At 37.3% G+C, this 57,671-nt stretch carries 59 protein-coding genes and 1 pseudogene (1 of these 60 running past the window's edge); 23 read left to right on the top strand and 37 right to left on the bottom strand.

All coding sequences use genetic code 11. From position 1 onward, the window contains the following. The 4 genes from AC0INN_RS19180 to ribA all read right to left on the bottom strand — a co-directional run. Positions 1–1,614, bottom strand: a 1,614-nt coding sequence (locus AC0INN_RS19180; RefSeq protein ID WP_306614603.1) for an AMP-binding protein, incomplete at its 3' end; no start/stop codon positions are given. Positions 1,615–1,802: 188 nt separating this feature from the next. After that, positions 1,803–2,201 carry a transcription termination/antitermination protein NusG gene (nusG, locus tag AC0INN_RS19185; protein WP_273648455.1) on the bottom strand — a complete coding sequence of 133 codons (399 nt, stop codon included), beginning with the start codon at positions 2,199–2,201 and terminating at the stop codon, positions 1,803–1,805. A 576-nt stretch (positions 2,202–2,777) separates the two neighbouring features. After that, entirely contained in the window at positions 2,778–4,208 is a 1,431-nt protein-coding gene (locus AC0INN_RS19190; protein WP_273648456.1) for an SDR family oxidoreductase, read from the bottom strand. Between the two features lie 48 nt (positions 4,209–4,256). After that, entirely contained in the window at positions 4,257–4,847 is a 591-nt protein-coding gene (gene ribA, locus AC0INN_RS19195) for a GTP cyclohydrolase II (protein ID WP_273648457.1), read from the bottom strand. 333 nt (positions 4,848–5,180) lie between these two features. Between ribA and AC0INN_RS19200 the strand changes: the two genes are divergently transcribed. The 5 genes from AC0INN_RS19200 to AC0INN_RS19220 all read left to right on the top strand — a co-directional run bounded on the left by AC0INN_RS19200 (position 5,181) and on the right by AC0INN_RS19220 (position 10,074). Beyond that, positions 5,181–6,659 carry a cryptochrome/photolyase family protein gene (locus AC0INN_RS19200; protein ID WP_273648458.1) on the top strand — a complete coding sequence of 493 codons (1,479 nt, stop codon included), beginning with the start codon at positions 5,181–5,183 and terminating at the stop codon, positions 6,657–6,659. A gap of 44 nt (positions 6,660–6,703) precedes the next feature. Next, positions 6,704–6,940 (top strand): TIGR03643 family protein, encoded by a 237-nt coding sequence (locus AC0INN_RS19205; protein WP_273648459.1) that lies wholly within the window; start codon positions 6,704–6,706, stop codon positions 6,938–6,940. Between the two features lie 10 nt (positions 6,941–6,950). Beyond that, on the top strand, positions 6,951–7,649 hold the full coding sequence (locus AC0INN_RS19210; protein ID WP_273651056.1) for an SDR family NAD(P)-dependent oxidoreductase: 699 nt from the start codon (positions 6,951–6,953) through the stop codon (positions 7,647–7,649). A gap of 36 nt (positions 7,650–7,685) precedes the next feature. After that, complete coding sequence (locus tag AC0INN_RS19215; RefSeq protein WP_172279111.1) at positions 7,686–8,333, top strand: MarR family winged helix-turn-helix transcriptional regulator; 648 nt, start codon at positions 7,686–7,688, stop codon at positions 8,331–8,333. 181 nt (positions 8,334–8,514) lie between these two features. Further along, positions 8,515–10,074: a sigma-54 interaction domain-containing protein gene (locus AC0INN_RS19220; protein ID WP_306614608.1), complete on the top strand. Its 1,560-nt coding sequence runs from the start codon at positions 8,515–8,517 to the stop codon at positions 10,072–10,074. On the opposite strand, the gene AC0INN_RS19225 is transcribed toward AC0INN_RS19220, so the two are convergent. From AC0INN_RS19225 to AC0INN_RS19290, 14 genes are all read right to left on the bottom strand, one after another. Further along, on the bottom strand, positions 10,053–10,694 hold the full coding sequence (locus AC0INN_RS19225) for a TMEM175 family protein (protein ID WP_306614610.1): 642 nt from the start codon (positions 10,692–10,694) through the stop codon (positions 10,053–10,055). The genes AC0INN_RS19220 and AC0INN_RS19225 overlap by 22 nt on opposite strands. A 126-nt stretch (positions 10,695–10,820) precedes the next feature. Further along, positions 10,821–12,173 (bottom strand): sigma-54-dependent transcriptional regulator, encoded by a 1,353-nt coding sequence (locus tag AC0INN_RS19230; protein ID WP_273648463.1) that lies wholly within the window; start codon positions 12,171–12,173, stop codon positions 10,821–10,823. Between the two features lie 12 nt (positions 12,174–12,185). Then, complete coding sequence (locus AC0INN_RS19235; RefSeq protein WP_306614612.1) at positions 12,186–14,339, bottom strand: tetratricopeptide repeat-containing sensor histidine kinase; 2,154 nt, start codon at positions 14,337–14,339, stop codon at positions 12,186–12,188. A 159-nt stretch (positions 14,340–14,498) separates the two neighbouring features. Further along, a complete protein-coding gene (locus AC0INN_RS19240) occupies positions 14,499–15,164 on the bottom strand; it encodes a YoaK family protein (protein ID WP_172279121.1) in 666 nt (221 codons plus the stop codon). A 4-nt stretch (positions 15,165–15,168) separates the two neighbouring features. Further along, positions 15,169–15,642, bottom strand: coding sequence for a Dps family protein (locus AC0INN_RS19245; RefSeq protein WP_273648465.1), 474 nt, complete (start codon positions 15,640–15,642; stop codon positions 15,169–15,171). A 1-nt stretch (position 15,643) separates the two neighbouring features. Then, positions 15,644–16,069, bottom strand: a complete 426-nt coding sequence (locus tag AC0INN_RS19250; protein ID WP_273648466.1) for a DoxX family protein — start codon at positions 16,067–16,069, stop codon at positions 15,644–15,646. 12 nt (positions 16,070–16,081) lie between these two features. Next, complete coding sequence (locus AC0INN_RS19255; RefSeq protein WP_273648467.1) at positions 16,082–17,971, bottom strand: amidohydrolase; 1,890 nt, start codon at positions 17,969–17,971, stop codon at positions 16,082–16,084. A gap of 6 nt (positions 17,972–17,977) precedes the next feature. Continuing rightward, the gene (locus AC0INN_RS19260; RefSeq protein WP_306614616.1) at positions 17,978–18,721 is read right to left on the bottom strand and encodes a M17 family peptidase N-terminal domain-containing protein; all 744 of its coding nucleotides are present in this window, start codon (positions 18,719–18,721) and stop codon (positions 17,978–17,980) included. A gap of 20 nt (positions 18,722–18,741) precedes the next feature. After that, positions 18,742–20,085, bottom strand: a complete 1,344-nt coding sequence (locus tag AC0INN_RS19265; protein WP_306614618.1) for an alginate export family protein — start codon at positions 20,083–20,085, stop codon at positions 18,742–18,744. A gap of 64 nt (positions 20,086–20,149) precedes the next feature. After that, entirely contained in the window at positions 20,150–20,782 is a 633-nt protein-coding gene (locus AC0INN_RS19270) for a hydrolase (RefSeq protein WP_273648470.1), read from the bottom strand. A 32-nt stretch (positions 20,783–20,814) separates the two neighbouring features. Then, complete coding sequence (locus AC0INN_RS19275; protein WP_273648471.1) at positions 20,815–21,726, bottom strand: alpha/beta fold hydrolase; 912 nt, start codon at positions 21,724–21,726, stop codon at positions 20,815–20,817. 127 nt (positions 21,727–21,853) lie between these two features. Beyond that, positions 21,854–22,342 carry a MaoC family dehydratase gene (locus tag AC0INN_RS19280; RefSeq protein ID WP_172279137.1) on the bottom strand — a complete coding sequence of 163 codons (489 nt, stop codon included), beginning with the start codon at positions 22,340–22,342 and terminating at the stop codon, positions 21,854–21,856. Between the two features lie 27 nt (positions 22,343–22,369). Next, positions 22,370–23,191 (bottom strand): alpha/beta fold hydrolase, encoded by an 822-nt coding sequence (locus AC0INN_RS19285; RefSeq protein WP_172279139.1) that lies wholly within the window; start codon positions 23,189–23,191, stop codon positions 22,370–22,372. Positions 23,192–23,451: 260 nt separating this feature from the next. Then, complete coding sequence (locus AC0INN_RS19290; protein ID WP_273648472.1) at positions 23,452–23,964, bottom strand: YceI family protein; 513 nt, start codon at positions 23,962–23,964, stop codon at positions 23,452–23,454. Positions 23,965–24,161: 197 nt separating this feature from the next. Here AC0INN_RS19290 and AC0INN_RS19295 point away from each other — a divergent pair, with 197 nt between their 5' ends. Beyond that, positions 24,162–24,752 (top strand): Crp/Fnr family transcriptional regulator, encoded by a 591-nt coding sequence (locus AC0INN_RS19295; protein WP_306614621.1) that lies wholly within the window; start codon positions 24,162–24,164, stop codon positions 24,750–24,752. A 77-nt stretch (positions 24,753–24,829) separates the two neighbouring features. On the opposite strand, the gene AC0INN_RS19300 is transcribed toward AC0INN_RS19295, so the two are convergent. Next, positions 24,830–25,183, bottom strand: coding sequence for a winged helix-turn-helix transcriptional regulator (locus tag AC0INN_RS19300; protein ID WP_228456963.1), 354 nt, complete (start codon positions 25,181–25,183; stop codon positions 24,830–24,832). A 144-nt stretch (positions 25,184–25,327) separates the two neighbouring features. Between AC0INN_RS19300 and AC0INN_RS19305 the strand changes: the two genes are divergently transcribed. Then, positions 25,328–26,122 (top strand): SDR family oxidoreductase, encoded by a 795-nt coding sequence (locus tag AC0INN_RS19305; protein ID WP_172279147.1) that lies wholly within the window; start codon positions 25,328–25,330, stop codon positions 26,120–26,122. Positions 26,123–26,142: 20 nt separating this feature from the next. Beyond that, positions 26,143–26,460, top strand: a complete 318-nt coding sequence (locus AC0INN_RS19310) for a nuclear transport factor 2 family protein (protein WP_172279149.1) — start codon at positions 26,143–26,145, stop codon at positions 26,458–26,460. A gap of 125 nt (positions 26,461–26,585) precedes the next feature. Here the strand turns inward: AC0INN_RS19310 and AC0INN_RS19315 are convergent, their stop codons facing one another. Continuing rightward, entirely contained in the window at positions 26,586–27,038 is a 453-nt protein-coding gene (locus AC0INN_RS19315; protein ID WP_306614624.1) for an Hsp20/alpha crystallin family protein, read from the bottom strand. A gap of 187 nt (positions 27,039–27,225) precedes the next feature. Beyond that, positions 27,226–28,374: a cation:proton antiporter gene (locus AC0INN_RS19320; RefSeq protein WP_306614625.1), complete on the bottom strand. Its 1,149-nt coding sequence runs from the start codon at positions 28,372–28,374 to the stop codon at positions 27,226–27,228. Between the two features lie 302 nt (positions 28,375–28,676). On the opposite strand from AC0INN_RS19320, the gene AC0INN_RS19325 reads away from it, so the two are divergent. Next, complete coding sequence (locus AC0INN_RS19325) at positions 28,677–29,630, top strand: beta-1,6-N-acetylglucosaminyltransferase (RefSeq protein ID WP_172279155.1); 954 nt, start codon at positions 28,677–28,679, stop codon at positions 29,628–29,630. Positions 29,631–29,790: 160 nt separating this feature from the next. Here the strand turns inward: AC0INN_RS19325 and AC0INN_RS19330 are convergent, their stop codons facing one another. Genes AC0INN_RS19330 through AC0INN_RS19340 form a run of 3 tightly spaced genes read right to left on the bottom strand, consistent with a single transcriptional unit; the run spans position 29,791 to position 31,699 of the window. Continuing rightward, positions 29,791–30,639, bottom strand: coding sequence for a cyanophycinase (locus tag AC0INN_RS19330; protein WP_306614626.1), 849 nt, complete (start codon positions 30,637–30,639; stop codon positions 29,791–29,793). 23 nt (positions 30,640–30,662) lie between these two features. Then, complete coding sequence (locus AC0INN_RS19335) at positions 30,663–31,490, bottom strand: Type 1 glutamine amidotransferase-like domain-containing protein (protein WP_306614628.1); 828 nt, start codon at positions 31,488–31,490, stop codon at positions 30,663–30,665. A 20-nt stretch (positions 31,491–31,510) separates the two neighbouring features. Further along, entirely contained in the window at positions 31,511–31,699 is a 189-nt protein-coding gene (locus AC0INN_RS19340; RefSeq protein WP_273648479.1) for a hypothetical protein, read from the bottom strand. Positions 31,700–31,892: 193 nt separating this feature from the next. Between AC0INN_RS19340 and AC0INN_RS19345 the strand changes: the two genes are divergently transcribed. The 8 genes from AC0INN_RS19345 to AC0INN_RS19380 all read left to right on the top strand — a co-directional run bounded on the left by AC0INN_RS19345 (position 31,893) and on the right by AC0INN_RS19380 (position 38,038). After that, positions 31,893–32,108 carry a hypothetical protein gene (locus AC0INN_RS19345; RefSeq protein ID WP_306614630.1) on the top strand — a complete coding sequence of 72 codons (216 nt, stop codon included), beginning with the start codon at positions 31,893–31,895 and terminating at the stop codon, positions 32,106–32,108. A gap of 137 nt (positions 32,109–32,245) precedes the next feature. After that, a complete protein-coding gene (locus AC0INN_RS19350; protein WP_306614632.1) occupies positions 32,246–33,907 on the top strand; it encodes a cbb3-type cytochrome c oxidase subunit I in 1,662 nt (553 codons plus the stop codon). Between the two features lie 96 nt (positions 33,908–34,003). Next, positions 34,004–35,002: a cbb3-type cytochrome c oxidase subunit II gene (locus AC0INN_RS19355; protein WP_306614634.1), complete on the top strand. Its 999-nt coding sequence runs from the start codon at positions 34,004–34,006 to the stop codon at positions 35,000–35,002. Between the two features lies 1 nt (position 35,003). Continuing rightward, on the top strand, positions 35,004–35,276 hold the full coding sequence (locus AC0INN_RS19360; RefSeq protein WP_306614636.1) for a hypothetical protein: 273 nt from the start codon (positions 35,004–35,006) through the stop codon (positions 35,274–35,276). A 5-nt stretch (positions 35,277–35,281) separates the two neighbouring features. After that, entirely contained in the window at positions 35,282–35,689 is a 408-nt protein-coding gene (locus tag AC0INN_RS19365) for a cytochrome C (RefSeq protein WP_306614638.1), read from the top strand. Between the two features lie 84 nt (positions 35,690–35,773). After that, positions 35,774–36,370, top strand: a complete 597-nt coding sequence (locus AC0INN_RS19370) for a Crp/Fnr family transcriptional regulator (RefSeq protein ID WP_306614640.1) — start codon at positions 35,774–35,776, stop codon at positions 36,368–36,370. Positions 36,371–36,568: 198 nt separating this feature from the next. Next, the gene (locus AC0INN_RS19375) at positions 36,569–37,390 is read left to right on the top strand and encodes a KGG domain-containing protein (RefSeq protein WP_306614642.1); all 822 of its coding nucleotides are present in this window, start codon (positions 36,569–36,571) and stop codon (positions 37,388–37,390) included. Between the two features lie 75 nt (positions 37,391–37,465). Further along, complete coding sequence (locus tag AC0INN_RS19380; RefSeq protein WP_306614644.1) at positions 37,466–38,038, top strand: YciE/YciF ferroxidase family protein; 573 nt, start codon at positions 37,466–37,468, stop codon at positions 38,036–38,038. Positions 38,039–38,625: 587 nt separating this feature from the next. Here the strand turns inward: AC0INN_RS19380 and AC0INN_RS19385 are convergent. The 9 genes from AC0INN_RS19385 to AC0INN_RS19425 form a co-directional block, all read right to left on the bottom strand. Further along, positions 38,626–39,300 carry a MarR family winged helix-turn-helix transcriptional regulator gene (locus AC0INN_RS19385; RefSeq protein WP_306614646.1) on the bottom strand — a complete coding sequence of 225 codons (675 nt, stop codon included), beginning with the start codon at positions 39,298–39,300 and terminating at the stop codon, positions 38,626–38,628. 64 nt (positions 39,301–39,364) lie between these two features. Next, entirely contained in the window at positions 39,365–40,393 is a 1,029-nt protein-coding gene (gene hemH / locus AC0INN_RS19390) for a ferrochelatase (protein WP_306614648.1), read from the bottom strand. Positions 40,394–40,403: 10 nt separating this feature from the next. Further along, the gene (locus AC0INN_RS19395) at positions 40,404–41,687 is read right to left on the bottom strand and encodes a cryptochrome/photolyase family protein (protein ID WP_306614650.1); all 1,284 of its coding nucleotides are present in this window, start codon (positions 41,685–41,687) and stop codon (positions 40,404–40,406) included. 34 nt (positions 41,688–41,721) lie between these two features. Further along, positions 41,722–42,429 (bottom strand): lycopene cyclase domain-containing protein, encoded by a 708-nt coding sequence (locus AC0INN_RS19400; protein ID WP_306614652.1) that lies wholly within the window; start codon positions 42,427–42,429, stop codon positions 41,722–41,724. Then, positions 42,426–42,878 carry a sterol desaturase family protein gene (locus tag AC0INN_RS19405; protein WP_172279165.1) on the bottom strand — a complete coding sequence of 151 codons (453 nt, stop codon included), beginning with the start codon at positions 42,876–42,878 and terminating at the stop codon, positions 42,426–42,428. The genes AC0INN_RS19400 and AC0INN_RS19405 overlap by 4 nt, the downstream gene beginning before the upstream one ends. Before the next feature lies 1 nt (position 42,879). Continuing rightward, positions 42,880–43,347: an SRPBCC family protein gene (locus AC0INN_RS19410; RefSeq protein ID WP_306614654.1), complete on the bottom strand. Its 468-nt coding sequence runs from the start codon at positions 43,345–43,347 to the stop codon at positions 42,880–42,882. Positions 43,348–43,359: 12 nt separating this feature from the next. Then, entirely contained in the window at positions 43,360–44,196 is an 837-nt protein-coding gene (locus AC0INN_RS19415) for a phytoene/squalene synthase family protein (protein ID WP_273648485.1), read from the bottom strand. 1 nt (position 44,197) lies between these two features. Further along, positions 44,198–45,694: a phytoene desaturase family protein gene (locus AC0INN_RS19420; RefSeq protein WP_306614656.1), complete on the bottom strand. Its 1,497-nt coding sequence runs from the start codon at positions 45,692–45,694 to the stop codon at positions 44,198–44,200. Positions 45,695–45,730: 36 nt separating this feature from the next. Further along, on the bottom strand, positions 45,731–46,387 hold the full coding sequence (locus tag AC0INN_RS19425; RefSeq protein ID WP_172279173.1) for a MarR family winged helix-turn-helix transcriptional regulator: 657 nt from the start codon (positions 46,385–46,387) through the stop codon (positions 45,731–45,733). Between the two features lie 370 nt (positions 46,388–46,757). On the opposite strand from AC0INN_RS19425, the gene AC0INN_RS19430 reads away from it, so the two are divergent. Further along, positions 46,758–49,160, top strand: a complete 2,403-nt coding sequence (locus tag AC0INN_RS19430) for a hypothetical protein (protein ID WP_306614658.1) — start codon at positions 46,758–46,760, stop codon at positions 49,158–49,160. Between the two features lie 161 nt (positions 49,161–49,321). Here AC0INN_RS19430 and AC0INN_RS19435 read toward each other — a convergent pair. Beyond that, positions 49,322–49,932, bottom strand: a pseudogene (locus tag AC0INN_RS19435) (DUF4142 domain-containing protein). Positions 49,933–50,400: 468 nt separating this feature from the next. Here AC0INN_RS19435 and AC0INN_RS19440 point away from each other — a divergent pair. The 4 genes from AC0INN_RS19440 (at position 50,401) to AC0INN_RS19455 (ending at position 53,610) form a co-directional block, all read left to right on the top strand. After that, positions 50,401–52,023, top strand: coding sequence for a hypothetical protein (locus AC0INN_RS19440; RefSeq protein WP_306614664.1), 1,623 nt, complete (start codon positions 50,401–50,403; stop codon positions 52,021–52,023). A 163-nt stretch (positions 52,024–52,186) separates the two neighbouring features. Further along, entirely contained in the window at positions 52,187–52,900 is a 714-nt protein-coding gene (locus AC0INN_RS19445; RefSeq protein WP_306614666.1) for a 2OG-Fe(II) oxygenase, read from the top strand. 76 nt (positions 52,901–52,976) lie between these two features. Then, positions 52,977–53,255, top strand: a complete 279-nt coding sequence (locus AC0INN_RS19450; protein WP_306614667.1) for an Ada metal-binding domain-containing protein — start codon at positions 52,977–52,979, stop codon at positions 53,253–53,255. Positions 53,256–53,433: 178 nt separating this feature from the next. Next, the gene (locus AC0INN_RS19455) at positions 53,434–53,610 is read left to right on the top strand and encodes a hypothetical protein (protein ID WP_273648494.1); all 177 of its coding nucleotides are present in this window, start codon (positions 53,434–53,436) and stop codon (positions 53,608–53,610) included. Between the two features lie 79 nt (positions 53,611–53,689). Here the strand turns inward: AC0INN_RS19455 and AC0INN_RS19460 are convergent, their stop codons facing one another. Beyond that, positions 53,690–55,198 (bottom strand): amidohydrolase family protein, encoded by a 1,509-nt coding sequence (locus tag AC0INN_RS19460; protein ID WP_306614669.1) that lies wholly within the window; start codon positions 55,196–55,198, stop codon positions 53,690–53,692. Between the two features lie 294 nt (positions 55,199–55,492). Further along, entirely contained in the window at positions 55,493–56,659 is a 1,167-nt protein-coding gene (locus AC0INN_RS19465) for a cupin domain-containing protein (RefSeq protein ID WP_306614671.1), read from the bottom strand. A gap of 236 nt (positions 56,660–56,895) precedes the next feature. On the opposite strand from AC0INN_RS19465, the gene AC0INN_RS19470 reads away from it, so the two are divergent. Further along, complete coding sequence (locus AC0INN_RS19470; protein WP_172279191.1) at positions 56,896–57,537, top strand: FadR/GntR family transcriptional regulator; 642 nt, start codon at positions 56,896–56,898, stop codon at positions 57,535–57,537. Positions 57,538–57,663: 126 nt separating this feature from the next. On the opposite strand, the gene AC0INN_RS19475 is transcribed toward AC0INN_RS19470, so the two are convergent. Beyond that, positions 57,664–57,671, bottom strand: partial view of a hypothetical protein gene (locus AC0INN_RS19475; RefSeq protein ID WP_306614674.1) — the 3' portion only. 598 nt of this gene lie beyond the right edge of the window; only the last 8 of its 606 coding nucleotides appear in the window; its start codon lies beyond the right edge, outside the window; it ends in the stop codon at positions 57,664–57,666.

Genomic DNA, 57,671 nt, shown 5'->3' on the forward strand with positions numbered 1-57,671 from the left:
CAGATCTTCACGATTTAAATAACCTCTTGCTAAACCCGCTCCCGCTATATACAATTCTCCATGAATTCCAACTGGTAACAGATGACCATATTCATCCAATATATAAATCTGTGTATTCGAAATAGACTTTCCAATATTTACATTTGGATCATTGACAATGGAAACAGATGACCATACTGCACACTCTGTAGGACCATATTCATTATACAGAATAGCATCGCTATGTTTTTGATGATTTAATACTAAATTTTTACTTAATTCCTCTCCTGCAACAATGACATGTTTCAGCGTATTTTCTCCTGAAATGTTTTCATTGAGATAAGGAAGCAAACTGGAGTAATAATTGGGAACACATAATATTCCCTCAATTTTATTTTTTATAATCCGATGCGAAATATATTCAACATCTTTAATATTCATATTGCTTTCAATAAATAATCTTCCGCCACTGCACAGTGTTCCAAAGATTACGGCTACCGAAGAGTCAAAAGAGAAAGAAGGGACAAGTAACATACTTTCAATATCATAGAAAGCAATTCTGTTGATCGTAGAATGAAATACATTCTGATGCTCAATCATTACCCCTTTAGGTTTTCCGGTAGTTCCTGATGTATAAATAACGTATGCCAGATGATTTCCTTTTATTGCACAACCACAGCTTTCCGCTGAATATGCATGTTTAACTTCATTAAACTTGGCCAGGAATACTTCATCTATATTCACTTTAGCTTTAGTATCAGATAGAATGTAGTCAATCCGTTCTTTTGGATAATCTCTATCGATAGGAACGTATGCTCCTCCAGATTTTAATATACCCAGTATGGATATGATCATCATTTCATTCCGGGGAAGTTGAATACAGATCAGGTCATCAGCCTTTATATCATATTGATTTTTAATATAATGAGCCAACCTATTGGATTCCATATCAAGATCAGCATAACTCAATGCTACATCTCCATAGATTACTGCAAGCCCGTCGGGATTTTTCCTTACCTGAGAATCAAATAAATCAATAATTGTCTGATCAGAGGGGTAATCAGTTGTCAAGTTAAACCTGCTAAGCATTTCTACTCCCTCCTCTTCTGAAACAAGGGCATAATCGGTGAGACTTGTATCTAGTAATTGATCATAATTGGAAAGAATATGCACTAAACTCTTCAATAAATTCTCAATTAAATATCCTCTATAAATATCTTTATAACAAATACTTAAAACAACCTTTTCTTCAGATTCGTTATACAAAAGAGAAAGATTATCCTGTACGGATTCAGATCCCTTCCCATACTGAATCGAAAAATTAGAGTATTTCGTTAAATCAAGATCATTGTTATTGTAATCAGAATGAGAAACAGCTTCTTTAATATTGCTGGCAAAACTCTTCAAAAGGTCTTTAAATGTTATCTCTGTATTTTTCTCAACATCCAATAATATTTTATTTTTTAATGGAATATGATCAGATGCAAACACCTTAATAACACCTTGAAAATCTTCACAATATCTATCAAGTAAAAAAGAAAAAACAGATGAAAGAATGGTTAATTTGGATAAAGAACTGTTTTTTGAAATTTTCAGAAAACTATCCAGATCACACTTCAAAATCTCGATTTCCAAAGATGCAGTGTTATCTTCAGATAAGACAACAATTTCTTTATTTTTTGTCTTATTTAGCCAAAAAATATTTGATAAAGAGGATGTGTTTAGCATTATATTAAATGATAAGGTTGGATTTCAGCGATCAGACTTTGTTGTAAAGAATCTATTCTTACACAAATCTTTTGATTGTTATTTATTATAGAATTTTACATGGATAAGACTCGAAAGGGCCGGATATTATAACTTTCTTTTTCTTCTATATTCAGTTCATGTATCCCTTTACACTCATAATAATGGTTCAGACATACTTTAATGCGATTTATTTCTTCATCTAAAATCCGGACTAATTTGCCTCCAGATCTGATAAATAATACAATCTCATCCATTATAAATGCTTTGAAATAATCTTTTATTATTTCCAGATAAATAAAGACATACAAATTAAAAAGAGGCTTTTCTACTTTCTTTTTACGGTCACTCCATTGTGACATTATTATATTGAGAGATAGATATATCGTGAAATCTCGCTCAGCTAAATTCTGAGCTATTTTTCTTTGGAGATGGGATTTGGTATAGATTACATACCAACCTTTGATAAAGTTCATAATGTTAAGCAATCACGGTTATTACAGCTTCGCCACTTAAGTCACAGTTTCTTGTGACAAAAGAGATATTAAAGAACTAAAAAAAAGAGAGATTATTAAAGAGACTTTAGATGATAATATTTTTAATCTTTGATTTTTCCGATTCTTAGTGTTTAGTTTTTCTGAGTTGCTAATGTAAAAAAAAAACATTTAAATTATGTCACTAAATTTTGAATTTAACAAAAAATTAATTTCTCATTAGCAGACAACACCTCTTATTATTCACTTTTTTACAGTAAGTTAGGTAAAATAGTTAAAATATTAATGTACAATATATCAACAAGTAATGAAATGAACAATCGAAAATTCGCCCCTAAATTAAATCAAAAACTAGTGACATAATAAGATTTAAGTAGACTTTATAAATTTCAACAAATTAACAAGATTAACAAAAAATTATTTGATAACAATCTCATCAAGGCCACAAGACCTCATGCGAAGATTACATTCTTCGATGCCGTTTTTCAATTTTAAAATTCGTTACTGTAATGACAGATTAAGCGACAATATTCATTTTGAGTTGATAACTTAAAAAAGTCACTTTTTTGCTAATCTCCTTACCATACCTTTAAAAATAATCCCATGAAATGGTAAAACAGAATACCAGTATAATCTCCCGGTCAGTCCATGCGGCCGGAAAACCGCTTTTTGCCAAAGCTTTCCTTTATAAGTTTTAAACATGAGCCATGCCTCACCGGGAAGTTTCATTTCTGCGAAGAGAATAAGTTTTCCTTCTTCTTTGTTTGCATATAAAACACGCCAAAAATCCAAAGCATCACCTTCGTGAAGTTGATCGGGATGTGTTCTCCCACGCCGCAATCCCGGTCCGCCAATCAATAGATCCAAAAACCCCCGTATTTTCCATAGGCTTTGCCCGTACCAACCGTTTGTTCCTCCTAAAGAAAAAACCCGGTTCAGACATTTTTCACGATCATCGTATTCTGCAGTTCTTAGATCCGTAAAGCATCCATATTTTGGGACATCAAGATAATTTTTCAGATTGGAATCACTTCTGCTGCTGATAAAGCTATCCTTCCAGCTTGATATAATTTCCTTATCCTGAATTTTAGCGAGAGTTCTTCTTAAGGCTGTATCATATGAAAATGGCTGAACACCCGTAATCTGTTTTATTTCCAGTAAGCTTTCTGGTCTGCATACCACCTCAATTTTCATACTTCCAACCAGTGCGGAAGCCAAATTATAGGATGTCGAAGTAATAAAATACAACCAATACGAGGACAGTTTGGGTGTCATTACGGGAACTGTAAAAATCTTTCTTTTCAGCCCTCTGATTTTAGCAAATTCCAAGAGCATTTCTTTATAAGTCAAAACATTATCACAACCTATATCAAAATTTCTGCGATAGGCCTTTTCTTTAAATAATGTAAAAATCAGAAAATCAAGAACATTGGCAATTCCTATCGGCTGACATTTTGTGTGAAGCCACCTTGGAGCGATCATTATGGGTAATTTTTCTACCAGATCTCTTATAATTTCAAAAGAAGCACTTCCTGATCCAATAATAATTCCGGCTCTTAAGACCGTGGCAGGAATTTTACATTGCATAAGAATCTTTTCAACCTCAAACCGGGAACTTAAATGTTGGGATAATTCTTTTTCGTTGACCAGACCCGAAAGATAAATGATGTGTTTGCATTCCGTGTTCTCAATAAAATTGGAAAAGTTAACAGCGCATTCTTTTTCTTTTTCAGCATAATCATTGCTATTGCTCATCGAATGCATAAGATAATACGCTCCTGAAATATCTTTCGGAATATTTTCCAGGGTTTCAGGTTTTAAAAAATCTACTTCCACTACTTCCACCTGACTATCGTTAATATCGACACTTTTGGAAAAACGATTTTTATCTCTGCAACAACAGATAACCCGATAACCCTGAGCAGCGATAACGTCGATCATTCTTTTTCCGATGTATCCGGTTGCGCCGGTGAGCAGAATTTTTTTCATAGGATTAGGCTTTGGTGGTTTGACAATGTTTGCCGGTGAAAGAAAAAATTATACCTTTTCTAAAAGATGTCCGAAATAATCTTTCTTTTTTGCCAGGTAACTTTCATTGACCTCATTCGACTCTATTTCCAGCGGAATTCTATTCTTTAGCTTAATTCCACTGTTATCAAGAGATTTCAGCTTTTCAGGATTGTTGGTCAGCAGATTAATTTCATTTACTTTTAAAATCTTCAGCACTTCTATCGCGATATCAAAATTTCTGCCATCAGCCGGTAATCCCAGTTTCAGATTAGCTTCTACCGTGTCAAAGCCTTTTTCCTGAAGTGCATAAGCTCTCAATTTGTTGATGATTCCGATATTCCGACCTTCCTGACGCAGATAAATAATCATTCCGCCGTTCTCATGCACATATTTCATAGCAGCATCCAGCTGTTGCCCGCACTCGCATTTTTTAGAATGAAAAACTTCGCCGGTGATACACTCCGAATGAAAACGCACATTCACCGCAGTACTAAAATCTGTATTTTCCGCCACCCAAACCAGATTCGGATTCCAATCATCTTCGAACTCTGAAAATGCATAAACAGTAAACATTCCAAAATCAGTTGGAATATTCGATTGCGCTTGTATTGTCAACATAATTTAAAAATTAAAAAATCATATAGTACAAATTTATACTTTATTTTAAATAAAAATAAAATTATTTACTAAATTTGTAGATAAATACATTTTCTTATGCAGGAAAATCCAATATCACACAGGAAAAAAAACTGAATTATATATTGAATACCAAAAAGTTATAATAAATGAAAGAGAAGTCCCGGATCAATGTTTCACTAATTACAACCTTTCGAAATTAATTTTTTTGACAAGGTGAAATAAAATAAAATTGAGCACTGATAAATAACAACCGGCCTTTTAATCCAGAGAACAGGCAAAACTTTACAACCCTAAGCAAGAATTCAGACGATTATGGCTAAAATAATAAAACATACCGCTCAACTGATTTTTCCGCATCAGCTTTTTGAGGATACTGATTACCTTATCCAAGATCAGCCGGTATTTTTGATAGAGGAATTCTTATTTTTCAGGCAATATGCGTTTCATAAACAGAAGATAGCTTTTCATCGTGCGACAATGAAGTTCTATGAACATACATTGAAAAAATCCGGTTTTGAGGTTGAATATATCGAAAGTTCATCAAAATACTCAGACATCAGAAACTTAATTCTGAAACTGGAAAACGACCATTTTAAAACTATAAAAACGACAGATGTTTGTGATAATTGGCTGGAAAAAAGATTAAGACAAACCAAATTAGATCTTGAAATTCATGACAGCTCTCTTTTTTTGAATACCAAAGAAGAGCTGAAAGATTACTTTGAAGGGAAGAAATCATACCATCAGACTGATTTTTACAAGCAGCAGAGAATCACCCGGAATATCCTGATGAAGGCAGGAAAACCGCTGGGAGGAAAATGGACCTATGATACGGAAAACCGAAGAAAATATCCTAAAAATAAAAAAGCACCTTTCATATATTTCCCGACAAACAATCAATATTATGAGGAGGCGAAAGAATATACCGAAAAACATTTTTCAAAAAATTACGGAATTCTTACAGATGAACAGCTTTATCCTACAACTTTCAAAGAAGCTGAAAAATGGCTTGAGCAATTCCTGGAAATGCGTTTTCCGGAATTTGGCATTTATGAAGACAGCATCGTGGAGAAAGAAAATTTTCTGCATCACAGTGTTCTTTCTCCATTAATGAATGTAGGACTTTTAACTGCGGAAAATGTTTTGGAAAAAGCCATTTCCTTTGCAAAGGAAAATGATATTCCGGTAAACTCACTGGAAGGTTTTGTTAGACAAATTTTAGGATGGAGAGAATTTGTCCGGGGTGTTTATCTTTATCAGGGTGTGCATCAGCGGAATAAAAATTACTGGAAACACAAGCAAAAACTTCCGGCATCTTTTTATACCGCTAAAACGGGAATCCAGCCAGTTGACAGCTCAATTCAGAAAATTCTAAAAACCGGCTATGCACACCACATCGAAAGGCTGATGATTTTTGCCAATTTAATGAACCTCTGCCAATTCGATCCTGATGAAGTATATCAGTGGTTTATGGAAATGTTCATTGATTCTTATGACTGGGTAATGGTTCCGAATGTATATGGAATGAGCACCTTTTCGGATGGTGGCAAAATGAGTACGAAACCCTACATCAGTGGCAGCAATTACATCAAAAAAATGAGCGATTATCCTAACGGAGAATGGGCAGAACAATGGGATGCACTTTTCTGGAACTTCATCAATGATAACAAGGATTTTTTCGCCAAAAATCCAAGGTTGGGAATGATGTTGAGAACGCTTGAAAAAATGCCGGAAGAGCAACGGAAACAGCATATAAAAAGAGCAAAAGAATTTATTGAAAATCTGAAATAATAAATAAAAATTTCAACATACGGGAAAGGGACCGGATTATCGAGATGGCCTGGGAAGACCGTACTCCATTTGAAGCTATAGCATTTCAGTTTGGGATCAGAGAATCTGAAGTGATTGAAATAATGCGTGCTGAATTAAAAGAATCGAGTTTTAAACTTTGGAGAACGAGGGTGAATTCCGGCGTGAGTCAAAAACATTTAAAAAAGCGAAATGAAGATATCATTCGCTTTAAATGCAGTAGACAAAGAACCATTAGCAACAATAAAATTTCTAAAAGATAATAGAGTAATCATGAAAAATATTGTCATCGTCGGATGTGGAAAAGGAATTGGACATGCAACAGCAGAAATCCTTTCCGAACAAAATAAAATCATAGGAATTTCAAGAACAATAAATCCCGGGGTAAATCATGCTAATATAACATTCCATCAAATGGATATTCTTTCCGGAAATTTAGATGAAATTACTTTTCCTGAAGTTGTAGACGGACTGGTATACTCTCCCGGAAGCATTAATCTGAAACCGTTTAACAGGCTTACCATAGATGAGTTCAAGAATGATTTTGAAATTAATGTGATAGGAGCAGTGAAAGTTATTCAAAAGCTTTTACCGAATCTTAAAAAATCTGAAAGTGCCTCTATTGTACTTTTCAGTTCTGTAGCGGCAAAACTGGGAATGCCGTTTCACTCTTCAATTGCTGCCAGCAAAAACGCTGTGGAAGGTCTTACCAAAAGTTTAGCGGCTGAATTTTCGGCACATAAAATCAGGGTAAATGCCATTGCCCCTTCTTTGACAGATACTGAGCTCGCCTCAAGCCTCTTATCAACTCCTGAAAAAAAGGAAGCATCCGCTAAAAGGCATCCTCTGCAAAGAATTGGAAATGCCGAAGAAATCGCGGAAATGACAGCTTTTTTAATTTCCGATAAATCTTCCTGGATTACGGGCCAGATTTTTGGAATCGACGGTGGAATGGGAAGTGTGAAACTTTAACGTAAAAAAGATATATTTTTAGATTAAATTTGTGCCATGAATACCGATTTTTTCATTGATTTGCTTCATCAGGTAAAAGAATTTGAAAACTCCGAAGCTTGTAAACCTCATTCTACCACTGAGGATTTCCGTCTTTGGCTCAATGATCAGAAATACAGAAAAGAAAGCCCTACAAAGCTTTTTAAAAATGAAGAGCATCAGGTTGCTTTTACCGAAAATGAAATCTGCAAACAGGTTCTGCTTTTGGCAAGATATTCCAAGCAACTTATTAGAAAGGGGCTGAATGACTTTCCTGAATTAGCCAATGAAGAATTCACCTATCTGTATAGACTGAAAGACGAACCAAACCTGACTAAAATTCAGCTCATTGAAAGAAACGGACATGAGAAACAGACGGGGACTCAAATTATCAAGCGTTTATTGGAATACGGTTTAATTGAAGAAAAAAACGACAGCGAAGACAAAAGAAGCAAACGTCTGAACATCACTAAAAAAGGAGAAGATTATTTCCACCGTTCTGTTAAAAAAGTAAATATCACTTCAAGAATTCTTGCCGGAAAGCTTGAAAATAATGAAAAAAATGAATTTCTGGAATTACTCAGAAAGCTTAATGATTTTCATTCTAATCTTTACTTTCAATATAAAAATTCTAATATTGACGAGATTACTGAAGCATTCGACTAGATCCAGAATTACGTGAAGTTTAAACCATGATCTCCTTAAATCGTCTATTCCCGGACCGACACCGGTTGTAAAGGCTAAACCACCAAATAAAGATTCTCTCTTCGAGGTTGCTTTTTTGTTTCTTTAAATGAGATCTTTTTCTCAATTTTCCTATCTTTAAATTTTCAAGTAAGAATTTTCTATGAGCAAGCCTTCTGATCCTAATGCAGAAATGATGAAACGCCTGCAGGACATGCAGAAAGAACAGCTTATCATTGCCCGTTTAGCCAAAGACTTTTCTACCGTTTTAAACAAAAAACAACTTCTTTCTGTTCTCAATACCTCTTTCAAAACTGAACTGGGCTTTAATGATTGTATGATTGTCAGGGATTACAGAGGGATTATTGAAATGCTCATCAGTGGGATTGAAAATCAAAATTACACTATAGATCATGCACTTGATACGTATTTAAAAAAATGCTTTGATTCCGCGGAACCCCTGTTTTTTGATCTTAAAGAATTGTCATCACTTCCTTCCTGTTTTACCGAAGTTAGAAATTCGGGAATGCGAATGGCTGTGGGATTAGGTCTGCCTGCTGTTAATGAAAATAAAAATGTGCTTTTCCTTTTCTACAGAAATTTTATCTCAAGAGATGCTATTCCGGAAAGGATTTTAAACGGCGTTTCTACCCAGGTTTCCATTACTCTTCATAATATTGATGTTCAGGAACAATTGAAAGCGTTTCAAAGAAATATCCAGAACTTTCCTAAAGAAACTGAAGAAGAAAAGAAAAGTGAGTATGGCTTTCATGGAATTGTAGGACAAAGTGAAGTAATGCAGACTATTTTTGAACAGATCTCGCAGGCAGCTCCATCACAATCCAATGTCATCATCTTTGGAGAAACGGGTACAGGAAAGGAGCTTATAGCAAAGGCTATTCATAAACTTTCAGAATTTTCGGGAAAGAAGATGGTCAGGATAAACTGTGCGGCCATTCCTGCCAATCTGATAGAATCCGAACTTTTCGGGCACGAAAAAGGAAGCTTTACCGGAGCAACCGAACAGCGGAAAGGAAAGTTTGAACAGGCGCACAACAGCACCATTTTTCTGGATGAAATAGGTGAACTTCCCCTGGAATTGCAAGCCATACTTCTGAGGGTTCTTCAGGAAAAAGAAATCGAAAGGATCGGGGGAAACAAAAGAATAAAAGTGAATGTAAGGATCATTACGGCCACCAACAGGAATCTTGAAAAAGAAGTCGCGGAAGGACGGTTCAGAAGTGATCTTTTTTACAGGCTGAATGTATTTCCTATCCATCTTCCTGCCTTGCGGGAAAGAAAAGAGGATATTCCTTTACTGGCAAACTACTTCCTTAAGAAACTCTATCCTAAGACAGGTAAAAAGATTACCGGTTTTTCTCAGAACGTGGCAAAAATGATGATTGCCAATCCATGGCTCGGTAATATCCGTGAACTAGAAAATATGGTTGAAAGAAGCATGCTGACGGCAAAAGGAAATATGATCAGGGAAATGGATTTTCCGAAAGTTATTAACTCTCAAAATACGGATCAGGATTTCCGGATCAAAACGCTCCAGGAATTCGAAAAGGAATATATTCTAAAAATAATCAAAAAATGTAACGGCCGTATTTTTGGTGAAACAGGTGCTGCAAAGCTGCTGGGATTACCGCCAACCACGCTGATTTCCAAAATGCAGAAACTCGGAATAGAAAAAAAACACTATTTCAAGGGATCTGAATAATGTTTGTCAAGCTCCATTTCTATTTTCCCGGAAGACAAAGCCCAGAAAATCCAAAGGCCTAAAATGATCAGCAGCGACAAGACCGGGATCCAGAACGACAGGATTAATGCAATCACATAAATCGGAAGCCCGTAAAAGTAATTATTATGGATCTTTTTTATAGCAGCATCGGTAATACCGGGACGCAAAAGTTTTTTATTCTGGGTGGCCAGAAACCATAATAAATTATAAGCAAGATTGATCAGAACAAAAATACCGGTATAAATTGCCACAACAACAGAGGAAGCTTCACCGTCAAAATACCTTGCCAGCAAAGCGGTAGGATAAGAAACTGCTGAAACCAGAAAAAGGATCAGTCCATTCGCAAACATAATTGCGGAATTCCGACTATAGATCTGTTTGAAGATCTTATGATGGTTTACCCACATGATGAAAATGCTGAAAAATGAAAGGATAAATGCCAGAAATGCCGGCCATTGATTCTTCAGAAAGACCAGCAGATCGTTCTCGTTCTGTATTGAATGCTCTTCAGGGAAATGAAGATCCAATACCAAAAGCGTAACGGCTATTGCAAAAATGCCATCACTGAATCCTTCTATTCTGAGTGTTTCTTTTTCCATAATTACCTGATTGATTTATTATTTGATACTCTGCGTAAAGGCATAATGATTTTGTCCTCAATTATTTGAAGAATTATGATTAAAAAAATGAATGAAAATATGGTCTCCGGTTAGCTTTGCCCGGGATTATTTATAGCCTTTGTCAATTCCTAATTTTTTCATTTTGGAATATAAAGTCTGAGCTTGTATTTTCAGCAGCTCTGCAGCACCGCCAGGTCCGGAAACTTTTCCGTTAGAAGTCTGAAGCGCACTTATAATATGATCTCTTTCCATATCTTCCAATGATTTCAGCTGGCCTGGCATTTCAGAAGATTTTTCAATGATTTTGGGCAGATCAAAGCTTTCTATTTCTGCGGTTTTGGCCAACAGAACACTTCGTTCGATCAAATGCTCCAGCTCACGAATGTTTCCCGGCCAGTGATAATTCAGCAACTGTTCTAATGCTTTTTCACTGATAGAAGTGATATTTCTTCTCGAAGCAGCGGCATATTTATTCAGGAAAAAATGGGCCAGCAATACGATATCTTCCTTTCTTTCTCTCAGCGGAGGCAGTTCTATAGGGAAAACATTCAAACGGTAATACAGATCCAGCCTGAATCTTCCTTCCGCCACTTCTTTTTCCAGGGAGCGGTTGGTCGCTGCAACAATTCTTACATTTACTTTAACTGTATTATGTCCACCAAGCCGTTCAATTTCCTTTTCCTGTAAAACTCTCAGTAATTTAACCTGTGAATCCAGTGGCAGCTCTCCTATTTCATCCAGGAAGACGGTTCCTCCGTTGGCTTGTTCAAATTTTCCGATCCTCAATGTATTGGCTCCGGTAAAGCTTCCTTTTTCATGTCCGAAGAGCTCGGATTCGATAAGCGCATGCGGCAGTGCGGCACAGTTGACTACAACAATAGGATGAGCGCTGCGGTCTGAAAGCTCATGAACGGAATGAGCCACTTTTTCCTTACCCGTTCCGCTTTCCCCGACCACCAGAACAGAGGTATCTGTAGGAGCGACTATTCTTATTTTTTCAACAACATCCTGAAGTACCTTACTTTTCCCGATAATTCCTTCAATCACTTCACGATTTCCGTTATCTGTACACAGTTCACAGCCTCTTTCCATATCATAACGGTATCTGGCAATGTCAAGCATAACAATCATATCACGCTCCCGGAAAGGTTTTACCATAAATCCGTAGGGCTGCGTTTCTTTCACTGCTTCCAGGGTAGACTGGTTGGTATTGGCTGAAATATAAAGAAAAGGCAGATTCATTTCACGCAGTTCCCAGGCAAGATCGATTCCTGTGAGGTCTCCTTTTAAGATGATATCAAGAAGTACCCAATCCGGCTTGCTGTCTGCAATCAGTTTTCTGGCCTGAACCACCGAAGATGCGATTCCTGTGATCTGGTAACCGGCTTTCATCAGCATCAGCTTCAGATCATTGGCTACAATAAATTCATCTTCTACAATTAATATTTTTTCTTTCATGATAGTCAGCCTTTAGTTGGAAGGAGTTATTTCTGTATTTCTTCTGAATGTAATTGTAATTTTTAATCCACTTTTATTTTCGAGATGGAAGGTCCCGTCTAACTGGTCAGTAAGCCCCCGCATCAGGTTCATTCCCAGAGATTCCGTTTCTTCAATATTGAAATCATTGGGAAGCCCTACTCCATTATCTGATATAATCAGTTCACAAAGATGGTCATCCGTATTTTTGAATGAGACGGAAACTTCACCTTTCCGGTCATCCGGAAACGCGTATTTTACCGTATTATTGACTGCTTCATTAACAATTAATCCCATAGGAACCGCCTGGGCGACGTCAAGTAACACTTTATCAGTATCCACTGTGAAATTAATTTTTTTGTCATATGAATAACATTCTTTGATATAAGTGATCAACTCATAAATATACCATGACATATCAATCATCGAAAGATTATCGGACTGATAAAGTTTCTGATGGATAATGGACATAGCATGCATTCTGTGCTGGCTGTTCTGGATGGCCATCAGGGCATCTTCATTATCCAGGTAAGCAGACTGCGTATTCAGCAGGCTGATCACAATCTGCAGATTGTTTTTGACCCTATGATGGATCTCTTTTAAGAGCCATTCTTTTTCGGCAAGTAATTTTTTCAGCTGTTCGTTCTGTTCATCAATCTGCTTACGTTTCAGTTCCAGGTTTTTATTGGCATTGCTTTTTAATCTTGATCGGTTATACAACAAGGCAGCAAAAAGGATCAGTGCGAGAATACTTCCAATGAAAACATATCTGATAAAGGTATCATTCGCAATCTTAATATCCTGTAGTTTTGCTTTCTGGGTCAGCAGCTGAATGTTTTTATCTTTCTGTTCTGTCTCAAACTGAATTTTAAGGCTGTTGATCTGCTTGCTTTTTTCGCCGTTAAAAACAGAATCTGAAAGTTTCTTGTACAGCTGATAATGCTGTATGGCATCCAGGTATTTTCCCTGTACAGAATCTGCTTTGAACCACATTAAATGGTTTTCCGAACGAAGCATATCATTTCCGTTATTTTTAGCTATCGAATCAAAAAGCCTCGCTTCGCGGTACATTTTATCAAAGTTACGGGTCTGGTAATGATAAAAAACAAAGCTTCGCAGCAATGAAGCCTGCTGATTGTTCTTTTCTGCATTTTCACCGTAATAGGCGACCAGTTTTTTGTAGTAGGCTTCGGCTTTATTAAACTGCTTTAAAATGGTATAGGTGCTGAACAGGATATAATTTTCTGACATTTCAAAATCCTGGTCTACGATAGGGTAACGTTCTCTATATTCTTCTATCATGGTAATAGCCTGCTTAAACTTTTTCTGCCTGATCAGCATCGTAGAAATATTATTGGCAACGGTTCTGATGTAGCTGTTATCTTTATTTTTTTTAGCAGTAGCTAAGGATTTTTCCCAATATCTCATGGCATCGTCGTTCTGGCGGAGATAGTAATACACCATTCCGATATTGCTGTAAATAGAACACATCTGCAAAGAATAATCATTTACGCTTTCTGCTGTTTTTTCTGCCAGAAGACCATAACGGAGTGCTTCCCCATAATCCGCCTTCTGAATTTCAACCTGGGAAATAAGGTTATAAACACTCTGTAATTCTCTGAATTTCACCGACTGATAAACAGAAAGGGATTGCCTGAGCAAACCGAGCGCTTTATCAGGATTTTCTTTGATATAATATAGTTCTCCAAGATCTTTTAAAACGCCTGCCTGATTCAGTTTTGATCCTGAATTTTTAAAAAGTTCCAATGCTTTTTCTTTCAATCTAATTTTAGTATCAAAATACTCGGGTTTATTGTCATACATATACGATAACTCGTTATATGCCTCTCCGGTCTGTTCCTTAAATTGATGGGTTTCAAAATAAGCAAGTGCTTCTTTCATTTTGGATAAAGCAATGTTTTTACTGCCTCTTTCTTTATCTAGTTTAGCATCCAGAAATATGAGCTTTCCGGCAGACATCGGATCTCCGGATTTTATATTCAGTGCTTTTGCCTGTCTGTTCAGAATAGCGGCACTGTCGAGATCAGCCTTCAACTCTCCTTTTTTACTAATATAATAGTTACTCAGCCGCAACAATAAAGTGGTTTTCTGAGTAGTATTGGGGGAAGAGGAAATCTGTTTTCTCAACAGTGCAGGATTTTCTTGGATTTGTGCTTTTATACTCCATGAAAACATAAAAACCAATGAAAAATATACTACCTTAAATAGATTTTTTGATAAAAAATAAAGCCTGAAATTCATTTTTTAAAGGTAATATTTTATACCGTATTTTGCCATAGTCCCGTACTAGTTTTTACGGTGATAAAAATAGCAGATGATCATGGCCAGCCCCGGTAAAATCAATGTTTCGAGTCCAAATTGTTTTCCCGCATATGCTCCTAAAAAACAGCCTATCAGAAATCCAAGTATGGTAACCAACTGCTTCTTCAGGCTTGCCCAGGCTTCAGGGTGTTGAAAGCCACTTGACAGAAGCGTTCCAAAATCCAGGGAAGCCTGGGTTACATTTCCTGTCATCATGGTAGTAGGACCATGGGTTTCCTTTGCATAGAGTTTCCCGAAAGCATTCTGAAGCCCCATCGCAAAAACGGTCATCATAGCCACAGTATACATCATAACTTCTGAAAACGTTCCGTAGTAACTGAGAACGGCAACAATAATTCCGGCTAAAAAAAGCAATGTTCCTTCCCAGAATAGCAGCGTGTAATGATTGATAACTTTCCCGGCAATCTTCCCTCCTGCCATAACCGCGAGAATAAAGACCGGAAAAGTAAGCAGCTTTACCCAGGCATGAATATCCGATCCCTTCACAAACTGATAGGCAAATACAATAAAGTTCCCTGTAACATGTGCCGAAAAAAGGGCATCTGCCGCTACAAATGTCACGGTATCACAGTATCCGGCAATCATGGTTAACAATAAGGTGACAAAACCGATATTATGTTTTACTTCCATTTTTCTATTTTAAATGTGAACGGAGCATCCAGGCCATTTTCTCATGGGCTTCCAGTAATCCTGTAATGTAGTCGCTTGTCCCTGAATCACGGAATTCCACAGCGAAGTTTTCAATATTTTCACGAAGATGAATGATGATACTTTCGTGGTCGGAAAGAAGCGCTCTGATGTAAGTTAGGCTGTCGTTCGATTCAAGATGGTGCTCAGACAAATGGGTTAATTCAAGATATTCCCTTAAAGTAGCCGGTGCATAATGTCCCAGCGTCCTGATTCTTTCAGCCAGATCATCAATGATGTCGTCCAGCTGCCCGTATTGTGCTTCAAAAAACAGGTGTTTATTGTAAAAATCCGGTCCTTCGACATTCCAATGTGCTTTTCTAGTTTTGGTATACAATACAAATTCGTCTGCTAAAGTGGTAACCAGTACCTCAGCAACTTTTGCTAAATTTTCGTTTTTAATTCCGATTGAAGTTTTCATTTTATAAAATATTTAATAAGTAATAATCAAGTGAATATCTTCCTGCACCCAATGCAAGAATCAGTAACAGGGAAAGGGTGTACATAAAAGGAACATCCCGCACTTCCAATGAATCCTTTCTATGAACCACAAAATATCCGATAGCCGTCACGCCGATTGTCGGTAAAACCGCAAGCCTGGTTCCCAGTCCTAAAATAATCAGAAACGGAACTACCAGATCAGCAAATGAAGCAACTATGGCATTGAGTTGATCAGGCAATCCCAGAGGGTTTGGAATGACTTCCCTTTGCCCGTTTTCCAGTCTGAATTTCTTTAAGCCATGCACTCTGAACAATTGAATCGCAAGGAGTACCCGGAAAACCAAGAATGAAGCATCATTACATGGTGAACCTAAATCCGATGAAAGGATCTGTTTTAAAATTTCCATATGTATTGATAGTTAAAAAGCAAAGCACGAACAGCCTAGAGCTCCCCAGAATGTGTGGTAATTATTAACGGGCACATTGCTCATTCTTGCCTGGTTATGGTTATGATGGTGAATATCGCAGCTTCCTGCACAGCTGTGAATTTGTGAGGTCAGCGGGGCTTTTAAATCCTGTTTCGCATTTTTCTCAATTTCTTTCTGAAAATGTCCGCCTGCAGGGTAATATCCGTTGTAAAGATTGGTGGGAGACCAGTCCGGAAGCACAGGAATAGATGGTGGTGCATAAGATGAGAATGTTCCTTTGGCATAGACTATTTTCCCGTCTACAATGGTCATTTCCGCTTCAATATTTTTGATATCTTCATCATCAACCGTAAAATAATCCTGATCAAGAACTGCCAGATCGGCAAACATTCCTACCCTGATATCACCTTTTTTCTGCTGTTCCTGAGAAAACCATGCGCTGCCTTTTGTGTACAGTTCCAATGCGGTTGATCTGTCCAGCTTTGATTCATGATACAATTGAAGTCCGCCAACAGTTTTACCTGCGGTCAGCCAATACATGGAAACCCACGGATTGTAGCTGCTTACCCTTGTGGCATCTGAGCCTCCACCTACAGGAACTCCCATTTCCAGCATTTTTTTTACGGGTGGTGTACTTTCTGCGGCGCCGGAACCATAACGGTCTGCAAAATATTCTCCCTGATAAGCCATTCTGCTCTGGATGGCGATTCCTCCGCCAAGCATTTTTACACGTTCTATATTTTTTTCATCAATGGTTTCTGCATGATCAAAAATCCATGGAAGACCATTAAAAGGAATATCCCGGTTTACTTTTTCAAAAACATTTAAAAAACGGGTGATGCTTTCATTATAGGTTGCATGAAGTCTGAATGGCCAGCGGTTTTCTACCAGTAAACGGACTACTTTTTCGAGATCTGCTTCCATGTTTTCAGGCAGGTCAGGTCTTGGCTGAAGAAAATCTTCAAAATCGGCTGCAGAAAATACCAGCATCTCTCCTGCCCCGTTGTGACGGTACATATCGTCCCCCTGATATAATTTTACCGTGTCGATCCAATCGCTGAAATCTTCAAATTCATGCTTAGGTTTCTGGGTAAAAAGATTATAGGCGATCCTTACGGTAAGCTGTTTTTTCTCATTCAGTTCGTTCACCACCTGATAATCATCCGGAAAATTCTGGAATCCTCCGCCGGCATCAATGACACTGGTAATTCCGAAGCGGTTCAGTTCTGTCATAAAATGCCTTGTGGAATTCAGCTGGTGTTCGTAAGAAAGCTTCGGGCCTTTTGCCAGTGTTGAGTATAAGATCATGGCATTGGGTGTGGCAATAATCAACCCTGTGGGTTCACCGTTAGCATCTCTTTCAATATGTCCGCCTGCCGGAGCCGGAGTATCTTTGGTAAATCCTACTGCTTTTAATGCAGCTCTGTTCATCAATGCCCTGTCGTATAAATGCAGAATAAAAACTGGTGTTTCGGGGGCGATAGCATTAATCTCTTCCAGGGTTGGCATCCTTCTTTCTGCAAATTGGAATTCGGACCATCCTCCTACGACACGAACCCATTGCGGAGAAGGCGTACGGTCTACCTGGTCTTTTAACATTCTGAGCGCGTCGGCCAGTGACGGAACCCCGTCCCATCTTAATTCCAGGTTGTAATTCAATCCGCCACGAATCAGGTGAATGTGAGAATCATTGATTCCCGGTACTACTCTTTTCTTTCTGAGATCAATAAGTTCTGTAGATTCATCTACAAACTGGTCTGCCAGTCCGTAATTTCCAACCGCGATAATTTTCCCGTCTTTAATGGCCACTGCAGAAACGTCCGGAGTTTCTTTATTGAAAGTGTGTATTTTTCCGTTGTATATGATAAGATCTGCTTTCATCTTTAATTATTTGGTGTTCAACTTTGAAATAGCTTCCTGAATTCCTCCTCCGGCAACGGTGAAAAAAGACGGTCCGGCCAGCAGAATCAGTTTTTTTAGTTTCATTGTATCGGATAAATGCTGAGCTTTTAAATAAGACTGTGTACGGTAGGCATCAAAAGCGCCCAAAACCACATTTTCTGCCACTAAGGCGGTTGGAGAATCAATTCCGGCATCTTTGATATCACTGGCAAAGGATACGGTATGTACCTGTAGTTTCAAAGCTTCTCTCATGGCAACACCTCCTACTTCTTTCATCAGTTCGGCATCGAAAGAGTTTCTGTTACCCAAGCCTATCAACAGCAATTTTCCGGAGGCAAGGCTTCCTTTCGGAGGATTAATTAATAAGGTTTCTAAAGCGTGTCCCTTGAACTGTCCTTTTTTACGGACTTCTGTAATAATTCCTTTTAATGCTTCATCCAGATGAACCATGCCGTTCAGTTCTTTGGGAAGCGCAGGAGGATTGAAAATATCTCCTTCCGTATACTCGAAAACACAGGCGATCTGTAAATCTGCTTTGGCCGCAGATGGCCCCTGTACCATACCTATGACAGAAATCCCGTCAACAGTTCCCCATGTTTTTGAGGTCCCGATAGCTGTTTTTCCTGCAACAGCCTGTGCTGAAACGAATTGGGTTCCCGCAGTTGCCAACACCAATACTGTAAAGATTGTTTTTGACCAATTGATGTATTTTGAAATTGAATTTTGCATAATAAATGATTTAGTAATGATTAAAATTTGAATCCCAGCCTTATATTCCAGAAAACACCGCTTTTTGCATCCTGAATGATATCTTCGATAAAAGGTCCTTTGTGGAAATACTGAAGTCCGCTCACCAAAGAAAAATGTTTGTTGAAATTATAGGTAAAGCTGGTTAAATAAGCCGTTCCGATATACCTTTTATCTGAGCTGCTTCCGGGACGGTTCAATGCTCCGCTTGGCCGGTAAACTCCGTCGTTCAGGGAATATCGCCAGTTGAAGACAACATCCATCTGCATTTTGAGTTTGGAAGTCAGATCAAGGGTCATATACGGATGAATATCAATTAAATTGACAGGACCCACCTGCGGACTGAAGCCGAAATACCCTCCTTTTGGATATAAAGGATTAAATGTACCGAGCTTTCCATCGTTTTTAGAATGATCTCCTGATATATAATCGTTTCTCAGATTGATGCTTGGGCTGAATCTAACGTTTTCAAAGAGATATCCTACATCCACAGAGCCCGTCCAGGCACTGATATTGTCGTTTCCAAAACGTCCGAACTGATAGGCCGCTTCCAGGTTATAGATAAATCCGCCGCCATATTTCCAGAGCCTTCCGCCAATTGTGTGACGCTTTTCTCTGGCTGTTCCGGCTTCAAAAACAGATTCATCTCTACGGATTCCGAGGTAATATAGATCCAGATTTCCGGTTTCAGGAATAATAATTTTGGAATAAAGTCCCCAAAGGTTAAGCTGCTTTGAAATGGTATTATCAAAAACGCCGGTCTTGATAGAGTCTGCCATCATCGCAAAAGCATCTACGGAAATATTTTTATAGGAATACATGATTTTGGCTCCTGTAAAAGACAACCTTGCATTCGGCCCTTCCCTCACAGAAATTAATCTTCCGGAACCGTAGTCCAGCTCCTGTCTTCCCAGTCTCACTATCAGCTTCTGATCTTCCATATTCACCAAACCTGCATCCAGAAAGAGGTTCTGAATATTCATCTGGTCTTCATCAATGCCTCTTGAACCGTTTTTTCTTCCGTTTTGCAAAGCACTTCTGATCTGTGAAAATATTCTGAAGTTTTTCCCGAAATGCCAGTCTGCATGAAGATCATAGCGTTGGAGAAAAAAGTCGTTGTGTCCTATGTTAAGCCTTCCCCAATCTTCGTTGTTGAAATCCACATATTCATACCTTGCCTCACCACCCAATGAGAGATAGATATCTTTCTTTTCATTGAGAGGGAGATATTTAATTTTATCATAAAAGCTTTTGGTGGAATCTTTCAGATATTCATAATTTTCATCATACCGCAGAAGTTTAAAGCTCTGGGAGGAGAAAGTTTCAGAACATAAAAGAACTGTCATGATAAAAGCTTTTAAAAACAGTATTGAAGGTGCAGATTTCAACATTGAAAATGGTATATGGATTTTAGTGATTCAGCATATGGTGAGCATAGTGGATTCCCAATCCGTAAGAAGCACCATATTTTTTCATAAGGTCAGTTACAGGACCATATGTTTCCTGACGTGCCCAGTCTCTCTGAAGTTCCAGGATATACTGAATGGAAGTCATAGGCTTTACTCCTGAATGGATCATTCTCTGTACAGCTCTTTCGTGTGCCTCATCGCTTACATCGCCACAGGCATCGGTAATGACGTACACGTCATAGCCTTCCTCAAGTGCAGATAATGCCGGCCCCACAATACAAACGCCTGTCCATAATCCTGCGAGAACCAGTTTTTGCTTCTTGGTTCCTGTAATGGCTTTATAAGCGGCTTCATCTTCCCATGTATTCATCGTTGTTCTGTCTATATAGCCTGAGGTTGCCATAGGATATGCTTCCTCGATTTCCGGGAAAACAGGACCTGAAAAGCTTTGTTCTGCAACTGTAGTAATGATGGTCGGAACATTGAATATTTTGGATGCCCCACACAGTACTGCTACATTGTTACGCAGTTCGTTCATAGAGATACTTTTGGTTGCAAATGCCATTTGTCCTTCAAAATCAATCAGTACCAGTGCATGATTTTCAGGAGAAAGTAGTTTTGATGATGGTTTCATAAAGTTTATTTAGATGTTATTGAGTTTGAATTTTATTGCTTAAGAAATTTTAATAATTCTTCATTGAATTTGTCTTTTTCTTCGAGGAACAGTGCATGTCCGCTGTTTTCAAAAGGAATAAGCTTAGATCCTTTAATAGCTTTGTTCATTTGCTCTGCTAAAGCATAAGCCACTATCCTGTCCTGTTTTGCCTGCATGATAAGGGTCGGAATCTTGATTTTCGGTAAATCTCCACGAAGATCTTCGTCTCTTAAAGCGATTAAAGCCTGCTCCATTGCATAAGCAGATGACTGCATTTCAATCCCTCCCAGCCAGGTACCTACCCCTGGTGAAACAGAAGTTGCGGATAAAACAAATCTTTCACCTATCGTATTCAGTAATCCCGGTCTGTCTACGCTTACAAGGTCTATCCATTTGGTAATATCTTCTTTTGTAAATAGCGGATAAGGATAATCAGGTTTTTTGGTATGAACAGGTGCCGCAGCAGCGAATAATGCCAATTTACTGACATGAGCACTGTTGTATTTCGCCACGTAATGCAAAGCAATCGCACCACCCATAGAATGGCCGCCCAACGTAGCATCTTTGATATCCAATTTGTCTAAAACAGTTTTGATATCAGAAGCAAACTGGTCATAATCATATTTTCCATAAGGCTTGTCCGACTGTCCGAACCCTCTCAGAGTGATTCCTATAACCCGATAACCCGCTTTAATTAAAGGAAGATACTGGTACTCCCATGAAGCATCACTTACCGGATAACCGTGGATTAAAACAACCGGCTTACCTTCTCCAAGGTCGGAAACATGAAGCCTTACATTAGGTTCCACTTCGATATATTCTGCTCTGGCTTTCGTAGATTTTGCCGTATTTTGTGTATTAATATTGGTAAGGAATACCGCTGACAATAAAACGGCAGTACCAAAAATTGTTTTTAGTTTCATAATGATGATATTTTTAATGGCTGATTTTTGACAGATTTATTGTAAACATGTCAAAGTGGTATTGAATCAGCTGCCTTCCCTAAAAGGATCTCCATTTAAAAAGAAGACAGCAGATTTGAAAAAGAAATTATCTTTTTAGTAAATATTTATGCTGCCCTTCCAGAACGAGTTCAGATTTTTGGTTATAGACTCTCACTTTTGTGGTCACTATACCTCTGTCTTCCTGTGGCGTTAAATCGGTGATTTCCAACGAAGAATACAACGTATCTCCTGAATGTACCTCTTTCAAAAAATGGCATGATAATTCTAAAAAAGCAATAAAAACACTTCCGAAGTAATGAGGCAAAAGAGTCGCGCCCGGTGCGGTAAAAGCCAATACCTGCAAACCGTGAACTACCGGAGCTTCATGGCCATATCTTTTTGCATATTCCACATCGTAATGAATCGGATGATTATCACAGGAAACCGTTTGAAAAGCTGAAGCATGTGCATCAGTAAGAGTTCTGCTTGGCGCCCTGAACAATTCACCTACTTTCAGTTCGTCAAACGTACGGGCAGGAACAATAGCAAAATCTTCAGGATTGAATTCCGCTTCGTGAGTTTTTGAGTTTTCCATATATTTTGGATTTGAATGGAATGATAATTATTCAGCAATAAATTCCAAAAGGTCTTTATTAATGGTTTGATGCTCTGTAGTGGGCATTCCGTGAGGGAACCCCGGATATGTGATCAGTTTTCCGTTCTTTAGTAATTTAATTGATTTTAATGCCGCATTGGCAATAGGGACGATTTGGTCATCCTCACCATGCATCACCAAAACAGGAATATCCACAGCTTTTAAATCTTCGGTTAAATCTGTTTCTGAAAAAGCTTTGATCCCGTCATAATGAGCAACAATTCCTCCCATCAATCCTTGTCTCCACCAGTTTCTCTGAACTCCGTCCTTTACACTCGCTCCTTCTCTGTTATAGCCATAGAAAGGGAAAGTAAGATCATAATAAAACTGGTTTCTGTTGTTCATCGTCTGTTCTCTGATATCATCAAAAACTGACATCGGAACACCGTCAGGATTATTTTCACTCTTAACCATTACCGGCGGAATGGCACTGATCAGAACCGCTTTCTTAGCTCTTCCGTTTGCATATTTGTTAACATAACGGATCACTTCTCCACCTCCTGTTGAATGCCCGATGTGTACAACATCTTTCAGATCTAAAAATTCAACCAGTTCTGCAGCATCAGAAGCGTATTGTTCAATAGTATGATTGTAGATATTCTGGCTGGAGCGTCCGTGGCCTCTTCTGTCGTGGGTAACCACTCTGTAGCCTTTCTGTAAAAAGAAAATTACCTGTGCATCCCAGTCATCAGATGATAATGGCCACCCGTGGTGAAACATCAAGACAGGTCCTTGTCCCTGATCTTTGTAAAAAATTTCTGTTCCGTCTTTTAATGTTAATGTGCTCATTGTTGTATTATTTTTTGAATTAAACTTATGAGCATAATGCCAAAAAATAACCCAAAACAACAAAACACCTGATTTACAGAATATTATTTAAAATATCATAATAAAAAAAACTACGATATTTCGTAGTTTTATGATTGCATTATTTAGTTTTGTATAAAGAAAGTTCAATGGAAATAAATTCCATTAAAATTCCGATCATAAATAAACAAAAGCCTTTGAGGTTCCAAAGGCTTGTCTATTGTTTGCTATTTGATGTTTTCTTATTGCTGTTTTACAAACTGTAAATCGCCCGCAAGTTTCACCTGATCGCTTACCATTACTCCTCCGCCCTCAAGCGCAGCATGCCAGGTAAGTCCGAAATCTTTTCTATTGATTTTGCCTTCAAAAGAAAATCCTGCTCTTGTATTTCCGTATGGATCTGCTTTAATTCCGTTGAAATCCACATCAAGAGTAATTGGTTTTGTAATGTGGTTAATGGTAAGATCACCCTTTACTTCATTGCTTAATGCAGAAGCTTCAAAAGTGATTACAGGATGTACTTCAACATTAAAAAAGTCTGCCGATTTCAGGTGATTGTCTCTGTCGGTATTGTATGTAGATATAGAATCTGTCTGAATAGTTGCTACTGTTTTTACATTGGTAAAAGTATCGTCTTCTGCTTCAAGCTGCACATCAAAATTGGTGAAATTTCCTTTGACATTTGAAATCATCATATGTCTTACCTTGAAAGTTATTTCACTGTGTGTCGGGTCTAGGTTCCATTTTGTAGCCATTGTAATTATATTTTAAAGGTTATTTATATCGCAAATTTACAGGCATCCAAGTCTGGAAGTTGTTGATATTTGATAATAAATATTTTGCATCAAAATGATTCAATGATTTATTTTGATAACGGATTTGATAATAACTTTTAATGACCAGATAATTTTCATTAAATTCGTAAATCAAGAAATCAGTTCAGGACCTAACTATGAATATCAATCAGGACAGTTTTTTAATTCTTTTCAGTTATATCGAAGCTCACAGCTCATCCACATTAAGTTCTGATGACAAAAAATTTATACGAGAGTTATTTGTTTACAAAAAAATTGAAAAAAAACAGTTTTTTCTAAAGCAGGGAGAAATTTGCAAATACTGTGGTTTCATCATTAAGGGAGCAATGAAACAATATTCTGTGGACGACTCTGGAAAGGAAAATGTCATCAACCTTTATCTGGAAAACTGGTGGGTAGCTGATCGAGAAAGTCTATTAGGCTCAAAACCGTCCATTTATACTATTGAAGCCTATGAGGATACTGAGATGTTGATGATTTCAAAAGAAGACATTAACGAAATGACAAAAATTCCGGCTTTAAATGAATTGACAAAACGATTGGATATGAACCACGGCATAGCGATGCAAAATCGCATCAATAATGCAATAAGCCTTTCCGCAGCAGAACGTTATCATAATCTTTTTAAAACTCATCCTGCATTTTTACAAAGATTTCCACAACATCTTATTGCATCGTATTTGGGAATTACAAAAGAAACTTTAAGCCGTATCCGTAAACAGAAATAGATTTGAGAAAAATTTAATAAGAATCACCAATTAAATAGTTAACGTTGTTTTGAGCGTTAATAATTAAATCAAGCAAGCTATGAATGTTTATCATGCTCTCCCATTCTTGACAGAATCACTCTTCTCAGTCTATCTTCATTCTCGTCGCCCCAACCGCCTAATACAGAAATTACAGGAATTAGTGTCTTACCAAAATCTGTGAGTGAATATTCAACTTTGGGAGGGACCTGAGCATAGATTTTTTTAGTGACAAGTTCATGCTCTTCAAGTTCCTTTAATTGAATATTTAATACACGCCTTGATGCATCCGGAATTTTACGCTGTAATTCACTTGGACGCAGATGTCCCTGATAGATAAACCATAGCAGGCGGATTTTCCACTTGCCATAAAGGACTTCACCAATAAGGTCAAGGCCACAGTTCAAATTCAAAGGTATTTTTCTTTCATGCATATACAAATGTAGCCCAATGTACCAAATTGTACAATAGGGGAATAAATTATCCCTATGCAATTCGATTTTCCGTTATTGCCTAAAATAGTGATACTTCGGAAATTTGTATCAAAGAATTAGACAATGGAAAATCAATTTAATTACAACAATGAACTTCAAGGTAAAATTGCCTTGGTAACAGGAGGAACAAAAGGGGCCGGACAAGCCATAGCAGAGAGATTGCTACAAGCCGGTGCAAAGGTTATTATTACAGCGAGAAACAAGCCTGAAAAAGAAAATGAAAACCTGCATTTTATTTCGGCCGATTTAAGTACAGCTCAAGGAACACAAAATGTCATCAGCGAAGTGCTGTCTACTTATGGCAGACTCGACATTCTTGTGAACAACCTTGGTTCTTCATCAACACCTGCGGGAGGTTTCATTGCACTAAACGATGAAGATTGGGAATCAACTCTTCGAGCCAATCTGCTTGCTCCGGTGAGACTGGACAGAGGGTTTTTACCACAAATGATAGAGCGCAAAAGCGGTGTTATTATTCATATTGCTTCAATCCAGGGTAAACTGCCATTGTATGATTCTACTTTGCCGTATGCAGCTGCAAAGGCAGCATTGATCAATTACAGTAAAAGTTTGTCAAATGAAGTAACCCCCAAAGGTGTCCGCGTGCTGACTGTTTCACCGGGATGGATCAATACAACGGCATCCACAGCGTGGCTGGGTGAGATTGCAAGAAATGCAAATAGTACAGAAGAAGAAGCCATGCAAAGTGTTATGGATGCATTGGGTGGAATACCTTACGGCAGACCCGCAGAACCGGGAGAAGTTGCTGAATTAGTAGGTTTCCTAGTTTCACCAAGAGCCAGCTATTTAACCGGAACTGAATTTGTAATCGATGGTGGCACAGTGCCAACAGTTTAATCATCTTAAAAAAATAAAAAATGAACCTACCAAAAGTTATCACAGATTTAATCGAAGCCCAAAACAATTTTGACAGTATTGCTTATGCCAATTGTTTTAATGAAAATGCAGAAGTATTTGATGAAGGCAAAACTCATAACGGAAAAACCGAAATTGAAAAATGGATTGATAAAGCCAACAAAGATTACAATGCTACTATGAAGCCTTTAGACTATAATGAAAATGAAAATATTTTATCGGCAGAAGTTTTAGGAGACTTTCCTGGCAGCCCTATTGTTTTGAAGTATCATTTTCAATTGTCTGACGGATATATTCAATCATTGAAAGTAACCGGTTAATATAATAACCGATACAATTAATTAAAGCTGGAGATTTCACTTCAGCTTTTTGGTTTATAAATACTGCTATTCATTCTCTTTTAATAAAAAATGGCTACCAGTGGTAGCCATTTTTTTAAATATTTTTATGATATTTCAATCCTTCTTGGTGGCTTCTGCTTTGCATCTTCCTTCTTAGGAATAGTAAGCATAAGCAATCCGTTTTCATATTTCGCGTTAATGTTATCCTGGTCAACAACATTCTTCGGAAGTTCAAAACTACGCTGGAAGGACTGATAACTGAACTCTCTTCGGGTGAAGTTCTCTTCTTTTGTTTCACTACTGTCCTGTTTCATGGATGAAATGGTCAGCAGGTTACCATCAAGGCTGATCTCAAAATCATTCTTATCCATTCCGGGTGCAGCAACCTGAACCTCATACGCATCCCCGTTTTCCTTTATATTTACCGATGGTACGGTTGTACTGGTAGATGAGTAATTGTTATTACCCCAGTTAAAAAGTTCACGACTAAAAAAATCATCAAAGATGTTTGAAATGCCTAAATTGCTGTTTCCGTTTCTTTTCATTAGATTATTCATAGTAATCTCTTTTTAAATAAGTTTAACAATTATTTAATAACAAATCAGCTGGCCAGCTGTACTTAAAAACCAGCAAAAAAAATACCACCGGATAAATGGTGATATTTTTTCAGAATTTCTGTCAAAATTTCATTTTTGTGACACAAAATGAGTCCTGATTTCAATCCCATATCTCTCATTTCTTATTTTAAGTGCGTACAGATTTACGAATCTTAACGAATGCACCGCAACTGATCCAAAAGGTGGATAATAATAGAGACAAACAGGTAATACCTAATCCGGCTTTATACAGATCATATCCTACCATATCGGATTTATAGGCAATAGAAAGTGCCAGGATCCCAAATTCCCCGGTCTGAGAAAGCAATGCTCCACCATAAAAACTGTCTTTCCAGCTGAAGTTCAGAATCCGAAAGAAAACAGATGACATAATACTATTGCTTATTAAAACGACCAAAGTACCGATACCAATCAGCATATAATTGGATAAAAGATAATTAATATCCAGTCTTAGACCAATGGATACGAAAAAAAGTGAAATAAAGAAGACCTTGAATGGCAATAAAGAATTTTCAAGCCAGTGGAATGCCTGTATTTTTCCAACCAGAACTCCTGCTATAAAACTTCCCAATGCGGCGCTCAGACCAATGGTTTCCGCAATAAGGCCAAAGCCAAGACAGATAAAAAGGCCAAAGAAAACCTGCAGATCATGGTCATTTTCAAGAAAAGTACTTGAAATTCTGATCTCCCTCCAATTTCTGACCTTCCTGAATATTAAAAAAATACCGATGCATAAAGCTAAAGGAAGCACAAAGTTAAAGATGTTGAATTCTTCACCACTCCAGAACTTTAGCAGGGTCAGTACCGGAGCAAGAAGAAGGTCCTGCAATAACAGGATATTGAGTATAATTATTCCAAAGGCGGTATTTAACGTTCCATGCCTCTTCATAAAATCGACAACAACTGCTGTACTGTTGAACATGAAAAGGATGGCAATCAGGAGAATACTTTTATAGTCCAGGTGAAGTATCCTTCCTAGGAGATAGGCAAATACAAAGCTCAGCAACACTTTAATACTCTGCGCCATCACAGGCTTAATAATAAGACTTCTTTTATTCGGAATATTGATTTCCATTCCGATGAAGAACATCAGCAACAATATCCCGATCTCGCCAATAACTTCTATTTCATCTGGTTTATCTACAATTCTGAAAACATAGGGTCCCAACAATACCCCGGCAATAATATAAGCGATAAGATAGGGCTGCTTAAGTTTTTTCAGCAAAAACATAAGACCTAAAATTGTCATACACAAAACACATACTGTCCAAAGCATATCTCTATAACTATTAGGGTTTAAATATTTCAATCTTTAGATTCAAACAAGTAAAATCCGTTTAAACGGCAGTGTAAAGGTAGCCGGCCGGCTATGTGGAAAGTCAACAAAAAAAATACCAGTCGATATGCTGTGATATTTTTTCTGAAATACTGTCAAAATTTCATGGTTCCTGGCTGCTAAGATTTATTGAGGGAGGCATCCGGTACATATTAATTAACTGATTATCAAAAATATATTCGTACCTTACACCCATAAATCTAATTGTTTGCATAGAGCGGATAATTTTATAATTCCAGCATATGCAAACCACCGCAGTACAACCGCATCCCTTATCCCACAAATCAGATAGTAACCCGTCTTCCCAGATCCGAATTGCTTATTTTATCATGGTACACCACAAGCCGGAAATATTTAAGGCAATGTTCGAAAAAATCTACACCCGAGATCAGTTTTACCTGGTTCATATAGACCGGAAAGCCAAAGAAGAGTTTACCGAGGAAATCCAGCAGTATCTGGTACATTTTCCCAACGTTTATATTCTGGAAAGCATAAATATCGTAGCTGGCGGATTCAGTATGATTCAGGCAGAACTTAATGCCATGGAATACTTACTTAATGTGAACGCAGAATGGGATTATTTTGTCAACCTAAGCGGAGAAGATTATCCGCTTAAATCACAAAATATTATCCGTCAGTTTCTCACAGTAAATAATGGCAGGAACTATCTTTTTTATTATGATCAGAAGTTTTACAGACCTGCTACGCTTCAGAGGATACAGAACCACTTCACTGAACTCACCCACAAAATCTCCTCAATGATTTATAAAAGGGCATTCATGGACGGTGTTACTCCTTATATCGGCGGAAAATGGTTTATGTTCACCCGAGAAACATGTTCCTTTTTAACCAATAACAAACGGGTAATGGATTTTGAGGATTATTATTTACATACGCTCTTACCTGCAGAATCATTTTTTCAGACCGTGCTCATGAATACGGTTTTTAAAGATATTATTGTAAATGATGATAAAAGGGCATCTATTGAAAAATCTTTTTTTAACAGGGATCAATCCCAAAATCATCTTATCGGTTTATTAAAAACTACTAACCAGCTTTTTATCCGAAAGTTAAATCATGAGATCCATCAAAATATTCTTAAATATATTGATGAAACTTACGACCTTCCACTAACTGAAGTGAACGAGGTGGAAAGAGAACTAAAAAGGGATGAGCATAACGATAAATGGTCATAATACATTGAAAAGCTAGTCGGAATGGTTGTTTCGTAAAAAATGCAGTCCGGGTTATAACTCATTTCACAAAAAATACAGGATTATTACATTATGATACAATGACTAGCTTTTGAGAATTGTGCGTACTTAATGATATGAAGAAGCACAATTGTTTCCCTGCCTATTGTTTTCCGGAATTTTCACCCTGAAATACATTGGTATTAAAATTAAATGTGCAGTTATTTGTTAAAATATGAATTTTAAGATTTTCCACATAAACAGGATTTCCTTTTTTGACGTTATCCGTATTTGTTTGTCCAATATCTTTCGCATCCATTATCCACACTGATCCCGATCCGAAACAGCTTGCATTAGCCCCTCTTTCTATAAGCAGAGCCGTGTCTTCCCCCAGACCGATCCCCCAGCAATTTTGATGTAAGATTATGGCATGTGCAAGCCTCCCGAAACGTGCCCGATGTACAAAATGTGTATCGACAATACAATTTTCTATAAACCCCAACCCGGCACCTAATTCAATATCATGTTCCAGAATAGCTTCCCCGTTGATGGCTTCGAGAATGACTATTTTAGGGATACACATTGCTCCTGCACTCGTTCCTGCAATCATAAAATCCTCCTCTTCAAAGTATTTTTTCTTTAGCATATCTGTGAGAACGGATTGTGTTAAATATTCACAGATACGGTTTTGATCTCCTCCGGTAAAAAATACAGCTTTGGCAGCCTCCAATCTTTTTAAGTAATAATCTGTATGGCAATGATCATCGGCTATATGAAGAAAATCAAAATTTGTGAATCCGATTTCTTGAAAGGTTTTCATGTACGTTTTCTTTGCATCATCCGGTTCAGAGGTGGCTGCTGTGATCACTTCTATCCGGTCATCTTTAGATTTTACAAGCAATTTAAGAATCTCATAAGGAGAAAAATCATTATTTTTTCCCTTCATTTCAGGATCATTTCCATCCTTATCTTCTTTACCGCCTATAATTAGTAATTTTCCTTTGGGTGTCATTTTAAACCGTATTTAATTAGTAGTTATTGAATATTATTTCTATTGATAAAATTTAAATTATAATGAAGTAAATCATCCTTTATCCGATTTCCACTAAATAAATTAAGTGTGGCTCCTCCTGTAAGGATATGTCCTTGTAAATTTTTGGCATAAACAGATGCTCCTGCTTTTAATCTTCTATTTTTTATATTTCTGGCATTGACAACCATTACAGTACCTTTACCTAAACATGAAACTTTGTAGCCTTTATCAATAATTAAGGCCATTCCTCTGTTTAAACCAATGCCTAAGCATTCCTTATTAGCTATGATTGCTTTTACAAGACCTTTACATCTTTCACCATGTTGAAACTTTGTATCTATGATACAGTTATGTATAAATCCAAGACCGGTACCAGTTCCTCCTTCACTTAATATAACCCTTGAGATGCACATGGCCCCGGCATCTATTCCCACAATGGTAAAATCCTCCTCATCATGGTACCTCTTAAGTAAAAGCTCCATTATTGCTGATCTCTTCATCATTTTCCATATTTCCGGCTCTCCACCGGCCAAGAAAACAACTTTAGCTTCACTTATCTTTGTATAATAATTGTGAAAATCTTCGGTATGCTGAACATTTATTATCCCAAAGTTGCTATACCCCTCTGCTTGTAGCATTTTAATTAGTCTTTCGTTAGCGCATCCACCAGAATTGGAAGTTGTAAGGATTTCGAGACGACTATCCTTTTCCTCTGGCAAGAAGCTGAAAATTTCAGACGGAAAATCTGGTGATGTAACTTCATTTTTAGCATCATGGAAAATACCCATGTCAGCACCTCTCATGATTATAAGTCTACCTTTTGGATTCATAATAAATAGTGATTAATTCCCTATCTCACGACAGCACTATCTTTTGTAAGTTTCGTAGTGTCTGAGATTTCGTTTAGTGTTTGGATCGTATCTGATTTTTTGTCGTTCACAGTCTCTTTTTTATTGGACTGATCAATATACTGTGTTTCAGATTTTGTACATGCCGACAAAACCGACAACAGGAATAAAAACTGTATCAAGTATTTCATAATAATGGGATTTGATAATAGCAAACCTAGCCATTGAAAAAAGAAAAATATATGATCAAAATCACAAAACAATTAAAAAAATTAACCAAAACAATAAACTACACATTGAAAATAAATTTATTATGACATGAATCATAAAGATGTAAATTAAGAACTCTATACCTTTGAATCACACACCACAAAATTTAATATTATGAAATCATTTTTTTTAGTAACCGTTTTGGCGGGTAGCCTCGTCGTCAGTTGTACAAAAGACAGACAACAACCTCAAGACACACAAACCGACAAAATCAATACCGGCGATAGTATGGTTTCCGGTACTGCTCAAGTCACCCCGGATTCAGGAGACCAGACACTTCCTATGGACAGTACAGCCTACGATGTAGATTCAATTAAAAACAGCAAATAGTTTTTTAAACGAGTATTTTATCTAATCAAAAAGACGTTTCATTTGTACTTGAAAAAAGTAACAGATTCTTTCATAATATCTTTTTGTTAGATAAAGAAATTATTTTTTCAATTAACAACCCGTAATAATATTTCATTATGGCAGAATCTTCATTATTCAATCAGACCGGTATACAAATTACATTATTATTAATGTTAATGATTATTATTGCAGGTTTAGTAGTACTTATCTTCAAATTTTTGGCTATTTACGGACGTATTTTAAGGAGGAAAGAATTGCTCGAAACTCAAAAAAAAATACAAAATATGTCTGCTGAAGAGCTCCATATTTATGAAGAAAGAGAAAAAGCCATCAATTTTCTGCCTGAGGAGAATCTACTTTCGGGTACTTTGCCTCCCAGGGACGAAAAAGGTGTCATACAAAATGTTAATTCTGTAGATGAATTACGTGTCTTTCCTACTAAAAGAAGGACATCTTCTTTTCAACAGTATATTTCACCGGAGCTCAGCAAATTGATTATTTATTTCTTGGGTACAGCGATCTTTTGGCTTGTGGCCGGGACTACTTTCGGATTATATGCAGGGATCAAGTATGTGGCACCTGATGTAGAGCATATCGGCTGGCTTAGTTTTGGGAGGTTACGTCCTGCGCATACCAATGCCGTATTTTGGGGATGGGCCTCCCTGGCCATGATAGGGCTTTCATACTATGTAGTTACAAGAGTAAGCAATATAGAGAATTACAATATAAAACAAGGTTATTTGTCCCTGATATTGGTTAATACAGCAGTACTTGCAGGAACTATCTCTTTATTTGCCGGGGTGAATAATGGTGGTGGTGAATACAGAGAATATATTTGGCCTATTATGATCACATTTGGAGCAGGTGTTGCAATTTCTGCACATAATTTATTCAAGCCTGTTGTAAAAAGAACCGTTACGGAAATTTATATTTCGAATTGGTATATCATTTCAGGATTCATGTTTATTGTCATTGTTATTCTCGTCGGATACATTCCCATATGGCAGGACGGCGTAGGGGAAACAATTACACAAGGATATTATATGCATCAGGCAATTGGAATGTGGTTTATGCTGATCAATCTGGGGCTGATGTACTATTTTCTTCCTCAACAGCTTAATAAACCTATTTATTCTTACAGCTTGGGTGCCCTGGCTTTCTGGACCCACCTTTTATTCTATACTTTAATTGGTACCCACCATTTTATTTTCAGCGCTATTCCATGGCGGCTACAGACTACGGCTATTGTTGCCAGTGTAGGTATGCTAATCCCGGTAGCTGCGGGAACAACTAATTTCTTACTCACATTTAATGGTGCATGGTATCAGTTAAAAAATAGTTATACGCTTCCTTTCTATTTTATGGCGATCATATTTTATTTTACAGGGTCGTTTCAGGGAACTGTTGAAGCGTTCAGATATACCAATCTGCTTTGGCATTTTACAGACTTTACGGTCTCCCATTCCCATCTTACCATGTATGGAATTATCACGTTTATGTTATGGGGGTTTTCTTACACCTTACTTCCAAGGCTCACCGGAAAAGAGCCTCCAAAAGTCCTCGTCGGCATACATTTCTGGCTGGCCTTAATCGGATTGCTCATGTATGTGATCGCATTAATGATAGGCGGAACTCAAACCGGAATGATGTGGATGAAAAAGAAGCCCTTTATTGACGGAGTGATCAATATGTTTCCATTCTGGTTATGGAGGGCTATTGGAGGAACTATGATGTGGGTTGCACATCTGATTTTGCCTACAATTTTTACAGAATGGTAAGGGTAAAAAATGACATTAAAATTCCAAGGACTCCTGCGGAAATACTGGCTGTCAAAAAACAGCTTACAAACAATGAGTTTAACACCTAAAAAATGAATGATGATATTTTTGAATGATCACAGGATACTTTTCGGTTCTGCACTTTGTCTGTTTATTTTTCTGACACTTTATATAGCTATTATTCCGGCTCTTGATAATCAAAAAATCAACAGACCCCTGCCCAGGCAAGCAAAAGTCCTTACCAATGAACAACGGGCAGGAAAAATGGTGTACATAGAAAATGGATGTGTTGCCTGCCACACCCAACAGGTAAGAAGTGTTGAGATGGATAATGTTTTTGGTAAGAGACCAAGCATTCCGGCAGATTTTGCAGTCAACCGCAGAACTGACTTTTGGCGGAACACTGCTAATCTTATGGGAACACAAAGAGCGGGTCCGGATCTTACCAATGTAGGAGAAAGACAGCCAAGTGCGGAATGGCACCTGATTCACTTATACCAACCCAGAGCTGCCATTGAGGCATCCATTATGCCTTCGTATGAATTTCTTTTTATCGAAAGAGATTACCTGCAACCGGGAGATGTGGAAGTAAAGGTTCCTGAAAAATTTCTTAAAAATAAAAGAAAGAAAATTGTTGCAACCGTCAAAGCTCTTCAACTGGTTGCATATTTAAAGTCTTTAAAGCAAACTGACTATACAGATAAGACCATTGTTCCGGCCTTTTTATACAAGCAAAAGAAAAAAGAAGAAGGCGGAGCTCAGAATGGTGAAAATCTGCCAGACGGGGCGGAGCTCTTCACTGCCAATTGTGCTTCCTGCCATCAGGCAAGTGGAGAAGGTGTTCCAGGAGCATTTCCTCCCTTGAAAGGAAGTCCTGTAGTGACAGGGGGTGATCTCGAATTATATGTCACCATTATTATGAAAGGTTACGATCCGAGGCCGGAATTTGCAACAATGCCACCTGTAGGTACTAACGCAAACTTTACCCCGGAAGATGTAACAGCCATTATGAACCACGAAAGAACAAGCTGGGGAAATAATGCAAAGAAGGTAACTCTGGACGAAATTAAAGTAATCATGGAAAAAATAAAGTAATATGAAAGATCTTCCGAAACAGATATTCAGTATTATACTGACTCTTCTATCAGTATATGTGGCAGCATGTGATGCATGTAAACTTCAACAACCTGAAGTGACACGTGAGTGGACCCATGGCACGGGTCCGGAAAGCGACTGGGACTGGTTTATTGTAGGTATAGTGATCCTGATAACAATATTAGCCTTTTATTATTCCGTAAAATACCTGATCAGGCCAGGAGAGAAAAATAAACACCACATCAAGTACAGTGTTTTCTCAGATGAAAATTAAGTGTTATGACAAAAGATAAAAGTAAAGTTTTCCTTTTCATAGATGACGATCTCAACCCAATTGCAGAGTTGGAAACCCCGATCGTTTTTGATCTGGATACGAAGAAACTGCCGGATGGTGAACACACATTGAAAATTGTAAGCCGATCCCCATCCGGAAAAGAGGGAATCAGAAAAATAAATTTTATGGTTTCCAACGGGCCTACAATAAAAATTGAAGGCTTAAAAAATAAAGACGTAGTAGATGGTACTTTATCACTAATGATTAATGCCTATGACAAAGGGAATCAGAAAAGTTTCATCATCAATGGAAGTGAAACGCCCCAAACCATTCCTTTCTGGATTTGGATCATAGTCATTTTGTTTATTGGATGGGCTATTTATTATGAAATAACAAGCTACAACATCCAGTAATAGTAGCTTACAGGTATTTATTTATTGATGGCGCAGGAGTCAATTTTATTATGAAAAGTATAAAAAACAATTAAAACAGACGTTATGGTTATCAATGAAAAGCTTTTATACTCAGCAGGTGCTGAAATAAAACACTATAATTCAGGTGAAATAATTTTCCAGGAAGGAGCAATTCCTATGTATTACTTTCAGGTAATAAAAGGGAGATTGAAGCTCAATAATTACACAAAGGATGGTAAAGAATTTATCCAAAATATAGTTTATGAAGGACAAAGTTTTGGAGATTCCATGCTTTTTATGGACAAGGTGTATCCTATGGAAGCAGTAGCACTGGAACCTTGCACCATTTTTAGACTGTGTAAAAACAATTTTTTCAGTATGCTTAATACATATCCACAGCTATACGATACTTTATGCAAGGCACTGGCTGACCGCCTATATTATCAACATATTATGCTACAGGCAAATTCAGCACAAAGTCCGGCACAGAGGATAATAGATCTGATGGATTATTTAAAGAGCGGCTCGGAATACAAAGATCCTTTTTCATTTAAAGTTCCTCTTACAAGACAGCAATTGGCAAACCTTACAGGTGTTTGTGTTGAAACTGCTATAAGAACTATAAAAAATATGGAAAAAAATAAAATTGTTAAAATTAAAAATAGAAAAATTTTCTTTTAAAGTGACTCAGGTCATAATACCCGTGAATTTAAGTTTATACATTCGCTTTGTTATTCTTTTTTAATAGTTATTAGAATATCATCTTTAATAACATTTTTATTCTATTTCCTTAAAGATTTAATTTAAACTTTTTGCAGATCCAATACTAGTCACGGATCTGTAAAACCATCACCAAATATTAATTTAAAAAATTCAGTTATGAACACTAGAAATTCAAACAACCGTAGCTCAAGGAGCAGCTCATCCAATGAAGACAGATCTACTTTGGAAGAAGTTTACCAATTAGGTTATGACCATGGTTATAATGATGCGTCCGACGACGAAGATTATGATGATGACTTTTCGGACTATGAAGATTATTATGATGATTATGAAGACGACGACGATGATGATTATGAAGACGATGATTATGAAGACGATGAAGATAGTGAGGATGATTATGATGAGGACGATGAAGATGACGACAGGGATCGTGGAGGCTCCAGAGGTGGTAACCGGGGAAGGAATTCCAATAACCAGCAAAGAGACAGCCAGGGAAGATTTACTTCAGGCAGCCGCGGAGGAAGAGGAAATTCAGGGGGAAATTCCCGTGGTGGTTCAGGTTCTGGATCAAGCTCTAGGTCAGGTTCCGGAAGAGGCAGATCCTCATCAGGAAGTGGAACATCAAGAAGAGGTTTTGCATCTATGAGTAAAGCTGAACGGACAAGGATTGCAAGAATGGGAGGTGAAGCTTCTCACGGAGGCGGCAGATCTTCAGGTTCAGGAAGGTCAGGATCCAATAGTAGCGGTTCCGGTTCAAGATCCGGAAATAGCAGCAGTTCAGGAAGAGGAAGAGGCTCAAATTCAGGAGGAAATAGCAGAAACTCTGGTTCAGGAAACGGAACATCAAGAAGAGGATTTGCATCTATGAGTAAAGCTGAACGGACAAGGATTGCAAGAATGGGAGGTGAGGCTTCCCATGGAGGCGGCAGATCTTCAGGTTCAGGAAGATCAGGATCCAGAAGTGGACGTAATTCATAATTCATCCTATATTTTAAGATTACCTCTTTTGTGGAGAAAGAGGTAATCCTTTTAATTATTCTAATAAATTAAATCATGGCAAAAACAGATACAACAACTACAGACAGTAATATTGTAGAAAAAATATTATCACCTGCCTCTTCTGATGAAAAAGGATCTTCTCTGAAAAAATTTTTCGTCGATGCATTAAAGGATATTTATTATGCAGAAGAAGCCATTATAGAAGCTTTGACAAAAATGCAGGAAGCTGCTACTACAGAAGAACTCGAAGATGCATTCGAGGATCATCAGTTGCAAACTAAAAAGCACGTAAGCCGTCTTGAAAAAGTTTTCAACCTTATTGGAGAAAAGCCACAGAAGAAAAAATGTGAAGCTATAGAAGGAATCATCAAAGAAGGCGAAGAAGTTATAAAATCTACAAAAGAAGGGAGTATGACCCGCGACGCAGCACTCATCATTGCTGCCCAAAAAGTAGAACATTATGAAATAGCCACTTATGGGGGGCTTGTTCAGTTAGCTCTCACTATGGGACATAACAAAGCAGCAGAATTACTGGAAAAAACGCTTGAAGAGGAAGAAGATACCGACTATAACCTGACAGAGATTGCTGAGACATATATCAATCTTGACGCTGAACAGGAAGATTAATGTGAAAAGAAGGGAGGTTTCAAAAATGGACAATATAATGCAGTGAAAAATCCAATATGACAACCAGTCAATATGGTTTTCATACTTAAGAAAGACAAAAGCAAGATTATATGGTTTTGAGACCTCCCTTATTTTATCATCGAATGTAAGTGATAACAGTATTTATATGCAAAATTTCCGCACAATTCCATTTTTCCAGACCGTATATTATTTTCTAACCGGAATATGGCCCTTGATCCATCTGGAAAGTTTCTTATTTGTTTCAGGTCCAAAAACAGATATTTGGCTTGTTAAAACCGTAGGCTTACTTCTTTTACCTTATTCATTACTTCTTGCGTACCTTACGATAAGTGTTAGAAAAAATAAGATAATTGCTTTATCAATATTAATTTGTTGCCTCAGTTTACTAATTATCGACCTATATTATTACATCCAAAAAGTTATTAAATGGGTATATCTTGTTGATTGTTTTTTACAAACTATCTTTTCAGCATATTGGTTATATTATCTGTGTATCAATTCAAACAAAAAACATCTCTGATTTTTTGATTCCCGTAAATAATGTGCTGAAGTAGAAGTGTTTATTATTAATCTTTCAATATATACTCTTCATATACGGTATTGATCAGCTGATCGGAATGGATGTTCCGTGAAAAAATGGGATAATGAAAGCGATCCAGCTTATTGAGAATACGTATAAGTTCCATCTTTTCATTGTAATTAAGGTTTCCTGCCACAATATTCGTGGCCTGGCGGATCTTTTCCATTTGTTTTTCTAAAACCGATAATCCTCTTTCCGTGATACGGATCAATTTACTGCGTTTATCGACCTCGGATTCCGTCTGCTCTATAAGTCCCTGACGCAGTAATCTTGCAATAATAAGCATACCTACCGGTTTATCATGAATATTTTTCTTGATAAGAGCCATCTTCGTCATTTCTCCGAACGCCTTTAAATTAATTAAATAAATAAAATCTTCCTGGGTGGAAAATTCAGAATCCAGAATAGCAGATTTTGAATAGGTTTTTGCATACCGATTCAGATGAACGAGCAGTGTACTGATAGCACTTTCCGGCGTCCTTCCGTTCTCTTTACCATCCCAATAAGGCTCCTCTAAAGAATTTGACCCCATATTTCCCTGAGCAGAAATCCATGTTTTAAAGCCCTGGATATTGCCCGGATATAAATCAGGATTGGAACGGACTTCCGTTTCAAACTCCTGTAACAGATCTATACAATCTTTAATAAGCGTGTAATTCATTTTAATTAAATAGTTTACAAATATACCAAATTCTTCATACAAGTCTATAGCTTACCATTATGAGCTAGACCAAATAAAATTGATTCAGCTGTTCTTCGCAAAGTGTCCGGATGACTTCGATCCACCGGTCTTCATCATTCAGGCAAGGTATATAATTGAAGTTTTCACCACCTGCTTCCAGAAAGAGTTCTTTTCCCTCAACTGAAATTTCTTCCAGAGTTTCAAGGCAATCTGAAACAAATGCAGGACAAACAATAGCAAGATTTTTAATTCCTTTTCCGGGAATCGTTTTTAATGTATAATCTGTGTAAGGTTCAATCCATTTGTCTTTTCCCAATCGGGACTGAAAAGAGACAATCACTTTATCTTTAGGTAATCCCAGTTTTTTGATCACCTGCTCGGTGGTATTAAAACACTGATGGCGGTAACAAAACGAATGGCTGGGAAGGGTATCTTTATAACAGCAATCATTCATATTGCAGGTTTTCGTTGGATCCGTTTTGTAAATATGTCTTTCCGGAACCCCATGGTAAGAGAACAACAAGGCATCAAAATTTTCAGGAAGTTTCTCCCGGATACTTTCTGCCAGACAATTGATATACAGGTCCCGATGATAAAAAGGCTGAATGTAATTGATCTTTATATGGGGAAATTTTTTCTTTCTTATTTCTTCAGCTTTTTCAATCACAGTTTCGGTGGTACTCATCGCATATTGGGGATAAAGCGGAAGTAAAACAATTTCTGTAACTCCCTTTTCAGCCAGGTTCCTGATGCCTGTTTCAATGCTGGGTTCAGCATACCGCATTCCTATTTCAACGGGAACATCCACGAGCTTTTGCAGCTTTTGCCGTATCTTTTTTGTTATAACAATAAGTGGAGAGCCTTCATCTGTCCAGACGGTTTTATAAGCTTCTGCTGATTTCGCCGGGCGGGTATTTAAAATAATTCCACGAACCAGAAGTGCCCGGAAAATCCACCGGTAATCAATCACTTTTTCATCCATCAGGAATTCATCCAGATATTCTTTTACATCCTCTACCGCCGTTGATCTTGGTGAACCAAGATTGATTAATAAAATTCCTTTTTTTGCCATGTCTTTTTCTTTATTCTGCTAATGCTTCCTTATAAGTTTTTAATGCTCTTTCTCTGGCTTTTGCATGTTCTACAATCGGTTCTTCCTTGTAATCTTCGGGAAGCCATTTTGTGATATATTTAGTGTCTTTATCAAATTTTTTAGTCTGCTCATATGGATTAAATATCCTGAAGTAAGGTGCGGCATCACAACCGCAACCTGCAGCCCATTGCCAGTTCCCGTTATTGGCTGCGAGATCATAGTCTAATAATTTTTCAGCAAAATAGGCTTCTCCCCATCGCCAATCAATGAGCAGATGTTTGGTAAGAACACTTGCAGTGATCATTCTTACCCTGTTATGCATAAATCCGGTTTGATTGAGCTCTCTCATTCCGGCATCCACAATAGGATATCCTGTTTTACCTTCACACCAAGCCTTAAACTCTTTTTCATCATTCCTCCACTTAATATCTTCATATTTCTTTTTAAAACAATGATGAACAACATCTGGAAAATGATACAGAATTTGCATGAAAAATTCCCTCCAGATAAGCTCATTAAGCCAGACTTCATTATGCTTAACAGCGTACCGTATACATTTCCTTACCGAAATGGTACCGAAACGCAGCGCGATCCCAAGGTGTGTGGTATGATCCATAGCTGGAAAATCCCTGTATTTTCCGTAAGAATCTATTATATTCTTTTTCAGCTCAGGTTCTTTAAATTCAAGGTCTGTTTTCTTAAATCCGATTTTTTTCAGTGAAATGATCTCCGAAGGCCCGTTATAATCTGCAAACTGATCAAATTGTATGGTAAAAGTTTCTACGTTTTTCAAATTTGCCTTCCATTTCTTAGAATACGGAGTAAAAACGGTATAAGGAGAAAGGTCATCCTTCACAATATCATTACCCTCAAACAGTACCTGATCTTTAAAATCTTTAAAATCAATATGACTTTTCAGCAGCAGATCAGCTACCCGTTGGTCCCTTTGTATGGCTGAAGGTTCATAATCCCTGTTGCAAAAAACCGTATCAATAGTAAAATCCTCCGTTAGTTTTTTAAAGGCATCGACGGGACTACCATAATAAACCGTAAGTCCGCTGTTGTATTTTTGCAAAGTCTGATGCATCCGTTGCAAAGCCTGATGAATATAATCTACTCGTTTATCATTTTTATCCGGAAGACGGTCCAGGATCTCAGTATCAAAGATAAAAACAGGAACAACCTTTAACCCTGAGGTAAGGGCATGATGAAGCCCAACATTATCTTCCAGCCTAAGGTCTCTTCTGAACCAAAAAATGTTTACTTTCTCCATGAGGTATCTTTTACAATTAAAGTATAGTATTTGTTTAATAGCTGGGAATTTTCTGTTCTTTACTTTCAGTCAGTTTTTTAAAGAAATAAATAATAAGCAAAAACTGACTGTAACCATACACAGCATCTTCGACAGGAATGGTCCCCATTCTGATTCCCATAAACTCATCAGGGTTATAATTCACCACCGGAGATTGAATCAAAGAACCAGTAAGTATTCCATTTACAGCAAAGAATCCCGGCATTAAGACCAGATACACAAAGCTTGCTTTCCCTATCCATTCTTTTTTACCTATAAAATGGAGATAACAAAGGGTGAAAATCGTAACAATGATTGTTACCAGGGTATATATTCTGTCATAAAAAAGAAGTCCTGTAACACTGAGGATAATAACGGCAGCAAATACGATCAGGTTATTGAAAGCATTAGCCCAGTCCAGATTAAAAAATTTGTCCAGACAGTAGTAGGTAAAAACACACGCAAAGGGAATGCAGAAAAAAAACAGCCACTCTTCAATAGGAAGTCCGGCCATCTTAAATCCCATAGTGTACCTGAGATCAAACCACCACACCCCTTTTGCAGTGAACCATATATCCCAGCCAATAAAAGGAATGGCTACAATAGCAGAGGAAATCAAAAACTTTCCGAAAAGCTTATGAAACTGTATTCTCTTATCAAAAGAAGCCAAAAAGCAAATGATAACAGTGAAAAAATTGATTAGTATGTAAGTATAAGGCATCATTTTTTATTGAAATACATTTTAAAATATTTTACAGGAACCCACAAAAAACCAAAGCACTCCCCGCTTTCCTTTCCCAGATGTTTATGATGCTGTTTATGGGCACGCCTGATGGCAAGGAAATACGGATTCTTTGTCTTAGTAAAGACCTTTGCCCTTTGATGAATAAAAATATCATGCACAAAGAAATAGGCCATTCCATAAAGGCTTATTCCAAGGCCTACAAAAAAAAGATAACTGAATTCCTGTTTTACTCCAAGGTATAATAGAGCAATGGCCGGGCTTGCGAAAATGAAAAAGAAGAGGTCATTTCTTTCCAGTTTTCCATCATGACTATGGTCATGATGATCGCGATGCAGGCTCCAGAGAAAACCGTGCATAATATATCTGTGGATGAGCCATGTTGCGCCTTCCATTGAAATAAAAACACCTAAAACGATCAGAAAATTCATGTTAATAATCATTATTGTTAAAAAGAGCATTTAAAACGCCGGACCTTAAATCGAATATACTTTCGAGCTTTTTCTTTATAAATAACCGATGGGCTATTCTTCCTATGATCCCCAGGGGAAGTTCATAATCTACAGTATCTTTCATCAATACTCCTTTATCATTTGGAATGAATTCATGAAAATGATTCCAATACTTATACGGACCTTTTTTCTGGAAGCCGGTAAAGCTTTTATAATCTTCTACCTGGCTGATCATCATTTCCCATTTGATCGGGCTTCCTAAAAAAGAAAAGGCCCTATACTCTATTTCCATTCCTTTAAAAACCGGCCGGTCCAGAATACCCGAAACAACCAGAAAATTCATTACTTCAGGAGTTGCTTCAGAAAAATGATCATGCGATGAGAAGAAATTCCAGATCGATTCGATAGTACAATTTAACTGTTGCTCCCTGTATAATCTGTGTAACATTCTTTTTATTAATTAGAAATAAGCAGCTTTGTATCTTATATAGCTTTTGAACGCAACAAAAAGTTTCTGTGAATTAGCGATCCTGACTCTTTGCTGTAAAATACGATGAGAGCTTGTCTTCTTTATTTTTTCAAACAATGACAGATAGTATCTGTATGCGAGATATACTCCGAACATAGAGGAACCTGGTAATTTTTTAATTCCCTGTAATGCTTCTTTAAATTCTCCTTCAATTTCTTTTTCGATCTGCCCTTTCACGGTGTTATCAAAGACAGACATATTTACAGACGGGAAATAGGTTCGTCCAAGGACCTGATAGTCATCTTTCAAATCCCTTAAAAAATTAACTTTCTGAAAAGCAGATCCCAATTTCATGGCAAACGGTTTCAGTTTTTCAAATTGCTGTTTATCACCTTCAGTAAAAATCTGCAGACACATCAAACCCACCACCTCAGCAGAGCCATAGATATATTCATCATAGAGTTCCGAGTTATAATCAATTTTATGAAGATCCATTTCCATGCTGTGTAAAAACTGCCTGATCAGCCTTGTATCGATATCATACCTGCGAACTGTTTCCTGAAAGGAATGCAAAATGGGATTCAGCGATATACCCTCTTCCAGTGCCCGGTAGGTTTCAGCTCTTAATCTTTTCAAAAGTCTCTCTTTATCATAGCAATGAAAACTATCAACAATTTCATCTGCCAGGCGTACATAACCATAAATAGCATAAATAGCAGGTCTGATGGATGGCTTCAATGCCAATATTCCTAGTGAGAAACTGGAACTGTATTTTTGTGTGGTGCTCTTACTGACTTCGTAAGACAATTCATCAAACAATTTTTTCATATTAATTTATTTTTAGTTTACTAACTTCAGCCGCTACAATTTTTCCCGAAATTACTGACGGAGGAACACCCGGTCCCGGAACAGTTAATTGTCCTGTATAAAAAAGATTCTTAATCTTTTTGTTTCTTATTTTAGGTTTTAAAACAGCCGTCTGGGATAATGTATTGGATAATCCGTACGCGTTACCTTCATAAGCATTATAATCTGAAATAAAATCGCTGACACAATAACTTCTTTTGTATTCAATTCTGGATAGGAGACCGCTTTCTCCCGTATGTTTTTCAATTCTTGCAAGCATTTTCATCAGATATTGCTCTCTTAGAGACTCTTCGTCATGTATTCCCGGAGCAAGAGGCAACAGCAAGAAAAGATTTTCGCCATCCTGAGGTGCTACATCCGGATCTGTCTTTGAAGGACAGCATACATAAAACAAGGGTTTTGACGGCCACTTCTTATCTTTATAAATACAATCTATATGATCATCAAGCTCATTTTCAAAAAACAGGGTGTGATGCTTTAAATGAGGAATTTTCCCTTTAACACCGAGATAGTAGATGAGACATGAAGGAGCAAAGGTTCTGGTTTTCCAATAGGCATCGGTATAGTTTCTGAGGGATTCAGGAATTAATGTTTCGGTATGATGATAGTCTGATGAGGCAATGACGGCATCAAATTCATGGTCTTCCCCATTGATCCTGATAGAAGTAACTTTGCCTTTTTCCGTATTGAACTGCTGTACGTTATGGTTAAAATGGAAAGTTGCGCCTTGTTTTTCTGCCACTTTCTTCATGGCAAGAACAAGCTGATAAAATCCTCCCATAGGATATTTTGTTCCCAGGACATATCCTCCGTAATTCATCAGGCTGTACAATGCGGGAATATGTTGCGGTGAAGCACCGAGGAATATAACCGGAAATTCCATCAGTGATCTGAGCTTCGGATCCGAAAAGTAGCCCGAAACATATTTTCTGAAATTACTTACAAGATCAAGTTTCAGAGCACTACCCGCTATTTTTAAAGAAGCGAATTCAAGCCAGCTGTAACATGGTTTTGTCACAAAGTCTTTCATCCCCGTTTCATATTTGAATTGAGCAGACTGCATAAACTGATCATAACGCCGGCCAGCTCCGGGTTCTATTTTTTCAAATAAATCCCGGATTTCACTGTTTTTCTCGGGAACTGAGACTTTCTCTTTTGAAAAAACCATTTCAAACTGAGGATCTAACGATACCAATTGAAAAAAATCGGATGCTTTATAATCAAAATCGCTGAAAAAGTCTTCAATGATATCAGGCATCCAATACCAGCTTGGTCCCATATCAAAAACATACCCGTTTTCCGTTTTAAATTGTCTTGCCCGTCCGCCAGGCTGGTGATGCTTTTCAAATACATGTACTTCATGTCCTGATTTTGCAGCATACGCAGCAGCAGAAAGTCCGGAAAATCCCGAGCCTATCACGGCAATTCTTTTTCTTAAGCTATTGGTATTCGTTATCATTTATTTAATCATTTTAACACAGACTTTTAAACTTCATCAGTTCAGCTTTTTATAGACAGCGTCCAGTAATTCCTGGGCTTCCAGATTCATACGGTAAAGGGAATGATGAAATTCATCCAATTTAGAGAGTATGGCAATGAACAGCATTTGTTCAGAATGGGTAAGGTTTCCTACTACAGCCCTTGAGGCTTTACGGATTTCATCCATATGCTCATTTAATACAGTAAGGCCTTCCTGTGTTAGCTGAACATGTTTTGTTCTTTTATCTTTTTGAGAAATCTCCTGTTTTACCCAGCCATTTCTGATCAAACGATTAATAATAAGAATGCCCGAAGATTTTTCATGCACATTACGTCTTATCAATTCCATTTTGGTCATAGGTCCTACAGACTTCAGGCTTATAAGGTAAATGAAATCATCCTGGCTTGAAAAAACGGAGTGGTAGGTTGCTGATCGCGAGTAAGATTTTGCATATCTCCCCATCCTTGTCAATAAAGTATTGATAATACTGTCGGTGCTCCTTCCTGATTCCATCCCCAGCCATCCAGGTTCTGATTCAGAATCCTCAGGATGCGAAATAATTAACCATTCCGCAAAACCCTGGATGTCGTTACTGTATAGAGCTTTGTCTTCATTTTGCTCCATAAATTGCTGAATAAGCTCTACCACTGTTTTGATAAGATCATAATTCATATCGAATAAATTAGTACACAAATATACTTATAAAAGAATATAAATATACTTTTATTGTATTTTATTTTTGTTCAAAGTCGTATAAGTCAATCGGTAAGAGCATTTAAATTAAAGAATATCATGTGATCATAAAATCCAATAACATTCTGATAAACAATTAATTAAACAATTTTAAAACACCAAGAAACAGAATAAAAAGAGAGAAAAAAAATGTATATTAATAAACTATAAACAAGCTTATAACCAAAATTTTATATACAAATCTCATAATTAATTAAAATCTCATTAATTTTTTAAGTTAAAAGACAAATATCAAATTCGGAATCTTTAATTGAGTAATTTAGCATTGGACAAATGCACTAAGATTTTTATGAAAAATATCTTCTTTTTAATGCTGATTTCAACGGTTCAACCCTTATTATCACAAACCAAACTGGAAAAAGCAATCACTAATCTTGAAAATAATTACGAACAGGAAAAAGTATACCTCCTTACCGATAAACTTCAATATGCAGCGGGAGACCAGATCTGGTTTAAAGGTTTTGTATTTGACGGTTACAACCGTTCGACATTATCCACCACCCTGTTTGTGGAATTGTACGATTCCGATAAGAAATTAATAGACTGGAAAACAGTACTTCTTACCAATGGCGAAGGCAGCGGAGATTTCAAGCTTAAAGCAGACCTTCCGGAGCAGGTTTATTTTGTAAGGGCCTATACTCCGTACATGACGAATTTCAGCGATGATTTCCAAATTGTTAAAACCCTTCCGGTTTACAATCCTACCTCAACTAAAGCATTAGAAGTTGCTAAAAATTCAGATTGGTCCGCCAAAGCGTTTTCTGAAGGTGGAAACTTCATTAATGGTACACCTACAAAATTTGCTGTAAGACTTTATGGCAATGTTTCTCTTCCGGAAAAATGGAGTGGAAAAATAATAGACGTACAAAATCCAGATGTTCCTATAACCACTTTCACCTCGCTTGATAAAAATGTAGCTTCTTTTAAAATAACGCCGGCATCAGGAAAAAAATACCAGGCCATCATTGAAGATAATACAGGAAAAAAGCAAACCATCAATTTACCCGAAGTTACAGACAGTGGTCTCCATGTAGAAGTTTCCAGCTCGAATGAAGGGATAAAATACAGTTTAAAAGGAGTCAATTTAAAACAACAGCTTCAGAATTATAAAATTGTAGGGACCATTAATAATCACTTAGCTTACAAGGCAAATATTACCCAATCAACCAGTGAAGTCTCAAGCACGATCCCTACAAAAATCAGCAATGGAGCCAATGGTGTTTTACAGCTGGCTATTTTTGATGAACAGGACAATCTGGTCGCAAAAAGACTTTGCTTTATCAAACCGAATAATTTAAAGATTGAGAAAGCAGAAATTGTTGGCCAGAATTTAAAAGAGACACCAAGATCCTTCAACAGTATCGACCTTTCACCGGAGTCTTATTTTAAAAATTATACGGTTCTGGTAAGTGAGGATGACGGAAGTAACACAACTGAAGAAGAGAATATCCTGAGCAGCCTTTGGTTAACAGGAGATCTTTCTTCAAAAATAGACAGTCCAGCCCAATACTTCTCTAAAAATGCCAATACCGAAGCTTTGGATGCCCTGCTTATTTCTGAAAACTGGAAAAGGTTTGACTGGAATTCAGTACTTAGCGGAATGGTTCCCGCCATTAAAGCCAATTCTCAGAAATTTCTTTCTTACAGGATAAAACCCCTTAAAGACAACGCCCTGATGAGAGATACCAATGTAAACGTAGTTCTGAAATTAGGGGAAAACGAACCCAGTATCAATCAGTTCAGAACCGATCAGATGGGATATATTTATTTGAACAATCTTAGTTTTGATGAACCCCTGAACGTTTCCGTATTTGCAAATTCTGAGAAGGGTAAGGAATCAGAAAATGATCATTTATTCGTGACGGTAGAACCCTTGGTTACCCCAACACCCTTTAAAGGAAGCTTGCCGGCTACGAAATACACATTGGTAACAGCCACTGAGAATAAAAAACTTCCTCCGGCCATTTCAAAAGCCATCAACACTCAGAAAAATATTAAAAAGCTGGAACATATTGATGTCCAAATTGAAGAAGTACAATTAACAGGAAAAAAGAAGGATCCCAAAGAAGAATTAAACAAACAACTATCCTCGGGAATGTTCAGTTCCGTGAATTCCACTATATTCGATTTCGTTAACGAGGACCAACATGTCGCCGGATCAACCAATATATTGGACTGGCTGCAGGGAAGAGCTGCCGGTTTAACATTCCAGAGAAATAACTCAGGGATCAATGTACCCTATATCCGTGGTCAGCAAGCCAAGCTTTACCTGGATGAAACCCCTACCGATGCAAGTATGATCACCAGCCTTCCGGTCAACAATATTGCCATGGTGAAAATTATTAAGGGTTCCGGACTAATCGGTAACGCAGTACTCATCTATACAATGAGAGGCAATATGAAATCTAAAAGTAACGAGAAGGATCCTCAAAAGAACAACCTATCGGTTATAAAGGGATACGACAAACCATCAGAATTTCCTATTGAAACACTGGATACGGATGATCCTGCAAAGAAAATTGAAAATGACACCCGGGAAACGCTTTACTGGAATCCTAATCTGTATGACAGTGATTATGTTCCTCCAAGAATTAAATTCTTCAATAACGACACCGCAAAACAATATAAGGTACTGATCATCAGTTTTGATGAAGATGACAATATTCTGTATGAAAACAGGGTGTTTAAATAGTATTTAACTATCTCCAAATAAAAAGATTCGAAAACGTGCAGTTTTCGAATCTTTTATTATTTGTTAATCCGTAAGATTAATAAAATAAAGCCACAGGATCGAAAAAAACGGTTCACACATCATTCTAAGATTTACGTTTCTTACAATTTGTGGCTTTATTTTTACTTTATTCCGGATTTTGTTTTTTGTGCTTCCATTAAATGGTGATCCAAGGTTGGCAAGGTTTTGCTTGCAAATGACTTCAGTGAAGCTTCCTGACCATCAGCAGCTTCTTTTTTGAACTCTGCAATATCTTCTTTGTGGTCACTCACCATAAGATCACTATACATACGATCGAATTCTGCTCCTTTTTTAGACTTCAGCTCATCGTATTTCTTTTGTTTTCAGCATCTAAACTTGTTGGTAAAGTATAACCAACTGTTGACGCCCAGCTTTTTAGTTCTTCATTCGCTTTACTGTGATCTTTTACCATCATTTCACCCAGGTTTTTTACATTTTTGTCGGAAGCATTCGTCGCGGCAAGCTTCCCCATCATTACCTCCATCAAACCTCCCTGAGCTGCCCCATCGGCAAATTTCTTATCCTGATCCGAAAGAGAGACTTTGGTATTGGTAGTGCCTGTTACAGTGGTAGAATCGGCCGTCACGGCTGGTGAATCAACGGAGGGAGCCACTGCTGTACTGTCCATCGGTTGATTAACTGTCGTTGTTTCGCTTTTCTTACAGGCCAACATCGTGGAAACTGCAAGAAGGGTTAAAATTGAATTTTTCATAATATAATTAAATTGGTTTGGTCAGTAAAATAAAAAAAATCATCCCTTACACCGGAGAAGATCATTTCTGTTTCACATCGAATTTAGAAAAGTAAAACCGGATACTTTATGACCTGAATCATATTCATCAATCACTTTTTATCTTTTTTATGTTTCTCAAGGGGTAAATCTTTCTTATGGTAAAACATTGTAAAACCAATACCTCGGTAGTCTAAAACCTATATGCTCAATTCATTAAGAAAAAAGAAAACAATACCCCAACCCAACACCTGATTTACAAAAAATAGGGGTATGCCCTGACCCACAAATTCAATTTTCATAGGAAATTAGCAATACAAACCTGGTTTATGGAGATGTTTCGGGATTCAGTTCAATAGAATTCCAGAATCATAATGTCCCATAAGATGGAAAATCAAACCACAAAAATGGAGAGATGGAAATATTACATATCGCTTAAGAAATAATACTATGAAAGAAAAACTTGTAAAGCAAAAGGAAGAACTATCTCAGATACGAACTATTTTACAAAGCCTGGATATTGACAACGATGAAAGATTTCAATGGGGTTCAGAAGGATCAATACAGGACTATGAATATGACTTAAAGGTTGTAAAAAAAGATGTCAGCTTTTACCTGAAAGAGGATTTGTATTACATAAACCGTATAAGGCAAAATTACATCTCATCTGCACCCGATACGGAAGAGCAAAAAATCTTAGAAGCTGAGTTAAGCAGAATGAAAAAAATGTACAATTATAAGATCAATTATCTGACTATTATGTCTCACCTGAAAGATATGGAGGATAAGCCTAAGATTGAATTGGCTAAACTTGAAAAAAGATACTCAGATCAGATTCGCCAGCTGGAATATGAACGTTCCAGACCAATACATTTCAGGCAACGTACCCATGAAGGATACAAGAGGAAAATAATCAGAAAGTCTGAGCGATCATATGATCAAAAGATAAAAAAAACAAAAAAAGACCTCGAAGATGAGAAAAAAGAAACAGCTATCAGGATAAAAAAAGAAGAAAAAGAGCTGTTCAAAGAAGTTACTCAGTTTCTGAAAATTGATGAACGTTATATATCGCTTATAAAATCCGGTGTTATGTTATTGCCTAGTGACTCACGCCTGGCAGCAATTTTCCCAAAAAACCGGTGGCTCACATTCAACAGTTTCAACAAAATTAACAGACATGAGATCATGCATCAGTATGCGCGCAAACTTTTAATGAAGCATAATTTGTTTACAGGAGAAACAGGCATATTACCTGGTAGCAGGAAAGGATGTATTTGTATTATGTACATTAAAGAGGGACATATGAAAGATCGTAGTGGAGCAACTTTCAGACCCGTCTTTGGAGCCTCTGGTATCAGGCCTTATGGTGAAAAATTTAATTTAGAAGAAGTACAGATTGAAAGAAATAGTTATATCAGCATGGGAGTCCCCGATCCCATAGATGCAGCCGGTAATTCTTATGAAAAAACAGTCGAAAGGTTACTTAAGCACGTGGATATTATGCAACGCCTTGGCATAAAACCACCTTCAATGCAATCCAGCTTATATTTCCTGCAAACTCCCGAATATAGGGACAATAAAAATAGACAAAACAGGATCACTATGCTTGAAAACTGGATGCCAAGTAACTGTGCTGAACCAGCTATTATGACGGCCATTTACCAAATGTACAGCCGGCCGGCTGATATTTACCTGTCAGTACCTTTTGAAGGTTATTTGTCTGAAGGGAAACTTTTACTTAAATATACCTGTGCGAGGTGTGCCCTATCGGAACCTGCTTTTATGTCACCAGTCGACACAAGCACAGGACAAAGGCTTACCGACATGCGCTTACAGAGTAATAGATCGTTCCTGATAAGCGATCGTATATTATCTGAAGGGCTAATGTATAATCATGCCAAGAAGAAAAACAATGAGGAGGACAAAGCTCATCCTTATAGTAAAAAGGATGTTGCTATAAAACGTACAGCTCTTCTCAATCAGGCATATGGTTTTGAACATGTAAAACGTGGACACGAGCAAGTCGCTATGGATACCACAATGATACTCATGATAGGTCTGAAATTTAAATAAAATAGATACTGACCATATACTGCGATAGTAAGATGCGGATATGCATATGGCTGCAACAATAGCATCGTTAAAGAAAATCCACATCAATTTTAGTACAATACGGCAAGTTTCGGATTTCTTATTTTTCTATGTAAAGCTAACTTTACTTCATAAAGATCATGATATGAAAGATATAGAAAAGAGGCTTGCTGCGAAGGATTGGCATTCAGTAAAAAGGGAATTGCACGATAAGGGTTTTGTGATTGTCCGGGATGTATTAACAAAAATGGAATGTGACAATTTAATTACTTTATACAATGCAGACAACACGTACCGCAAAACCATCAATATGGAACGATATCGTTTTGGCCGGGGAGAGTATAAATATTTCCAATATCCTTTACCTGAACTCATTACCACAATACGGGAACAGGTATATGCTGAAATAGCACCGGTGGCCAATCAGTGGATGCAGGAACTTGCTATTGAAAAAACATTCCCTTCCACGCATAAGGAGATGAAAAAACTCTGTATGGAACATAACCAGGAAAAGCCAACAGTATTAATATTAAAATATAGTGAAGGTGGATTTAACACCTTGCATCAGGATCTGTATGGTGAAATTTATTTTCCGATGCAGATCGTTTTTATGCTGGATCAGACAGAGGAGGATTATACAGGTGGAGAATTTGTTATAACAGAGCAGATTCCCCGTGCGCAATCCAAAGCTAATGTATTAAAACCCAACCGGGGCGATATGCTGATACTCACCACCAATTTCCGTCCGGTGAAAGGCTCTAAAGGGTATTACCGGGTTCATATGAAACATGGTGTAAGTCCTGTTCACAGTGGACACAGGCACAGCCTGGGTATTATTTTCCATGATGGATTGAGTTAAGTCTTACCTCCATCAAAACGGTTTAAAAGACTTTTTGAGATAAAAATAAATCTGGAAACCAATATCAAGCAATAAGATGATAAAGCATACCGATCTCGGCCAGACTTCCGAGGAAAGAAAAAAAGCGCTCAGCTCTCTGATCCGTAATGGCGTTATAACACTTGGTGGTTATAAAAAAGCAAAGATTTATGGTTTACTTTCGTGTTCTTCAGGTAAAAGAATGAAGACCGAAAACCGTGTTTTCTTTAAAAACGAAGAAGAAGCGCTTACATATAACTATAGGCCTTGCGGAAACTGCATGAAGGAAAAATATGAGGAATGGAAAAAGAAGACTAGTAAAGTGAGAACTACATAAGAATCATCGGATCATACATAATAAAAGTGAATATTAATATTGCTGTATCCATTATTAAATACTTTGAAAAGGAATTTACGGAATCCTCATTCGCTCCTCACATCATATTTTAATAAAGTTTATTTATGTATATTGGATATGTATTTTTTATAAAAAAATAAAAACTAAATACCAATTTATGAAAAACTTAAAAAACTTACCCCAAAAGCTCACCAAAAGAGAACTGAAAAAAATTACAGGAGGAAATGATCCGGATCTATCTTATCCGATGTGTACACCAAGACAATGCGAGACGCTTGATATGAAATGTGACCGCCTTAACAGCTGTCCACCACTCTATCCGGATCCGGACTAGTAATGAAATATTGTGATCCACTCACATAAAAAGCATCATTATTTTAATGATGCTTTTCTTATATTTATAGTATATCTGATTACTTAAGCCTGCCATTCATCTCCTTAACAAAGTCATCCCATTGCTTATTCAGATACGTCAATGACTGTTTCTTTTCACTCTCATTCAGAGACGAATAATTAATTGAATTAAAAACAAGCTTCTTCAGGGCTTTTACATCAAGTTCCCAATACACATACGCGACCCAGAAATCATATCCAAGACCTTCGTATCCGTAAACACTAGGATCATCACTGTTAATGGAACACTGTATTCCGTTACTTAACAAAACTCTTGCAGGATGATTTCTCAGATCACTCACATATCCTAAAACCTGGTTACTGATCGGGCTAACCTCAACAAGCTTATTTTGTTTTTTGATCAGTTCCATAGTTTTGGGAAAATAGATCAGATTCAAACCATGTCCGATTCTTGGGTTGTCCAGTGATGCAATATCGATCATATTTTTATTAAAGACAGAAACGCTTTCCCCTGCATGAAGGAAAAGAGGCATCTTTACGCCATACTTTTTACTGAGTTCATTCAGCTTCGCCCAATCTTCCCGAAAAGAGTAAATACTATTCCCGGCAGCCTCATCGGCCACAAGGTCAAAACCTGAAATAACATCCGGAAATTCTTTTTTAAGTTCAAAAGCTGTTTCAAGTTGTTTTCCTATAGCCTGTGGATCTAAAAATTTAAAACTTGAGTAAATTAATTTCAGACTGAATTCCGGGTACTTTTTCTGTATCTCTTTCACTACTTCCTGCAAATCTGTGACTGAAGTTTTCAGAGGGTATTTTCCATGCTGAAAATCGTACAATTCATCAAAAACATATCTTATCTCTACATGCTGTACTTTATTTGCCGCTAAATCTTCAAATCCTTTTTTATAATACTCTTTGAAAAAAGGACGATAAGGCAACAGGAGGCTTATCCTTGTAAAGCGTTTTTCAAATTCAATCCAGTAATCCGAGTACGTACAGAGTGATTCCCGCTTCAGCAGAAGAAGTTCTGTCAACTGTTTTTCAAAGCCGGGTTCGGAACTCAATTTTTGATCAAGGCTGACAAATCCTTTTGGGACTTTCCCATCTTGAAAAAATGCCAGCTGCCCGAAAATAAAGTCTTTGGTATCCGCCTGATCATAGATATAGCATTCTTTATATTTTCTTGCTGCAGTAATTACCCATTTAGCATCCGTGATCCCGCCACTATGTGTATGCAGTAATCCTCCTTTAGGCATTGATTGAAAGATCTCAAATAATCTACTGCTTTCAATCAGAGGTTTTAATTCATTAAATGAGCTATTATACAAAGATATTTTTTGCTTTTCCGCTCCGGCCAGGAAATCTTTTCTTATCTGAAATAACTTTTGATCCAAAGCAATTTCAGCATCGGATAACTTTACATCAGCATCGAAAGCAATTGCTTTATTCTGCTGTTCAAGCTGCATCCAGTTTTGTTGATACGTAGAATTTTCAGCCACTTTGCTTTGGCATCCAAATAAAGGAAATCCAAAAAATAACAGATAAGTAATATATTTTTTCATCATAATATCGAGGGTTATATGGCACAATTCGGCATGCCTAAGAATTAATTATTATCAAAAATATAATTAATTTTTTGAGTAAAACAACTTCAACCTGGCAGAATCTCAGATAAAATAAAGGAATGCAGTCGGTAAGAACTGAGTCTCAACGACTTTATTTTTGATACTCCTGATTTATATTTTGTTCTTTTAGGATCATCAAAATTATTTCAATCTGAATGAACCCCAAACAGCCTCTTAGTAATAAGGCTTCTGAGATTATACTTCAGAAGCCTTATTTTTCCATATTTTCCAAAACTAAAAAATTCCTTTTTTGTGATTTGCTATTTTAGCCGTCTGGGCTGGGGTAATTCCAAAATGATCTTCAACAAGTTGCGCTGGATTAGAGGCCAGCCAGTCATTCAAGGATATATCCTGATATTCGTCAGAGTTGAAAACAATAATCAATTTAAGGGTTTCAGTGCCGGTGTTTTCTATATAGTGACCGAAACCTTGCTTGATAAAAGAAACCATACCTTTTTTATAAGGCATTGTTTTTACCCGTCCATGTGAACCAAAAATACTCAGATTTCCCTGTCCGCTCATAACGTATTGCCACTCGTCGGCATTAGGATGCCAGTGCAGTTCACGGATTGCTCCTGGTTCGATATCCATCCGTAAAGCAGTTAAAGTCTTTTGAATAGGAAATTCCTGAGCAGATACTTTTATAGTAGAACCACCAGGATATTTTTCATAAACACCATCGGTCTCCATGCGAAATTTATGGGCCGCATAACTTGGAGGTATATTGGGATCTATGTTTTGTGGTTTTTTGGCTGTGGCTATTTTCCCCGTACCAATATAAAGCTCTTTATGAGGAGAGGATGCAAATGCATTTGCCGGTAATCCGGAATTGCGTGCCAGTATCTCAGGAGAGAGATGGTTGATCCAGTCTGTGGAACTGAAAGTTCCAAATTCAGAAAAGTGACCATTGTCAAAGACTAATAAAAACAGGCATGATTGATCACCAATACACTGCAGGCAATGTCCGTGGCCCTTCGGGAAATACCAGATATCACCTTTCTCGAAATCATCTGTTGCCGTAGTTCCATCCGGAGCAACAACAGTTGTACGTACACTTCCTTCTAACACATAAGCCCATTCTGCTGCGATTGAATGCCAGTGTAATTCACGGAAGCTGCCCGGGTTTAACCGCATAATTACTCCTGCAATACTTTGCGATACCGGAAATTCTTCTACAGTCGCTTCTTTGGCTGTACCACCGGGACCTACCCAGCCCTTACTTCCATTTTCAATGTCGTATACAAAATCTTCCAATTCTTCTACCTTGGGATCGTTTGACCCATTTTTTACTGAAGTTTCGGCCTTTTTTGGAATTAATAAATCTAGGCCTGTTGGTGCTGTTACCAAACCAAAGCTTGATAAAGATACTGCGGAAAGAAATCCACGTCTTGTTGTTGCCATATCTTTTTATATTAATATTAAAACAAATGTAAAATTTAAATATGACATCTCAAAGCAAAACATCATATGTTTTTAAAAAACATCATATGTTTAATTTTTATACTTATATAACTGTATTGAAAGGCGTTTGATGGTAAAATAATATTTTCAACGAGTCCAACTACCTCAGAATCCTAAGGAATTATATGATGTTTACCAGAAATGTCGTATGTTTGCTGTAAAGGAGTTAGCGAATCATGAAACTTTACGAAAAGGTAATTAGTCTGATAAAGAAAGATATTTCTCAAGGGAAATACAAAGCGGGTGAAAAGATACCTTCCGAGCCTGAACTGATGAAGTTATATGGCGTAGGTCGTTCCACGATCAGAGAAGCTATTAAAACCATGGCCATTTCAGGGATTCTGAAAGTACAGCAGGGATCAGGGACTTTTGTTAATAATAGCTTCCAGGAGGTCAGCATTGAGCAGCGCTTAAGACGTGCAGATTTTGATGACGTCAATGCAGTAAGGAGACTTCTGGAGAAGGAAATTGTAAAATTGGCCGCACAAAATCGTACGGAGGAACAACTTCAGGAGATCGAACAATATTTAGAAAATCGCAGACTGGCTATTCATGCTGAAGATGCTCAGCTTTGTGCCGATACAGATATTGCTTTTCATACAGCGATTGCCAAGGCTTCCTCAAACCCAGTATTATCTGATTTATATTACAGTTTCACCTTAATCATGCGTAATTTTTTTCTTGCAAGAGAAAAGCAAGGAATCAGCCGTTTTGCAATGAATCATCATTTGCATGAACAATTATTTAAAGCGATTAAGAACAAAAAAACCAACCAAGCCCAATTGGTTCTTCAAAGAATTCTGGACAATAACTATTAAGATTTTTGATATACACCAGCCGTTATTTGTGAATCTTGTGTACAACAATAGCTACAGCTAATAATTATTGGACAGTCTCACTCTTAAAGAAAACAATAGCCCCTCTGTATTTCAGAGGGGCTACCCTTATTGCA

The organism is Chryseobacterium subflavum (assembly GCF_055762745.1).

Excerpts from the sequence above, each read along its gene's own strand:
- AC0INN_RS19450 (WP_306614667.1), top strand. The coding sequence starts at position 52,977 with ATGATAAAGCATACCGATCTCGGCCAGACTTCCGAGGAAAGAAAAAAA.
- AC0INN_RS19345 (WP_306614630.1), top strand. The coding sequence starts at position 31,893 with ATGAAATCATTTTTTTTAGTAACCGTTTTGGCGGGTAGCCTCGTCGTC.
- AC0INN_RS19445 (WP_306614666.1), top strand. The coding sequence starts at position 52,187 with ATGAAAGATATAGAAAAGAGGCTTGCTGCGAAGGATTGGCATTCAGTA.
- AC0INN_RS19375 (WP_306614642.1), top strand. The coding sequence starts at position 36,569 with ATGAACACTAGAAATTCAAACAACCGTAGCTCAAGGAGCAGCTCATCC.
- AC0INN_RS19465 (WP_306614671.1), bottom strand. The coding sequence starts at position 56,659 with ATGGCAACAACAAGACGTGGATTTCTTTCCGCAGTATCTTTATCAAGC.
- AC0INN_RS19430 (WP_306614658.1), top strand. The coding sequence starts at position 46,758 with ATGAAAAATATCTTCTTTTTAATGCTGATTTCAACGGTTCAACCCTTA.
- AC0INN_RS19260 (WP_306614616.1), bottom strand. The coding sequence starts at position 18,721 with ATGCAAAATTCAATTTCAAAATACATCAATTGGTCAAAAACAATCTTT.
- AC0INN_RS19220 (WP_306614608.1), top strand. The coding sequence starts at position 8,515 with ATGAGCAAGCCTTCTGATCCTAATGCAGAAATGATGAAACGCCTGCAG.
- AC0INN_RS19425 (WP_172279173.1), bottom strand. The coding sequence starts at position 46,387 with ATGAATTATGATCTTATCAAAACAGTGGTAGAGCTTATTCAGCAATTT.
- AC0INN_RS19270 (WP_273648470.1), bottom strand. The coding sequence starts at position 20,782 with ATGAAACCATCATCAAAACTACTTTCTCCTGAAAATCATGCACTGGTA.
- AC0INN_RS19315 (WP_306614624.1), bottom strand. The coding sequence starts at position 27,038 with ATGAATAATCTAATGAAAAGAAACGGAAACAGCAATTTAGGCATTTCA.
- AC0INN_RS19280 (WP_172279137.1), bottom strand. The coding sequence starts at position 22,342 with ATGGAAAACTCAAAAACTCACGAAGCGGAATTCAATCCTGAAGATTTT.
- hemH (WP_306614648.1), bottom strand. The coding sequence starts at position 40,393 with ATGGCAAAAAAAGGAATTTTATTAATCAATCTTGGTTCACCAAGATCA.
- AC0INN_RS19265 (WP_306614618.1), bottom strand. The coding sequence starts at position 20,085 with ATGACAGTTCTTTTATGTTCTGAAACTTTCTCCTCCCAGAGCTTTAAA.
- AC0INN_RS19420 (WP_306614656.1), bottom strand. The coding sequence starts at position 45,694 with ATGATAACGAATACCAATAGCTTAAGAAAAAGAATTGCCGTGATAGGC.
- AC0INN_RS19295 (WP_306614621.1), top strand. The coding sequence starts at position 24,162 with ATGAATATCAATCAGGACAGTTTTTTAATTCTTTTCAGTTATATCGAA.
- AC0INN_RS19225 (WP_306614610.1), bottom strand. The coding sequence starts at position 10,694 with ATGGAAAAAGAAACACTCAGAATAGAAGGATTCAGTGATGGCATTTTT.
- AC0INN_RS19200 (WP_273648458.1), top strand. The coding sequence starts at position 5,181 with ATGGCTAAAATAATAAAACATACCGCTCAACTGATTTTTCCGCATCAG.
- AC0INN_RS19245 (WP_273648465.1), bottom strand. The coding sequence starts at position 15,642 with ATGAAAACTTCAATCGGAATTAAAAACGAAAATTTAGCAAAAGTTGCT.
- AC0INN_RS19470 (WP_172279191.1), top strand. The coding sequence starts at position 56,896 with ATGAAACTTTACGAAAAGGTAATTAGTCTGATAAAGAAAGATATTTCT.
- AC0INN_RS19305 (WP_172279147.1), top strand. The coding sequence starts at position 25,328 with ATGGAAAATCAATTTAATTACAACAATGAACTTCAAGGTAAAATTGCC.
- AC0INN_RS19370 (WP_306614640.1), top strand. The coding sequence starts at position 35,774 with ATGGTTATCAATGAAAAGCTTTTATACTCAGCAGGTGCTGAAATAAAA.
- AC0INN_RS19355 (WP_306614634.1), top strand. The coding sequence starts at position 34,004 with ATGATGATATTTTTGAATGATCACAGGATACTTTTCGGTTCTGCACTT.
- AC0INN_RS19340 (WP_273648479.1), bottom strand. The coding sequence starts at position 31,699 with ATGAAATACTTGATACAGTTTTTATTCCTGTTGTCGGTTTTGTCGGCA.
- AC0INN_RS19440 (WP_306614664.1), top strand. The coding sequence starts at position 50,401 with ATGAAAGAAAAACTTGTAAAGCAAAAGGAAGAACTATCTCAGATACGA.
- AC0INN_RS19230 (WP_273648463.1), bottom strand. The coding sequence starts at position 12,173 with ATGAAAGAAAAAATATTAATTGTAGAAGATGAATTTATTGTAGCCAAT.
- AC0INN_RS19380 (WP_306614644.1), top strand. The coding sequence starts at position 37,466 with ATGGCAAAAACAGATACAACAACTACAGACAGTAATATTGTAGAAAAA.
- AC0INN_RS19205 (WP_273648459.1), top strand. The coding sequence starts at position 6,704 with ATGGCCTGGGAAGACCGTACTCCATTTGAAGCTATAGCATTTCAGTTT.
- AC0INN_RS19250 (WP_273648466.1), bottom strand. The coding sequence starts at position 16,069 with ATGGAAATTTTAAAACAGATCCTTTCATCGGATTTAGGTTCACCATGT.
- ribA (WP_273648457.1), bottom strand. The coding sequence starts at position 4,847 with ATGTTGACAATACAAGCGCAATCGAATATTCCAACTGATTTTGGAATG.
- AC0INN_RS19290 (WP_273648472.1), bottom strand. The coding sequence starts at position 23,964 with ATGGCTACAAAATGGAACCTAGACCCGACACACAGTGAAATAACTTTC.
- AC0INN_RS19365 (WP_306614638.1), top strand. The coding sequence starts at position 35,282 with ATGACAAAAGATAAAAGTAAAGTTTTCCTTTTCATAGATGACGATCTC.
- AC0INN_RS19240 (WP_172279121.1), bottom strand. The coding sequence starts at position 15,164 with ATGGAAGTAAAACATAATATCGGTTTTGTCACCTTATTGTTAACCATG.
- AC0INN_RS19210 (WP_273651056.1), top strand. The coding sequence starts at position 6,951 with ATGAAAAATATTGTCATCGTCGGATGTGGAAAAGGAATTGGACATGCA.
- AC0INN_RS19360 (WP_306614636.1), top strand. The coding sequence starts at position 35,004 with ATGAAAGATCTTCCGAAACAGATATTCAGTATTATACTGACTCTTCTA.
- AC0INN_RS19350 (WP_306614632.1), top strand. The coding sequence starts at position 32,246 with ATGGCAGAATCTTCATTATTCAATCAGACCGGTATACAAATTACATTA.
- AC0INN_RS19410 (WP_306614654.1), bottom strand. The coding sequence starts at position 43,347 with ATGTTACACAGATTATACAGGGAGCAACAGTTAAATTGTACTATCGAA.
- AC0INN_RS19385 (WP_306614646.1), bottom strand. The coding sequence starts at position 39,300 with ATGAATTACACGCTTATTAAAGATTGTATAGATCTGTTACAGGAGTTT.
- AC0INN_RS19310 (WP_172279149.1), top strand. The coding sequence starts at position 26,143 with ATGAACCTACCAAAAGTTATCACAGATTTAATCGAAGCCCAAAACAAT.
- AC0INN_RS19320 (WP_306614625.1), bottom strand. The coding sequence starts at position 28,374 with ATGCTTTGGACAGTATGTGTTTTGTGTATGACAATTTTAGGTCTTATG.
- AC0INN_RS19330 (WP_306614626.1), bottom strand. The coding sequence starts at position 30,639 with ATGACACCCAAAGGAAAATTACTAATTATAGGCGGTAAAGAAGATAAG.
- AC0INN_RS19215 (WP_172279111.1), top strand. The coding sequence starts at position 7,686 with ATGAATACCGATTTTTTCATTGATTTGCTTCATCAGGTAAAAGAATTT.
- AC0INN_RS19395 (WP_306614650.1), bottom strand. The coding sequence starts at position 41,687 with ATGGAGAAAGTAAACATTTTTTGGTTCAGAAGAGACCTTAGGCTGGAA.
- AC0INN_RS19285 (WP_172279139.1), bottom strand. The coding sequence starts at position 23,191 with ATGAGCACATTAACATTAAAAGACGGAACAGAAATTTTTTACAAAGAT.
- AC0INN_RS19415 (WP_273648485.1), bottom strand. The coding sequence starts at position 44,196 with ATGAAAAAATTGTTTGATGAATTGTCTTACGAAGTCAGTAAGAGCACC.
- AC0INN_RS19460 (WP_306614669.1), bottom strand. The coding sequence starts at position 55,198 with ATGATGAAAAAATATATTACTTATCTGTTATTTTTTGGATTTCCTTTA.
- AC0INN_RS19325 (WP_172279155.1), top strand. The coding sequence starts at position 28,677 with ATGCAAACCACCGCAGTACAACCGCATCCCTTATCCCACAAATCAGAT.
- AC0INN_RS19405 (WP_172279165.1), bottom strand. The coding sequence starts at position 42,878 with ATGAATTTTCTGATCGTTTTAGGTGTTTTTATTTCAATGGAAGGCGCA.
- AC0INN_RS19455 (WP_273648494.1), top strand. The coding sequence starts at position 53,434 with ATGAAAAACTTAAAAAACTTACCCCAAAAGCTCACCAAAAGAGAACTG.
- nusG (WP_273648455.1), bottom strand. The coding sequence starts at position 2,201 with ATGAACTTTATCAAAGGTTGGTATGTAATCTATACCAAATCCCATCTC.
- AC0INN_RS19255 (WP_273648467.1), bottom strand. The coding sequence starts at position 17,971 with ATGAAAGCAGATCTTATCATATACAACGGAAAAATACACACTTTCAAT.
- AC0INN_RS19400 (WP_306614652.1), bottom strand. The coding sequence starts at position 42,429 with ATGATGCCTTATACTTACATACTAATCAATTTTTTCACTGTTATCATT.
- AC0INN_RS19190 (WP_273648456.1), bottom strand. The coding sequence starts at position 4,208 with ATGAAAAAAATTCTGCTCACCGGCGCAACCGGATACATCGGAAAAAGA.
- AC0INN_RS19275 (WP_273648471.1), bottom strand. The coding sequence starts at position 21,726 with ATGAAACTAAAAACAATTTTTGGTACTGCCGTTTTATTGTCAGCGGTA.
- AC0INN_RS19335 (WP_306614628.1), bottom strand. The coding sequence starts at position 31,490 with ATGAATCCAAAAGGTAGACTTATAATCATGAGAGGTGCTGACATGGGT.